This window comes from Alteribacter populi (genome assembly GCF_002352765.1).
In the GTDB taxonomy this organism is placed as follows: Bacteria; Bacillota; Bacilli; order Bacillales; family Salisediminibacteriaceae; genus Alteribacter; species Alteribacter populi.
In genome coordinates, this window is record NZ_KZ293963.1 from 115,344 (window position 1) to 173,014 (window position 57,671).

A 57,671-nucleotide genomic window follows, 5' to 3' on the forward strand; every position below is an offset into this window, starting at 1 on the left:
GATGATCATACAAACCTATTTCCCTATATTGGTCTTGCGATAATTGTCCTCGTCCTTATCAGCATGCTAGGTTATTACTTAAACGATGCTAAAACTACTTTGCAGACAAATAATACTCATCTGCTCATGTACGTGATCATTTTCTCATTGGTTTTGCTAGTTATGAAGGTCGTAAGCTTCACGCATTTTACCGATGTACCTTCGTTAAGTTTGATTGCACCTGTTGCTATGGCTACAATGCTTATGACTATTTTGCTGCACCCGCGAGTCGCTTTGTTTTCGAGTATGGTCTTAGCTATTTCTGCAAGTATTATCTTCAATCATGATTCAACTAGTGTAGTCAATTACACCCAAGGTATGTACGTGTTTTTCAGTTGTATAGGTGGTACGTTTTTCCTTAGTCACTCTCACCGTATGGTCCGAATATTACAGGCAGGACTTTTTGTAGCTTCTCTTAATATCGTTGTTATTATTGGGATTATGATGTTGAAAAATGCCCAGTTTTCCTTGTTTGAAGCAGGATTGAGTATCGGATTCGCAGCAGCGTCAGGTATTTTAGCTGCGGTACTTACGTTGGGAATAATGCCGTTTTTTGAGGCCGGGTTTGGAATTCTATCGACTACCAAACTGATTGAATTGTCGAGTCCGAATCACCCGCTGCTTCGAAAAATACTACTGGAAGCACCAGGGACTTATCATCATAGCGTGATTGTTGCAAACCTGTCGGAGGCGGGATGCGAGGCAGTTGGTGCTAATGGATTATTAGCACGGGTAGGGGCATATTATCATGATCTAGGAAAAACGAGAAGACCCCACTTCTTCATTGAAAATCAAATGAAAATCGAAAATCCTCATGATAAAATTTCACCGCAGCTTAGTAAGACGATTATTATTGCTCATCCATATGATGGGGCTGCGATGCTTCGTGAACATCGGATGCCAAAAGAGTTGATCGATATTGCAGAACAGCATCATGGGACGACACTTTTAAAATACTTTTACCACAAAGCAAGTCAGGAATCAGAGCAGGCCATAACAGAAGAAGAATTCCGTTACCCGGGCCCGAAACCACAAACACAAGAATCAGCAATCGTTGGAATTGCGGACTCTGTCGAAGCCGCTGTCCGCTCGATGAATAAGCCTACACCTGAAAAAATTGAGTCTCTTGTGAAAAAAATCATTACGGACCGATTAGAGGATGGGCAATTTGATGAATGTGACTTGACCCTTAAAGAATTGAATATAGTTGCAAAAGCGATTTGTGAAACGTTACAAGGGACATTTCACTCCCGAATTGAATATCCAGACGACATTACGGAGAGAAATGGTGAAAAAGAGAAGGTGAAAAAACATGGCTAAACAAATTGATTTGATTGATGAAACTGAAGAACTTTCGGAAGGTCATCTTCATTTAGTACGCAATGTTCTTGAAACTGCGTATGATGTAAAAAGCGTAGATGCGAAAACAGAAGTTTCCGTTACTTTTGTCGATGATCTGCAGATCCAAGAATTAAATCGCGACTATCGGAATATCGATCGTGCGACCGACGTTTTATCTTTTGCTTTAAATGAAGGAGAAGAAGAGACAGTACATTATGATGAGGCTGAAGGTGAAGCACCAGAATTGTTAGGAGATATCATCATTTCGGTTCAAACAGCCAAGGCACAAGCGGAAGAATACGGCCACACTTTTGAAAGAGAGCTTGGTTTTTTAGCTGTTCACGGTTTTTTACACCTCATTGGTTATGACCATCAGTCTGAGGAAGAAGAAATCGAGATGTTCGAATTACAAGAGGAGATACTAAAGCAACATGATCTCAAAAAATAAGCAACCGTTTGTATCTTGGGCAAGACTGATCAAAAGTTTTCAATATGCATCAGAGGGGATTCGCCATGCATGGTTGTATGAGCAAAACTTTCGCATTCATACGATCCTTGCAGGTATCATTTTAATCGCATCGCAGGTTTTTGGGATCAGTATTTATGAACAGGCTTTGCTTATCCTCGTTATCGGTGGTGTATTAGCGTTAGAGCTGATTAATACTGCTTTGGAGCGATGTGTGGATATGGTTACATCAGAATATAACATCAAAGCAAAAGTAATTAAAGATGTTGCGGCGGGGGCTGTGATGGTTTTTTCCATTACAGCTGTTCTCGTTGGAATTACGATCTTTCTCCCAAGAATTATTGCCCTGTTTTTCTAGGTCGGGTTCATTTTAAAAAAGCATACAAAGAAGGCTGTTTCGTAAAGGTTGTTGCTTTTCGAACGTTTTTTAAACAAATGAATTTCATAATTCTGAGCCCAGGCGGCTCAAGGGTTCTAAGACATGAAAAAAGGAGCACCTCCCCAAATGTCGAATTTAGTAAGTGACTAAACAAACGAAATGAAATGGGAGAAAACCCCTTATGTCTATTGTATGACAAGAGAGCCTTTTTAGCCCCGTACGTAGTTGGACAGAATCTGCGAGACTCCTGCGGAAAAACGGACCAGCCGAGACCCCGCATGGCGCTTTTCCCGAGGAGGCTTGGCGGTTCGTCCGCCGAAAGCGAGCAGATGCAGGCCAACGGAGCTGCAAAGAGATACGCTTATTACAATAAGTAATAATCAAAAAAATGGGAAGAGATATTATTTTGAAGTTGTGTGCTTTTTAAACAAATGAATAATGAAAGTGATTCAAATAGCAACAATCTTTTATAAAAGAGCCAAAAAGAAAGAGAGGAGCCTCTGTTCAAATGTGGAAAACATTTCAACGTAATTTAGTTGTTGGCTTTCTTTTCTTGCTGCCTGCTATTGCAACGATTTATGTTTTTCAATTGGCTTTCTCAGTAATTGATAATTTCCTAGGTCCATTTATTACAGATGTATTGCGTGTGGTAGGGGTCGTTCGAGTTGAAGAAGGAAGCTTGTTTTTCTTAGGCGTTTATACCCCCTTTACTGAACGTCTTGTGGGACTGGGATTTGTTTTTACCATGTTTATCATTGCATGGATCGGTGCAGTCAAACAAAAAGGAACACGAGAGAAGACCTTCGTAGGTGTTGATCAGTTTTTTAGGAGAATACCAGTTGCCAACTACATTTACGGGTCGGTGGATCAGCTTATTAATGCATTCACACAAGAGCGCTCCTCATTTAAGAAGGTTGTTATGGTAGAATATCCTCGTAAAGGAGTCTATACGCTCGGTTTTTTAACAGGTGAAACGAAAGGAGAAGTCCAACGAATAACCCAAAAAGAATGTATAAACGTTTTTTTACCGACAACACCGAACCCGACATCAGGCTGGCTTGCCGTTGTGCCTTTTGAAGATGTTACGATTTTACATATGAGTGTAGAAGAAGGCTTGAAATTTATTATTTCTGGAGGTGTGGTCGTTCCACCTGATAAGGCGAAAGCCCTTAAAGATCAATTTAATGAACAACAAAAGAAGGAAAAGGAAATGCTATTTAATGATTTCGTAGTGAAAGTTGGGAAACATCGAAAGGATGAAGGTGATGAAGATGGACGTTAAAAAACTAATATCTGAAGCAAAGACGGCGCGCGACAAAGCTTATGTTCCTTATTCAAAATTTAAAGTGGGTGCTGCTCTTCTTTCAAAGGATGGTGACGTTTTTCATGGTTGTAATATTGAAAACGCAGCCTATAGTATGTGTAACTGTGCAGAACGGACAGCGCTGTTCAAAGCCGTGTCAGAAGGTGTGACACAATTTGACGCGATTGCGGTTATAGCTGATACAGAAGGACCTGTATCGCCGTGTGGAGCATGTAGACAAGTGATGAGCGAGCTTTGTCAAAGAGAGACCAAAGTATATTTAACAAATTTAAATGGAGAAGTGTCGGAATGGACGGTAGAAGATATTCTACCTGGCGCTTTCTCAGGAAAGGACCTCGATGACTAATCAAACTGCGTTTAAATCAGGATTCGTTTCACTAATCGGTCGGCCGAATGTAGGGAAGTCGACACTTCTCAACCATATGCTCGGACAGAAGGTAGCGATTATGAGCGATAAAGCCCAAACGACACGAAATAAAATTCAGGGTGTATACACAGAAGAAAGAGGCCAAGTCGTGTTTATTGATACACCCGGTATTCATAAGCCAAAACATCGATTAGGTGACTTCATGATGAAAGTTGTCGGAACAACGTTTAACGAAGTCGATGTCATTCTTTTTCTGATTGATGCAAAAGAAGGAATGGGCCGTGGCGATGAATTTATTATGGAACGGTTGGCATCGGTGAAAACACCCGTTTTTCTCGTTGTGAACAAAATTGATGAAGTGCATCCGGATGAGCTTCTGCCCTTAATTGATCAATATCGAGGTAAGTTTGATTTTGCTGAAATAATTCCTATTTCAGCACTTCAAGGGAACAATGTTGCTACGTTAAAGGAACAAGTATTTGCCAATCTTGAGGAAGGACCGCAGTACTATCCTTCAGATCAAGTGACAGATCACCCGGAACGTTTTCTTATGAGTGAAATGATACGAGAAAAAGTATTACATTTAACACGAGATGAAGTCCCTCATTCAATTGCGGTTGATATTGAACAGATCAAAGTTCGTGAAGATGGTGAGACGGTTTATGTTTCAGCAATCGTTGTCGTAGAACGAAAATCTCAAAAAGGGATTATTATTGGCAAAGGTGGAAAAATGCTCAAAGATATCGGCCAGCGTGCTAGGGAAGATATCGAAGCGTTATTAGGGTCTAAAGTGTTTTTAGAACTGTATGTGAAAGTAGAAAAAGACTGGCGAAATAAATCAAAGTACTTAAAAGAATTTGGATATCGGGAAGATGAGTATTAAACTTTAAATACGGAGTAAAGCCGGAAATTTGGAAAAGATACTTTTCTTAAGTTGGATCTTTACAGATTGGCATTTTTTTTCTGACATGAAATGGTGAGTTCAGGGTCATTCTATACTTAAATAGAATCAAATAAAAACAGTCTGTTTGAAAGGGTGGAACCAAAATGAAAGAATTTTCTTGGAGGGTTTTCTCAGTAACAGGCAATATTGATTCATACTTGTTGTTTAAAGAAATGGAAGAATCCGACTCCGTCCCTCATGAAGATGATGAAGAGAAATCACAGGAGTTTCAACCACCAATTCATTAGCGATCCAGAATCAAGAGCCACGTGACTTAGAATTGTTATCTTTTTCACCGGTTAAAATGAGGGCGAAGAATATGGTTTTACTGTTCTTCTTCCGAATTGAGTGGTGAATGAGAAATGCTTCAAAAAGCAGAAGGAATTGTCATTCGTACAAACGATTACGGCGAAACCAATAAGATAGTGACGTTATTTACTAGAGAACACGGCAAGCTGGCACTGATGGCAAGAGGAGCAAAACGGCCAAAAAGCAGGTTTGCCTCCAGTGCCCAGCTTTTTATTTATGGAACCTTTATTTATCACCAATCCCAAGGGATTGGTACGTTAAACCAAGCTGACGTGAGCGACTCCTTTAGGCATATTCGCAGTGACTTGATGTTAACGGCTTACGGTGCTTATATGGTGGAAATGATCGACAAGCTAACTGAAGACCGGCACCGAAATCCTTTCTTGTTTGAAATGCTTTACCAAATTCTTCAACGTATCAATGAGGGCGAAGATAGTGAAGTCCTCGTTCGTGTTTATGAGACGAAAATGCTCCAGGTTGCCGGAATAACGCCATTTTTGGATGCATGTGTTAACTGTGGACGAAAAGAAGGGCGCTTTGCATTTTCTCTTAAAGAGGCAGGGAGTCTATGTGACCGTTGTTTTGAAATTGACCCATACAGACTAAACGTATCTCTTGGGACATTAAAGCTATTGCGCCTGTTTCATTATTTGGATGTGCACCGTATTGGGAACATTCAAGTAAAAGAGTCGACAAAACAAGAGCTTAAACATGTTTTGAGTCTTTACTACGACGAATATTCCGGACTGAGGTTAAAATCGAAACGTTTTTTAGATCAAATGGAAAAGTTTAAGTAATGAAAGTTGACACTGGGTCTCTTTTTAAGTAAGATTTGAATTAACTACATATCTGTGAATGCACTGAAGGAAAGGAGTACTTGTTACCTCTGTATGAGTCCGTTTGGATGGAAGCGAACCTAGGATAGTGGAAGCTAGGAATACAGACATCAAGGAAGGCGTTCCTGAGCATTAAAAACTGTGAAAGAGGCTGCTGTATGGCAGCAATTAGGGTGGAACCGCGGGTACCTCTCGTCCCTATGTCTTGGTAAAGGCATAGAGGCGGGAGTTTTTTGGTTCAGAGTTAAGAAAGTATAAAAATCCACGAGTCGATGTCTAGCTCCAGGCGCCATCGTCTCGTTTCAAAAAACCTGCCTGATTAAAAGTAAAAAGCACTTTTTACCGGACAGAACATTTGCATGTCGTCGGGTAAAGGCGCCTTGCGCTGTTCTTATCCGCCTAATCATGCTACATAGACGAACTGAACGAAATACACAGATAAAAATAGAAGGTGGAGGGAAGTTATGAACGTTCAAGATATGATTTTAACGTTACAGAATTTTTGGGCAAAACAAAATTGCCTAATTGTGCAAGCTTATGATGTAGAAAAAGGTGCGGGAACGATGAACCCTATGACGTTTTTAAAAAGCATCGGGCCTGAACCTTGGAATGTAGCTTACGTAGAGCCATCCCGCAGGCCAGCAGATGGCCGGTATGGAGAAAATCCAAACCGACTTTACCAGCACCATCAGTTTCAAGTCATTATGAAACCATCTCCTGATAACATTCAAGAGTTGTATTTAGACAGCTTAGAAGAATTAGGAATCAACCCTGAAGAACACGACATCCGTTTTGTAGAGGACAACTGGGAACACCCCGCACTTGCTGCTTGGGGATTGGGATGGGAAGTTTGGCTTGATGGAATGGAAATTACTCAGTTTACGTACTTCCAACAAGTAGGTGGTTTGGAAGCGAGCCCAGTTTCTGTTGAAATCACATACGGATTAGAGCGCCTTGCCTCTTATATCCAAGATAAGGAAAACGTGTATGACTTAGAGTGGGTAAATGGATTCACGTATGGAGATGTATTTTTACAAAATGAATTTGAGCAATCAAAATACGCATTTGAATCTGCGGATGCAAATATGTGGTTTACGCTTTTTTCCACCTATGAACAAGAGGGAAATCGTGCTCTTGAGGATGGTTTGGTGATTCCAGCCTATGATTATGTTCTAAAATGCTCTCATGCGTTTAATATGCTTGATGCTCAAGGAGCGGTTTCTGTGACAGAGCGGACAGGTTATATTGGCCGCATTCGTAATTTGGCTCGCAAATGCGCTAAACGTTATTACGATGAGCGAGAACGATTAGGATTTCCTTTGTTGAAGGTAAAGGAGGATGGAAACGATGAGTAAACGTACCTTTTTATTAGAAATCGGACTTGAAGAAATGCCGGCAAGATTTGTAACAGATGCTATGAATCAACTTGAAGAAAAGGTCTCCTCATGGCTTAAAGAAAATCGTCTCTCCTATGAAGCAACCCATGTTTATTCTACTCCTCGTCGCCTTGCTATTACTGTCGAAGGATTGGCAGAAAAACAAGAGGACCGTAGCGAAGAAGCAAAAGGACCTTCAAAAAAAATTGCCTATGATGATTCTGGTGAATGGTCCAAAGCGGCTCAAGGGTTTGCCCGAGGTCAAGGTGTTGATTTAGAAAACCTATATATTAAAGAAGTAAATGGAGAAGAATATGTTTTTGCAAATAAGTTTATTGAAGGAAAGGCGACGATTCAGCTATTAGGTGAGATGGCAGCTTTAGGGACAAATCTGACGTTCCCGAAAAATATGCGCTGGGGAACAGGACAGTTGCGTTATGTAAGACCGATCAAATGGATTGTGGCTTTATTCGGGAATGAAATTGTTGATTTGACCATCGCAGGTGTACAATCTTCAAATGTGACAACAGGACATCGTTTTTTGGGAGGTACAGCTGTTATCGATAACGCAGACGATTACAGTCTGGTGTTGCTCAAAGAACACGTGTTAGCCGAACCAGTAGAACGAAAAGAAGCGGTTCGAAAACAAATTGCTCAACTCGCTGAATCTGAAAGTTGGGTTGTACCGATTGACGAAGGTCTTCTTGAAGAAGTGAACAACTTAGTTGAATACCCGACAGTGCTTTCCGGAGCATTTGATGACTCGTTTCTTCACGTACCCGATGATGTACTTATCACATCGATGAAAGAACATCAGCGGTACTTCCCGGTAAAAAGTCATGACGGTGAGTTACTTCCATTTTTCATAACGGTACGAAATGGGGATCATCGTCATTTGGAAAACGTACAAAAAGGAAATGAGAAAGTATTGCACGCTCGTCTGGCTGATGCTGAATTTTTCTATAAAGAAGATTTGAAAACGAATATTGATGATGCTGCAAAGCGTTTAGAAAATGTTGTTTATCATGAGGAACTCGGTTCTATTGGTGATAAAGTACGGAGAATTAAAGAATTGTCTAGTCGTATTGCATGTCATTTGAAATTTAATTCTAAAGACATGCAAAAAGTTGAACGGGCGGCTCACTTGAGTAAGTTTGATTTAGTCACTCATATGGTCGATGAGTTTCCTGAACTTGAAGGGCGTATGGGTCAGGAATACGCACAAAAAGCAGGAGAAGAGCACGACATTGCAAGCGCGATCCGTGAGCATTACTTACCACGCCATAGTAAAGACGACTTGCCAACTACTAATATTGCAGCAGTCGTTAGTGTGGCGGATAAACTGGATACAGTAGTCACTAGTTTTGGAATAGGAGCTATTCCGACAGGGTCTCAGGACCCTCATGGATTACGACGCTTAACAGCAGGTGTTGTTTCTATATTACTAGACCAAAAATGGGATGTTGCGTTGCCTGTTTTGTTTGATGAAGTTCTCGAGTTATCAGAGCATAGAGGATTATTAAAGCGAGAGCGTTTGGATGTGAAGGCTGACTTAGTTGAGTTTACAAAACTAAGAGTCAAAAATCTTCTTCAGGATCATAACGTTCGTTATGATATGATTGATGCAGTTATGACAATTGGTATTGAACGTATCGATCTTCTTGTAGAAAAAGCGCAATTTTTGACTGATCAGTCGGCTTATCCTTCTTTTAAAGAAGTCGTCGAAGCGTTCAGCCGTGTAACGAACATTTCAAAAAAAGCAGCAGAAGATATGCCTTTGGTAGACGAAGCGTTATTGAAGCAAGCCGAGGAAAAAGAATTGTACAGTAAAGTGGCAGAGGTTAAAAGTCAGGTTGATCGCGCAAGAAAAGATGGGGATATAAAAGCGGAGTTTGAAACACTGAAAACATTAGAGCCAGCCATTCACCAATACTTTGACCGTATTATGGTCATGGCCGATGACGAGGCTGTAAAACAGAATCGCCTGGCACAAATGAAAAGTTTATCTAATCTCATTTTATCCTTTGCAGACTTCCAAGCGATCGTTTTTCATTCAGAGTAATCAGGTTCAGTGTACAATAGAGAAAATGGAAATAACACTTTGACGAAAGCTGTCTGAGATGAGGCGGTGAGAACAATCGAGCTTAATAAACGACAAGAACAAATAGTTGAAATCGTAAAGGATCGTGGACCGATAACCGGTGAGCAGATCGCAGAGAAGCTCTCTTTGACTAGGGCCACTTTGCGACCTGACCTCGCTATTTTAACGATGGCCGGATTTTTGGATGCAAGACCTCGAGTAGGTTATTTTTACACAGGAAAAACAGGGGCTCAGCTTCTGACAGAAAAAGTAGGAAAACTAACAGTTAAAGACTATCAATCAATCCCGGTCGTAGTTAGTGAATCTGCATCAGTGTATGATGCGATCTGTACGATGTTTTTAGAAGATGTAGGGACTTTATTTGTAGTTAATGGATCTTCCTACCTTGCTGGCGTATTGTCCAGAAAAGATTTACTCAGAGCGAGTATGGGAAAACAAGATCTTGAATCGATCCCTGTAAGCATTATTATGACTCGAATGCCAAATATTACGACTTGCCAACCGACTGACCTGTTGCTAGACGTGGCGCAAACACTAATTAGCAAACAAATTGATGGCATGCCTGTTATTAATAATACTGAGGTTGATGGTGAAGCAAAGATGGAAGTGGTAGGCAGGTTGACGAAAACCAATATCACAAAAGTCTTTGTAGATATCGCAAACAATAAAATTGTGTAATAGTGTGTGTTCAAATAGGACCATAAAAAGAGAGCCGAGTAGGACGAGGTGGTGAAGTCTTCGAGCACCGTAGCGACGAGCAAGACACCGTTGTCATCACTACGAGTTGTCTCGAGGATATTTTTCGCAGCTTCACTTGCAGAGGAAGAGACAGAAAGTTTAACTTTCTGTGTTGCAACGAAGAGATACGACAGCTCTTTTTAGCGGACTTTTTTGAACAATCTCTTAAAGAATCAATAGTTGGAAAGAGGAGGTCGGCAACGACTTATGAACAAACGTCCAGTCATATATGTCGTCTCAGATTCAGTGGGTGAAACGGCTGAGCTTGTTGTAAAAGCATCAGCAAGTCAATTTAACCATGCAGGTGTCGATATTCGCAGGGTTCCTTACGTAGAGGACGAAGGAACTGTTGATGAAGTGATCGCTCAAGCGAAAGAAAATGACGGCATCATTGCTTTTACCCTCGTGATCCCTGAGCTAAAAGAATATTTACTTAAAAAAGCCAAACAAGCGGGAATTGACACGCATGACATTATTTCTCCAATGATGGAATTACTCAGGAAAAAGACGGGACAGGATCCTCGTTTACAACCGGGATTAATTCACACACTAGATGAAGATTACTTCAGAAAAGTAGAAGCCATTGAATTTGCCGTTAAATATGATGATGGTAGAGATCCTCGTGGAGTTAAGCGGGCAGATGTGGTATTAATTGGCGTTTCGCGAACGTCTAAAACGCCCCTCTCGCAATACTTGGCCCACAAACGGTTAAAGGTAGCAAACGTTCCATTAGTACCTGAAGTGGAGCCTCCTGAAGAGTTATTCGAACTTGATAAAGAAAAAGTAATCGGATTAAAAATAAGCCCAGAAAAATTAAACAGTATCCGTTCAGAACGCTTAAAAAGCCTGGGCCTTAAAGAGGAAGCAAATTATGCAACCTTAAAAAGAATCAAAGAAGAGCTGGATTTTTCAGAAAAAATGATGGATAGAATTGGTTGTCAGGTCATTGACGTTTCTAATAAAGCTGTAGAGGAAACCGCCAATCTCATTTACAACATTTATCGTAAGAACAACAGTTAAACGCTTATAAAAAGAGGGCTAAAAGAACCGAATTTTTTCCCAGGCTATTTGAGCCTCCTCTTAAAATAAAATTTTGAAAGAGTACAGAAAACAAATGGTTCTGTACTTTTTCTTTTCTAAATAAGATAGGAAAGTGGGCTGAAATATTCCTGCACTCATACACTCAAAAGTGCTTATGTCTCGTACTAAATGTACCTGTGACATTTTATAGCTATATTCTGAAAATGTTAGGTCAAAATGCTAGCGAAAAATGAGCTGTTCCTATATAATGAAAAATTGTGATTTATCTTTTGTGGCAGGTATATTAAGCCTCAGAACAAATAAATTTAAAATGTCAAGACTTTTTCTTTGTTTTTTGGTAAAGATAGTAAGTGTGAGATGGAAAAAAGCTAAGAAAAGAAGGAATCGAACAGGAGATGTAGAATAAAGAATTATGTCAGAATACTCTACCACCGTTATTATTGATGGAGATGCCTGTCCGGTTCGAGATGAAACGATTGCTTTATGTGGCCGGTATCATCTCCCAGTATTGTTAGTAAGCTCATATGCTCACGAAACCAATAAGACATTCCCATCACATGTTCAAAAAATCACAGTGGACCAAGAAAAAGAAGCGGCAGATATGGCCATTGTGGAGCGTGTACAAAAAGGAGATGTGGTCGTAACTCAAGATCATGGTCTCGCGGGATTACTCATTGCAAAGGGGGTCAAGGTACTTACACCAAGAGGGAAAGTGGTCACAGATCTGTACATTAACACATTACTATCCATTCGTCATGATCAAGGAAAACTACGGAGAGCAGGTAAGAAAACAAAAGGTCCTAAAAAGATGACGAAAGAGGACCGTAATCATTTTCTTTGCCAATTAGAAAAAATTTTGTCAAGTTAGCAGGATAATTGACGAATAAGGCGAAACTATAGTAGCCATCCCTTTATCATAAATAGAAGTTCAAAAAGGAAGATAAAGAAGATCGAGTCGATTTGGTTGCGAAACGCTGGCTGTTTCCAACGCCATTCATACGGCCTGACAGCTATTTTCTTGGATCTTTTGAACAACCTGGAAAAAGGGCGGTGGTGAACCCCAATGAGTGTACGAGTACCAGAAGAGAAAATAGAAGAAATACGTAAAGCCAGTGACATTGTTGATGTGATTAGCGACTATGTTCAACTGAAAAAGCAAGGTCGCAACATGTCTGGCCTTTGTCCTTTTCATGGGGAAAAAACACCTTCTTTTTCAGTATCTCCTGATAAACAGCTATACCATTGCTTTGGTTGTGGGGTTGGAGGAAACGTATTTTCATTCGTAATGGAAACAGAGGGAATCAGTTTTATTGAGTCCGTTGAAAAGCTTGGTAAAAGAGCAGGGATCAATCTTCCTGAATTAGCAGGAAAGAACAACGAAAGCTCAAAAGAACAGAAACGCAATCGATACTGGGTTCAAGCTCATGAACTCGCTGTGAAGCTCTTCCAGCACGTATTACTACAAACTACAGAGGGTGAACAAGCAAAACTATACTTAGAAAAACGGGGCTTTGATGAAGAGGCTATAAAAACATTTCAACTTGGGTATGCTCCGGAATCCTGGCATTTCTTGACGAACTTCTTAGAAAAAAGGGAATATAACATGGAAGAAATGATCGAGGCAGGCCTCTTAGCAAAAAGAGAATTTGACGGCAAGCCATTCGACCGCTTTCGGGATCGGCTGATGTTTCCGATTTGGGATAAGGATGGGAAAGTCATTGGCTTTAGTGGACGTGTGTTAGGTGATGGTCACCCTAAGTATTTAAATAGCCCGGAGTCTACCTTGTTCAATAAAAGTCAAATACTTTATGCATTTAAGCGCGCACGGCCAGCGATCCGAAAAAAGAACGAAGCTGTTCTGTTTGAAGGCTATGCCGATGTTATTTCTGCCTACAAGGCGGGAATAGATAATGGGATTGCCACCATGGGTACAGCTCTTACTGATCGGCAAACAAAAATGCTGAGGCGCAATGCAGATCGTATTATTCTTTGTTATGACTCTGACGATGCCGGTCAAAATGCAACGTTTAAAAATGCAGAGGTGCTCGAAAAGGCTGGGATGACTGTTCGTATCGCTAAATTAGAGGAAGGCTTAGACCCTGATGATTACATTCGTGAAAAAGGAGAAGATCGCTTTATTGACGAGGTGATCGGCGGTAGTTTGACGTATATGGGGTTTAAATTCCGCTTTTTCAGGAAAGGCTTAAATCTCCAAGATGAAGGAAATCGCATGGAATATGTCGAAAAAATCCTTCATGAGATTAGCAAACTTTCTCGTGCCGTAGAGCGAGACCATTATATTCGGCAGCTTGCTGAAGAGTTTTCATTATCCCTGGATGCTTTAAAGCAGGAACTTATCCAAATTTATAAGTCTCGAAAGCGAAAAGAAGGGAAAGACCAGAAGCCGATAGAAACGGAACGGAAATCATTTTCGGTGCAATCCGGTAAACGATTGTTACCCGCATATGCCAACGCGGAACGCTTTTTGTTGGCCCATATGCTACAGGATTCTGATGTAGCCCTAAGGGTGCAGGAGAAAATTGGTGCATCCTTTAATATAGATGACTATCATGCTATTGCTGCTCATCTTTACAGTTTTTATGCTGAAGGATATGAGCCGAGTCTAAGTCATTTTGTGGAAAAACTTGATGACGACAGACTGAAAAGCATGACTAGCGAACTTGCGATGATGACAATCAACCATGAATTGTCTGAGCAGGAACTGAGCGATTATACAAAACAAATTCTCAACTATCCGAAGAGGTTGGAAATAGAGAGAAGAAAGCAAGAGAGAAAAGAAGCTGAAGACGCAAAAGATTATCAAAAGGCAGCACAGATAAGCATGGAAATTATTCAGATGGAACAACAGCTTAAAAACAATATGGCTTGATCAACCTAAGGAAGTTGTCGTGAACCAATGGAAGGAGGGATCGCATGGCTGAGAAACCTATACGCCCAATGGCGGAAGGCGATCTAACCATCGATCAGGTGAAGGAACAGTTAGTGGAACTCGGAAAAAAAAGAGGTGTACTCACTTATGCCGAGATCACTGAACGACTGGCAGCGTTTGACCAGGATTCCGAACAAATGGATGAGTTTTTCGAGTATCTCGGTGAACAAGGCGTCGAGATCATGAATGATAATGAAGGTGTAAGTGTACCAAGCTTACAGCAAGTCGAAAAAGAGGATGAATTCGACTTGAACGATTTAAGTGTTCCTCCGGGAATTAAAATCAATGATCCGGTCCGTATGTATTTAAAAGAAATTGGTCGTGTCCCGCTTTTATCCGCCCAAGAAGAAATTAGTCTCGCAAAACGTATTGAGGACGGAGACGAAGAAGCAAAACGTCGCTTAGCAGAAGCTAACCTTCGACTTGTTGTCAGTATTGCAAAACGCTACGTTGGGCGAGGTATGCTATTTTTGGACCTTATTCAAGAAGGGAATATGGGTTTGATAAAAGCTGTTGAAAAGTTTGATTATAACAAGGGGTACAAATTCAGTACGTATGCTACTTGGTGGATACGTCAAGCGATTACTCGTGCGATCGCTGATCAGGCAAGAACGATTCGTATTCCGGTTCATATGGTAGAAACCATTAACAAATTGATTCGTGTTCAGCGTCAATTACTACAAGACTTAGGTCGTGAACCGACACCTGAGGAAGTATCCAAAGAGATGGACCTAACACCAGACAAAGTAAGAGAAATCTTAAAGATCGCTCAAGAACCAGTTTCTCTGGAAACACCAATTGGTGAGGAAGATGATTCCCATCTAGGGGATTTCATTGAAGATCAGGAAGCCTTGGCACCATCAGATGCCGCTGCTTATGAACTCCTAAAAGAACAGTTAGAAGATGTGTTAGACACGCTAACAGATCGTGAAGAAAACGTCTTGCGATTACGGTTTGGACTCGATGATGGACGTACCCGTACCCTTGAAGAGGTCGGTAAAGTATTTGGAGTAACAAGAGAACGAATTCGTCAAATCGAAGCAAAAGCCTTACGGAAATTACGTCATCCAAGTCGAAGTAAGCGCCTGAAAGATTTCTTAGAATAGACAATTGCAAGCTTGACCGGGGAACGTAAATCCGGTCAGGCTTTTTTGTGCTTAATAAAAGGTTAACTTCTCTAAATGAGTTAAGTATAAGCGCAACTAAGACTTCTTTTATGCTCTTAGAGGATATTAAGTAATAATTTCTCCTCTCGGCTATTTAAATTAGTATTTACATGATCGATATAATAAAGAGACTATGTTGTTTGATAAAAGGTGATAAAATGAACGGTAGACGAGAGATTATTATTCAGGAAATTAAGTATTGGCAAAAAAATCGATTGCTGCCGGATACGTATTGTTTATTTTTGCAACGTCTTTACGAAGAAGATGCTGAAAATCCTAAGGAACGATTAAGTTTTCTAAAACCATTATCTTTTGTATTTGCTTTGCTTGCCATGATTGCGTTAACATTTCTTGTCATTTATTTTACTCAGTTTTTATCGGTAATGCAAATCGTCTTCGTGAATAGTATGCTCTTATTCTTAATTGCCGGGGCGGTTTATACTGCGCGCAAAAAGCTGCCTATGGTGACTCTCTATGTAAGTTGCGCAGCTATTTTGTTATTTTTTTCATTTCTCTCCTTAGCAGGTAGGTGGTTTCCTGAAAACCAGGGCGCCCTCGTTTTTGCTATTTTAGGGACGTGTTTGATTTGGATTGTTTTCGGATGGAAATTACGATATTATTACCTTGTAGTTGCCGGTGGTATGGGAATAATATTAACAGGAATAATCAATTTCACCTAAGCATACGAGTCGATAAAATGGCTTAATTTCTAATGCTTTCGTGAACATACTGTAATTTGCACAATGGGAAAATGGAAAACTTTTAAGGTGAATTTATTAAGTTCATTCAGTTCGCAAATAACGTGTACTAAAATTGTTCTTAAAAAGCCACACTGAAAGAGAGGCGACAACATATGGAAGTAATCGCTCATCGTGGCAACAAGGCCTACACACCGGAGAATACGATGGCAGCCTTTATGTCAGCAGCCTCCTACAGTATTTCTGGAATCGAGCTTGATGTACAATGGACACGGGACGGTGTTCCTGTAATTTTCCATGATGAAAAAGTCGACCGTACAACAAATGGAAGAGGATGGCTGCGATCTTTTACGTATAACGAGCTTAGAGAATTGGATGCTGGAGGCTGGTTTGGAGAAGCTTTTAGGGGTGAAAAAATTCCTTGTCTTGAAGAGGTAGTAGATTGGTTTAAAAATCAGGATTTGACTTTACATTTGGAAGTGAAGAAACCTCCTAAAGAGTACCGTCCTTTACTGGATAAGGCGTTAAACTTGCTTACAAAGGAAGGCATGGAACAGCGGACAGTTATTTCTACTTTTTATCATCCCCTTCTTAAATATATGGCACAAGGATCAACAGAAGGGTTTGAGAGGGCTTTACTTACGAAAACACCGTTATTTCGTGGCATTCGCTATGCCAATGTACTACAAGCACATGCGATTCATATTCGTCATTCTTATCAAGCGATGCATTTTTACGCAAGTTGGGCAAAACACGGGATCCCGGTGCGTGTATATACCGTCAACCGTGTAAAAGATGCGTTAAAATGCCATCGGCTAAATGTGAACAGTATTATTACAGATGACCCGAAAACGATGACGTCGGTCTTTAAAAATAATCAAAAAACGTCTTAAAGTTCGCAGAATTGTAACAGAATTACTCAATTAGAGACAATTCTTGACGTTTTCTCTTTTCTCTTAATCGTTTTTAGAGTAAAATATACAATAGCTATGTTAAGCTATGCTAGGGGTTCGATGTGAACTTAGCAACAGATTCTTGATGGACACTTAAAGGAGGTACATACACATGAGAGGAAAACCCCTTTTTCCATTCGTACTTACGGCAATTTTAGGAATTGGATTAATGATTGTGTTATCTTTCGTCGGAAACTTCCAACAAGCCGAAATTGCTCAAGAAGGTGAAGACGGTGAAAATGGAGAAGTTGAAGAGGAGTTCGATGATCCAATTGCTCTTGGTGAGCATTTGTACGAGCAAAACTGTTTATCTTGTCACGGCGGTGACTTTGGCGGTGGTGCTGGACCTGGTCTCGAAGGTTATTCTGCAGATGAGATTACCGTTGCAATTGAAGAAGGTCCTGGAACAATGCCTGACGGCTTAGTAGATAGCGGAGAAGAAGCTGATGCTGTAGCCGAGTATATTTTAAGTGAAATTGAATAAGCAAAATGAAAAGAAGGACACCTATGTTCCTTCTTTTTCTCTATTTCAAGAAAAATAAGATCATCAAAAGCTGAAAATAAGGTGAACAATATGAAACGACAGGAATTATCTAAACGATTAACGATGGTAACCGACTTTATACTAGAGGAATCTCGCCTTGCCGATATCGGTTCGGATCATGCAAAACTTCCTTGCTTTGCTATAGAGAATGGCCTGGCTACCTTTGCAATTGCGGGTGAAGTGAATGAAGGACCTTTACGCTCAGCGGAGCGTAACATTCGCTTGCGAGGTCTCGAAACATCAATTAAAGCAAAGCTCGGGAACGGCTTGGAAGTATTGGTAGGAGAACATGTGGATACGATTACGGTCGCAGGAATGGGGGGGCCGCTCATTGCCCGTATCTTAAATGAAGGACAACAATATCTGAACAGTAAGGTGAAGCGGCTCATTTTACAGCCGAATATTGCAGCCGACCATATTCGAAAGTGGTTAATAGAAAATGAATGGACTCTGATAGCAGAAAAAATTCTCGAGGAAGATGACCACGTTTATGAAATTCTCGTCGCTGAACGAGGAGATGGACATGCAGCCTACTTAAACCAAAATGTAGAAAAGGCTCTTTGGCTTGGACCGTATTTATTGAAACAGAAAGATGACGTGTTTAAAAAGAAATGGACAAAGGAATTGGAACAATTGAGGAAAGTCAATGATCAGCTTAAAATAGCTGATCAGACACCTAAATTGATTGAAAAACGGAAGGAAATGACGCAATTAATGAATTGGCTAGAGGAGGAGTTACGATGAAACTTGCAAACGCTCAAGCGATTATTCAGGCATTCGAAGCATTTTCACCAAAGTCTTATGCTGTAGAAGGGGATAAAGTTGGTTTACAAATTGGAACGTTGAACAAACCCGTCAAGAAAGTGATGGTGGCTCTTGATGTTATCGAGCCGGTTGTAGACGAAGCGATTGAAAGCGGTGTAGACTTGATCATCGCTCATCATCCGATCATCTTTAAACCGATAAAGGAGCTCCGTACCGACCATGTTTATGGTCGAACCGTTGAGAAGCTAATTAAGAACGATATCGCTGTTTACGCAGCTCATACAAATTTGGACGTCGCACCTGGGGGAGTTAATGACTTAATGGCTGAGGCTCTGGGAATACAACAAACAGAAGTACTCGTAGAAACTACTGAAGACCCGCTGAAAAAAGTAGTCGTTTTTGTTCCGGAAGCAGAAGCTGATCAAGTGCGTGATGCGTTAGGGAAAGCTGGCGCAGGTTTTATCGGCAACTATAGTCATTGTACTTTTAACACAAAGGGTATAGGTACTTTCAAACCTGAAGAAGGAACTGACCCGTTTATCGGGAAACAAGGAAAAATGGAGTATGTCGATGAGGTGAAAATCGAATCTGTTTTTCCAGCATCTATCGAAAAACGAGTCATTCGAGCGATGGTAGATGCTCATCCGTATGAGGAAGTGGCTTATGATTTATATGAGATGGCGATGTCTGGCGAGAAGCTCGGGTTAGGGAGAATCGGCCACCTTAAGGAAGAGATGTCTTTAAAAGCATTCTCAGCTCATGTTAAGGGAGTATTTGACGTAAAGGGCGTCCGAGTTGTTGGCGATTTAAAGAGACCTGTGAAAAAGGTTGCTGTTTTAGGTGGTGACGGGAACAAATACGTAAACACCGCATTATTCAAGGGGGCGGATGTATTTGTCACAGGTGATCTTTATTACCACGTCGCTCACGATGCCATGATGGAAGGGTTAATGATGGTAGACCCGGGACATAATGTAGAAAAGATAATGAAGGAAGGCGTTCAACGATTTTTGGAAGAATTTTTAGCAGGAAAGAAGTACGCTACAGAAGTAGTATCTTCTGAAGTAAATACCGATCCGTTTCAATTTATATAGGAAAAAAACAACCTCAACCCCTAAGTGTTGGGGTTGTTTTTACAGAGTACAGCTACCTTCACGCCGCTCGTCTCAAGGGGAAACATCCTCGATACTTAAAAAACTTGGGCAGAAACTAACCTATTAAAAAAAGACAGCTCGTTGTCCAGCTGTCTTAAAGAATATTAAGCTTTTTGTTCTTTCTTTTTCTTTACTTTTGGAAGAATTTTTGTGATTTTAACTTGGCTGATTGTGCTCCATGTTTCTGGATCATCTTCATCGAATTGTTCCAAAAACTTAATGACTTCTTTCGTAATTGGAGTTGGCGTACTGGCTCCTGCTGTAACCGCCACTTTCTTAATCCCTTTTAGCCAATTTAAGTCGATCTCGTTTACGTTAGCAATTCGGTAAGCAGGTGTACCGGCAATTTGTTTGGATACTTGTGCTAAACGATTTGAATTGTTACTTTTAGGATCTCCTACAACGAGTAATAAATCAGATTCTTTAGCTTGTTCTGCTACGGCTTCCTGACGGACTTGAGTTGCCATGCAAATTTCGTTATGAACTTCAGCATGGGGGTATTTCGTTAGAGCTTGATTAATAATATTTGAAACATCCCACTGACTCATTGTTGTTTGGTTTGTAATCATGATTTTTTCAGCATCAATTTCCAAGTCTGTAACATCGGATTCAGATTCCACAAGATGGACAATTTCAGGGGCTACACCAATGGCGCCCTCTGGTTCGGGATGACCTTTCTTTCCAACATAGATGACGTGATAGCCTTCTTCATTTTTTTCTTTAATCAGGTCATGGGTCCGAGTTACATCTGGACATGTTGCATCTACAGTAGTCAGCCCTTTTTCTTTCGCAAGGTTTCTAACTTCTGGTGAAACACCGTGAGCGGTAAAGATTACAGTACCTTTAGTAACTTTTTCTAGAATATCGAGGCGGTTTGGGCCATCTAGAGTTATAATTCCTTCTTCTGAAAAAGCGTCCGTTACATGTTTATTGTGAACGATCATTCCTAAAATATAGATTGGTCGCGGCAATTCGAGATTTTCTGCTGCCTGTCTCGCTAATACCATGGCATCAACGACTCCGTAACAATAGCCACGAGGCGAGATTTTTAAAACGTCCATTTTAATTCCTCCTTGGACTATACTTATCGCAATAATGGATGTTCAAAAAATAGGTATTGTCATTCCAATTGAATAGAGGGAAAGTACCACTCCTATTATAAAGGAGAACAGTAAAAAGCGAAACCGTCAGGACTTTATGGTTTGGGGGTAAAATAAAAGATGTACTGAAAAGAATATTTTCAGTACATCCAGATTTATTAAGATAATGTTAAGCACCTTGCGAATTTTTTGAAATAAAATCGTAGGCTTCTTCTTCAGACATTTCATTTACGAGCATCAATTCACTTACGATGAATTGCTTAGCCCGATCCATGTTTTTACGGTCTTCCATATGTAGCCCGTTTGTACGCTCACCTTCCTTAGAGGTTAAGTTCGCAATAACACTGGCGGCATCCATAATACAACCGGTTTTTAAGAGGGTTTCATTTTCTTTTGAGTAAGGGCGTGCAGCTTCTTTCTTGGAGGTGTTGGAATCAGATGGCTTAAGTGCAGAAGCGAGATCTTCTACTTGTTTTGTCTGAATGACTTTTCTTAAACCGGATTCTTTAACGCGATTTTCAGGTAGCATTAACGTGACATGATTTAAAGGAAAGAAAACAACAAAATAATTTATTTTTTCTCCGAGGATATCTTTTTCTTCCATGTCTTTAATTGTACCGGCCCCATGATAAGGATATACAACGTGATCACCGATTTTAAACATATGCATTCCTCCATTAAAATTATACTGCTATTTTACCACAAAAAGATATAAAATAAAAATTTTACTATGAAGAACAGATTTCGTCAATATATAAATTAAAAGAAAGAAAAATCAGCCTTCTTGTGAAAGACTGAAAAATATTAAACATAAAGTTTTGGTGCTGGTAGCTTTGTTTCGGTTTCTGTAGAAGGTCTTTGAGCTTTTGGTGCGCGCTTTATTGTCGGTTGGACTTTGTTATGGGTCTGGATCGTTTTTTGTGCGGGCGGTTGTCTTTTCTTCTTTCTTTTTCTAACTTTTCGTGAAGAATTTTGTTTATTCACCTCGATAACATCTTCTTCGTTTTCAGGTGTAGCTACATCTGTGGACTCGTCTTCTGAATCCTTATTGTCATCATCATTTGAACTCATAATTGACATAAGCTGGGGCAGAGATTTGACTAAAGGACCGTATTGTTGAACCATGGGGCCAACTGTTTGCACTACTTGAACAGCTTTTTGTGCATTTTGTACTAATCCCAATACTGAGTTAAGGCCGCCACCACCTGCGCTTGTTAAAGAGGCAAGAGGACCCGTTCCTGCTCCTGCCCCTGCTGCAGAACTACCGGCACTACCGAAAGAACTTGCAGCGGAGCTTCCCCTGCCAAATAAACGGGTAAGCAAACCTCCTCCTTGTCTCATTGCTGCCTGTTGCGGGGCACCAAGTATTGATCCACCGAATGGACCCGACGGCCCCGGACCTGGAAATGCCCCAGGCCCGGGGCCAGGACCTCCCATGAAAGATGAAAATGGACTACTATTTACAGCCGGTGGTAAAGGGCGTGGACCGAACATGCCTACCATCCTTTCTGCAATGTCTTCTCCTAGTAGTTATATGCATAAACAAACGAAAGGTATGGGCGGATGGATGATAATTCAATCTTTTCCTCACGTTCCTAGCATAGTGCCCCTTGTCCATGGTAAAATGTATTATTAGTGTATGCTTGAGTACACACAAATAGACGTGTGTTTCAGATAAAAAGAGGTCATTTATAGAAAGTAGGAAAAGATAGATGAAACATAATTTTGAACGTTTTCAATTAAAGCCTTGTCTCATTGAGGCTTTAATTGAGCAGCAAATTAAAAAGCCGATGGAAATACAAGAGCGGTTAATTCCAGCTATTCGAAATGGATCTGACGTAATCGGTCAGTCTCAGACTGGAACTGGAAAAACTTTAGCATTTTTGCTTCCATTAGTTGATCGCATTGACCCTGAACGAAAAGAAGTACAAGCTGTCATTACCGCACCAACAAGAGAACTTGCACAACAGCTTTTTGATGAGCTTGGAAAACTTCTCACTAAAGATAATAATACGATCTCTAGTAAGCTTGTCGTAGGTGGAACCGACCGATTGCGTATGCTGGAAAAACTGAAAAATCAGCCTCATATTGTTGTTGGGACACCAGGTCGTATTTATGACATGGTTAAAGAGGGTGCTCTTGATGTACACCGTACAGAGATGTTTGTAGTCGATGAAGCTGATCAAATGCTTGATATGGGCTTTTTAGAAGATGTAGATAGAGTGGCTGGAAGAATGGGAGATCCGCTACAAATGCTTGTTTTTTCAGCGACAATTCCCGAAAAGCTTCAGCCGTTTCTACGAAAATACATGAAGAATCCAAAGCATGTTAAAGTGGAGCCGAAACTAACGTCGCCTGCAAAAATTGAACATTGGCTTATCCCAGATCGTGACCGGGATAAAAATCACCTTGCTGTCCAAATAGCAAAAGCATTTAATCCGTTTTTAGCTGTGGTATTCGCAAACACCAAGGAAGACGTTGATGAAGTATATGATGCATTCGTTGCTGAAGGATTACACGTGGAAAAGCTTCACGGTGGTATTTCCCCACGAGATCGTAAAAAGGTGATGAAAAAACTAAAAAGTGCTGAGGTTCAATATTTGGTTGCATCTGACCTTGTAGCGAGAGGGATTGACGTGAAAGGGATCAGTCATATCATTAATGTGGGTATCCCGAAAGAATTAGAGTACTACGTCCACCGAGTAGGTCGGACAGCCCGAGCTGGATGGGACGGAATTGCAGCTACGATTATGAATCGTAAAGATCAGCAATCAGTAGAAAAATTAGAGAATCAAGGTATTTCTTTTGTTTATAAAGACATTAGCAAAGGGGATTGGATTGACCTTGAACAAAAAATGCGCAGAAAACGCACAAAGAAAAAATCAGAACCTTCTAATGAGGTATTAATAAAAACGCCAAAACCGAAAAAAGTAAAACCGGGTTATAAGAAAAAAGCAAAAATCCAAATGGAACAAGAACAAAAACGTCAGCGTCGCTTGCAAAATAAAAAAAATAATCGCGGTCGCTAAAATAGAACCTTAAAGATAGATATGGTGGAGAGGATGTTCGAGATGTTATTAGGTTCACATGTATCAATGAGTGGAAAAAAAATGCTACTTGCTTCAAGTGAAGAAGCAGCTACCTATGGGGCAACAACGTTTATGATTTACACTGGAGCTCCGCAAAACACACGCCGGAAACCGATTGAAGAGTTAAATATTGAGGCAGGCATGGCTCATATGAAAGAGCATAATATTAACAATATTGTTGTTCACGCTCCGTATATTATTAATATCGGGAATACGCAAAAGAAAGAGACTTTTGAACTCGGTGTCCGCTTTTTAAAGAATGAAATTGATCGTACTGAAGCTATTGGCGCAAAACAAATTGTATTGCATCCAGGTGCCCATGTTGGCGCTGGGGCAGATAAAGGAATTGAAAAAATTATCGAGGGATTAAATGAAGTTCTTGATCCAGATCAAGATGTTCAAATTGCTTTGGAAACAATGGCTGGGAAAGGGTCAGAATGCGGCCGCAGCTTTGACGAACTTGCAAAGATTATCGATGGTGTTAATCATAATGAGAAATTATCCGTCTGCTTTGATACGTGTCACGTACATGACGCAGGATATGATATTGTAAACGATTTGGACGGGGTTCTCGATGAGTTTGACCGGATCGTTGGCCTGGATCGTTTGAAGGTTCTCCACGTAAACGACAGTAAAAATGAGCGTGGAGCAGGAAAAGACCGTCATGAGAATATTGGATTCGGCCATATAGGTTTTGATGCTCTATCGAAGGTTATCTACCATGATGTGTTTGAAAGCGTACCAAAAATTCTGGAGACACCATACGTTGGAACTGACAAAAAGAATAAAAAAGCCCCATATAAATTTGAAATCGACATGATCAAAAATAAACGTTTTGAAAAAGATTTAAAAGATCGCATATTCGGTTCGTAAAATGGGAAAAGCTGACTCAAATTAGGATTATTCCTATGGTGAGTCAGCTTTTATTTTGTAATTGTTAGCGTAATTATATTTTGTTACGGTGTGGATAACTTTCTAAAGCAGAAGTGACATTTAGCTCCTGGCGCCATCGGATGTTCAAAAAGTCCACTAACCATAGATCTAGAGGGACTTTCTGCTAAGGACCGCTCATCGACCTTCGCGGCTTTGGTTGTCCTCCTTTTTGAACACACATGTTAATTGACTAAGTTACCTTACATGGTAGAAGTTAAGAAGGCCAGTTAATATAAGATTTGTAAGGTTCGAGTAGTTTTTCTGCTTTCTTATAAAGGCTAGGATCTACTTTCTTTAAGTCTTTTTGGAGTTGAATGATTTGTTTTTGATTTCCTACATCAATCGGGCGTTTCTTTAAAATAGTCATGATTTGGTTCGCCTGTTTAACTGTAAGAGGTATTTGATACTGCTTACTCAGACGAATGAGTTCTTTTGTGTCAAGTTGATTGATCTTTTGATTGACCATTTGTTGAATGATCGGATTCAAAGATTTTCCCCTCCTTCGTTCATACTTATTATTGTATGTCTATTTATAAGAATGGTCAGTGTTTATTTGAAAGAATTTTCAATTGGACAGCTAGCTTCACGCTGCCTCGTCTCAAGGGAAAAGCAACAATGGTCTTCTTGCGACGAGGAACCGCAGGAGCAGCTGAAGACCCTGCAGGGTGGTTTCCACGAGAGCGAAGATCTTATCTTATTAAAAAGAAATATGAGTATGTCATTAGCTCAGAAATCATTCATATTAGAAGCATATTATACTTCCTCAGAAGTGTCGTGGTCTCTTCGGGCCTTTATAACTAAGGCTGTTTTCTAAAAGATTGTTGTTCTTGACACAAAATATATAAACTGCGACATAAAAGTAGATTGATTTCCGCTCCGGACAGTCGCTTTCTGCGGAAAGCGTAGTGTATTTCCGAAGCGGTAGGTGATGTCGCAGTTTATTTCAGCTGCGAAGATTAAAAGCAAAGAGCCATAATTAAAAGTGAAATAGTAAACATGTCTGATGCCTTCATAATTCTGAGCAAAGGGGATAATCATTAAAAGAAATAATCGGAAACAGCTTTAACAAAAGACCGCTATGCGGTTTTTCTAAACATTGAAATAGTTTTATGTTAAAAATTTTGTGGATTTATAGAAGAAATTGTTACCATTTTATAGTATACTTTGATAAAAGGGGTAAAAACGAACATACCATATGGAATGGGGGAAAATTCCAATAATGGATTGTCAAACGCTGATTGAAAATGAAGAATTGATGGAAACAATCGTAGAACTGTCCTCAGAATGGCTGCTCGTATTTGATTCAAACTATATGCTTGTTTTTTCCAAGCTGCCAAAGAACATGAAAAACCTGGTAGATGATCGGGGGTTTTATGATCATTTTCAGTCTCATGAGGCAGATCGTTTTCAGTCTTTTCTGTACTTATTGTCGAAAGGTAAAGAATCAAGGTCTGAAACATTTCAATTTATGCTCAATCTTGAACCCATTACGATTAATTTTAGTGGAGTATCACTATCAGAAGGCTTCTTATTAAAGGGGAAAAAGGTAAAAGATGAGGAAGAACAACTAAAAGCGATGTTTTCGAATACTCCAATTCCTTGTTTTGCATTGGATACTGAAAGAAGAATACGTTACCATAACACCCTTTTTAAAGATTTATTGGAAATAATGAATGAGCCATTAAACACATCGAGTTCAATATTAAATGAAAAGCACTCCTTTCATCGAACAATCCGAAAGCTAAGTGATATTGTAAATGAGAAAAATAAGCTTGCTTCCATCGTTTATGAAAAAGAGGATATTCGGTTGACGTTATACGGTTATCTCATGTCTCCTACCGTACTTTGTGTGTATATTAAGGATGAGACTATAGAGCATCGTTTTGAACAATTGCTTACATATAAACAGCAAATGGAAAGCGTCTCCCAAATTGCTGCAGGTGTGGCACATGAGTTGAGAAACCCATTATCTGTTATTAAAGGGTTTATTCAGCTCTCAAAGTTGTCCAATAGTTTGAATAAATATTATGAAACAATATCATCAGAAATTGATCGTATGAATTTGATTATTGAGGACTTTCTTTCCATGTCACGGAAAAAGATTGATAAGAAAAAGGTTCTTCCTTCTGATTTGCTGGAGTCCATGCTTATGATTTTTCGCTCTGAATGCTTGCTTCATGACATTGATTTTTCCTTTGCGATTAAAGACTCACGTCGCTATTTATATGTAAATGATCAAATGATCCGTCAAGTAATGCTCAATGTATTGCGAAACAGCATTGAAGCCTATGAAAATATTCAGGAGTGCCGAAAATTTACGATGCTTACAACATGCGAAGCTGACGAGTATGTTATCATTCTCGAAGATTTTGGACCTGGTGTTCCAGAGCACGTTCTTAAGGAAATCGAAAAACCATTCTTTACAACAAAGGATAAGGGTACAGGTATCGGTATTCCTCTTTGTAAACGTATTGTGGAAGAGCATATGGGTAGTTTTACCATTGAAAGTGAAGTAGGGATGGGGACAAAAATTATGATTCGTATGCCGCTCTATCGTGAAAATGAACAACCTGAATATAATGATGTGATGACATAAGCCCGGCTGAAGAAGCCGGGCTTTTAGTATATTATTGGAAGAAAAGTCGACAATGAAATCTTTCTTTGGCTGTTATTGTAAACTTGTTGCTTTTATTAAAATTAAAATATTCATGATTGAAAAATTCCTTCACTGACTTTATAATTGAATGTAATACTAAAAGTTTACTCAGTGCAACTTTTTAATTTATATACAACTTTTTCGGTGTGAGACACAAAATATGGTGCAATGACATATATTACTACAGCCTAAAAGAAGAACTACAAACGTTAAGGGAGGTAATTTTCATGACAACTGGAGATACCATTGATGTTCGTGAATTGTCGGTACACTACCATGGTAACCTTGCACTCAAAGATATTAACTTCTCAATAGGTAAAGGACAGTTAATTGGCGTGATCGGACCAAATGGGGCGGGGAAGTCAACGCTTATAAAAGCCATCTTAGGACTGGAGCGGTGTAAAGGTGAAGTAAGCCTTTTTGGACAGTCCATTAAAACGTACCGTAAACAAATTTCTTACGTACCTCAAAGAAACGTTATTGACTGGGATTTTCCAGTACGTGTTGAAGATGTGGTCATGATGGGACGCTATGCACACATCAGGTGGTATAGACGAAGCTCTAAAAACGACCGGAAAATGGCTATGGAAGCTTTGGAAAAAGTCGGGATGATCGAATTTGCAAAACGTCAAATCGGTGAACTTTCCGGTGGACAGCAGCAGCGTGTTTTTATTGCTAGGGCGCTAGCACAAGACGCAGAAGTTTTCTTTCTTGATGAACCGTTTGTAGGAATTGATATGAAATCAGAAGAAATTATCGTTCGATTGCTACATCAACTAAGGGACGAAGGAAAAACGATCTTCGTTGTACACCATGATTTAAGCAAAGTAGAGAAATATTTTGATCAATTAATATTATTAAACCAGGAATTAATTCAAGCAGGTACAGTAAAAGAGGTATACACAGCGGAATCGTTAAAGAAAGCTTATCAAGGCAGTGCTGCTGTCTTAAATGATAACAAAGAGGGTTTTGTGGTGGTGAGTCAATGATTGAACAAATTTTAAGTTTTATTGACCAATTGGTACGCTATCCATACTTACAAAATGCATTGCTTGCCGCCGTTTTAGTCGGAATTATTTGTGGTGTTATTGGCTGTTACATTATTTTACGCGGGATGGCATTAATGGGGGATGCGATTTCCCATGCAGTTCTCCCTGGTGTAGTTATTGCTTATATGGTTGGTGTCAATTTCTTTATAGGCGCAGTCATTACAGGTGTTATTACGGCACTTGCCATTGGCTATATCTCGCAGAACAGTAGAATTAAAGAAGATTCAGCGATCGGTATTATGTTTACAGCGATGTTTGCTTTAGGGGTTGTACTTATCACTGCTATGCGCGGATCGAGTGTCGATCTCTGGCACATCTTATTTGGTAATGTTTTGGCCGTTTCCAGAACAGATCTTTGGATCACCTTTGGAATTGGTATCTTTGTTCTGATGGCAGTGTTGATTTTTTACCGCCCATTATTATTGAGTACCTTTGATGAAACGATGGCAAAGGCTACCGGTCTTCCAGTGCAATTTATTCATTACATGTTAATGCTTTTACTATCTCTTGTAACGGTCGCGTCGTTACAAACGGTAGGAATTATCCTTGTAGTAGCAATGTTAATTACTCCAGGAGCAACAGCCTACCTACTGACAGATCGTTTCCCGGTAATGCTTGGATTATCTGCTCTCTTTGGTGTAATCTCGGCAGTTGCTGGACTGTTTTATTCTGTCATTTATGACGTTTCATCAGGAGCGTCGATTGTATTAGTAGCCTCAGCCTTGTTCTGTTTAGCTTTTTTCTTTTCCCCAAAGCAGGGAATCGTATTCAAGTTTGCTCGATCAATTGCAAAGGAACGCTAGCTAAGGCTGGATAATAGCAACGGTATCCTGCTCCCCCGCTATGAATTCATAGCGGGCTTTTAATATTGTAGATGAGGAAAAATATGGTCTTTGTTACAGAAATAAATAAATACTCTTTTGAGTGCTTTGTAATCACGTATGTGAGTGGTGATGATGGAAGAAGTAAAGGAAAAGAGAGAAAAATAGATTAAAACTAAGCATAAAGGAGCGTATATGATTTAAGGTGAAGAGGTTGAGTGAGATAGTATGCAAACGGATGTAGAACATTTGCGAAATATGTCGAACTTAGGTATCATATTTATCTGTGTACAATAGATGTGAATTGTTCACTAAGGAGGGACAATCTTGCGAAATAAATGGACGTTTATGATCATTACTGGATTTGTCTTATTAGCGGGAACTTCAGTTATCCTTGGTATTCAGAATAAACAAATGAATGAGCATGCTCAAGAAATGAGAGAGATAGAAGCAGAACTCGAAAAACAACAAGAGGAACAAAAAAAGCAGCAAAAGTTGAATGCTGAAATTGAGCAAATGAAAAATGATATTGATCATCTACCCGATGATTACACAGTACCGGGATACGATGAATGGCAGCAGGCAACTCAAGTTGGAAAGTATCTAAATGATGAAAGCGATGGTAAACTTAAAGAAGAGTGGGGAACATTTCTTGCGATAGAAGCGGAAAAAAGAGACATTGACCCATTCTTAGTCTATGAACTTCTTTACGTTGAGACAGGTGGAACCTTTGATCCTAAAACCGTAGGGCCACAAACACAATACGGACATGCTTATGGTTTGGCGCAGTTTATGAAAAATACAGGGCCATGGATCGCTGATATGGCCGAATTGCCTTATGAAGATGAACGATTGTTTGATCCATTTTATTCAATCCACCTTTCTGTAGTATATCTCGAATATTTATATAGTGAATATGGTGACTGGGATCATGCACTCACAGCATATCACCGTGGAATAGGTGGGTTAGAAGACTACCTTGATGACAATGGTGATGCCAAAAGTAACTATGCAGAAGAGATTCAAGATAATGCAGATGAAAATCAATTCGTAGCTTATGATCGATAAGGAATACACTATGTAAAGGCCTCCGGTTTCGGGGGCCTTTTCTTGTCGTTTAGGAATTTATATTTGCTTAGATTGTGGATAACTTTTTAGTAATTGGAATAACATCTAGTTCCAGCTACAAGCATTACTTCGTGAATAAGCTGCGGATTGTCTAGGACTGATACACATCGGAGCATGACTAGCAGAGGAAAGACAGCTACAAGGTCATTTTAGCCCGTCAGAAGAAGCCAGAAAGCCTCGAAAATGTTGAATAGTGCGTTAATCATCCTCTTGGAAAATTTGTGAAGCCAATTGGTAAAAGGCGAGCTGACTTTGTACGGCTGGAATTTCAGTCGACGTATCCGTGTAACGGTATTCCCCTGTATTATGTTGCACACGCGCTTTTGTATTATCACGCAAAGTAATGTCAAGTACTTCCTTGACTCTCGCTTTACTTCGCATACTTTCAATTGGAAACAAAATTTCAATTCGTTTTTCCATGTTACGAGTCATCCAATCTGCCGACGACAGATAAGTTGCTTCTTTCCCATTTTGAAAAAAATAAAAAATGCGGCTGTGTTCAAGAAAACGATCGATGATGCTACTGACGGAAATGGTCTCGCTCACACCTGGAATTCCTGGTTTTAAACAACAGATCCCGCGGACGATGAGGTCGATTTTGACCCCGACTTGGCTTGCTTCGTAAAGCTTTAGGATGATTGGTTTATCTGTAAGCGAATTCATTTTGGCAATAATTCTTCCGTTTTGAAATTGTTTTTGGTTATCGATTTCTTGATCGATGAGCATTAAAAAAGATTCCCGGATGTCAAAAGGTGCCGTTTGTATTTTGCTCCACTTTGGCTTTTTACTGTATCCACTTAAATAATTGAAAAAATTTGTAGCGTCCATACCGAATTGCTCATTAGTTGTAATCAATCCCATGTCGGTGTAAAGTTTCGCTGTGGAATCATTATAGTTCCCAGTTCCTAAATGAACAAATCGTTGAATTTTACCTTGGTGGTGCCGGACGATAAGTGTGATCTTACTGTGCGTTTTTAACCCGGTAAGACCATAAATGACATGAACCCCTGACTTTTCTAACTTTTTGGCCCATTGAATATTGTTTTCCTCATCAAATCGAGCTTTTAGCTCTACGAGAACGGTCACTTGCTTTCCCCTCTCGGCTGCTTCGGCTAAAGCGTGAATGATGGGGGAATCTCCACTAACACGATACAATGTTTGTTTAATTGCCAAGACACTTGGATCATTTGCGGAGTGGGTAATCCAATCGACGATCGGCTGGAAGGACTCGTACGGGTGGTGAAAAAATAAATCATTTTCAAGAGCGGCCTCAAATATATTCTCCTCTGCAATGAGATCAAGAGGTGGGAGAGGGACTAAATTTTCATTAACAAGATGCTCATAATCCAGCGCTAGGGTTTTATAAAAATGAAACAAAAACGATAAATCAAGAGGACCCCCAATTATATATACATCCTCTTGTTTAATTTCTAAAACGTTTTTTAAAAAAGTAAGCACTTTATCATCCATATTCCCACGTTGTGTTTCTAAGCGGACGGCAGCTCCCCATTTGCGCTTTTTAAGTTCTTTTTCAATCTCGCGAAGTAAATCTCGTGCCCCTTCTTCATGAATGGTTAGGTCAGCATTTCGGGTAATGCGAAAAGGCGAGACAGATTTAACAACATACCCTTTAAAGAGCTTGTTGATGAAGTGACTGATAATGTCCTCAAGCATAATAAATGACTTGACATCATTTTTAGAAGGAAGAAGAATAAATCGTGTGAGCACGGCGGGCACTTGAACAATCGCTAGTTTGTCCCGGTGGCTCGAATCGGTTAATACGACAGCTAAATTTAGACTTTTGTTAAGTAACATTGGAAATGGGCGGTAAGCATCGATTGCCATAGGGGTAAGGACTGGCAAAATGTATTGGTCAAATCGACGTTCGATATAATTGAGCTGCTCTGTATTTAGTTCCCCTATCGTTAAAAAGTGAATGTTTTCCTGGTAAAGCCTAGGCATGAGAGTTTCGGTAAACAACTCATCTTGAAGCTTGACTAGACGGTGATTAGCTTCACTGATTTCTTGCAATTGCTGTTTTGGAGTGAGTCCTGCCTTATTATCTGGTTTACTAAAACTAGCTTTCACTTGATCCTTTAAACCGGCAACTCTAACCATGAAAAATTCATCTAAATTTGAACTGAAAATAGCGATAAATTTAAGTCGTTCAAAAAGCGGGTTTCGTTCATCGATTGCTTCTTCAAGCACTCGTTTATTAAAGGCAAGCCAGCTTAATTCCCGATTATTATAATATTGTGGATTTTGAAAATCAGGTTGTTTTTCTGCACTTTCATTTTCATATACATTATTATTCATAAAGCCTCACCATCCGCCATTTCCCCTTATTCAAATAAAATTACACATCCGAGTAGGAAGCTTTTTCTTTATTTATGGATACGTCGATATCGATGTTAAAAGCACGTTCTAGATGTTTTTTATATTTTTGCGCATGTACTTCTTCAAAATAAGCATCTTTTTCGGTATTTATATGGAGAGATAGATGATTTGTTTTTTTCGACACCACCTTCACATCTGTTACAACACTTTGTTTTGTGCGATTTAGTCCGTAAGCTAAACGCAAAATGGCCCCTAGTTGTTCATACTTTTTTAATTCGTGATCAGCGACCCAATGATTAAATGGCTTGGCGAATTGATAAAATAATGAACGCGAGCGAAATGAAGCCAATAACGCTACAGCCAGTCGTTTCAAATGCGACAAGCCGTCAATGGACTGGTTTGTGAGCAAATAAAAGGTATGCTGAGAACGAGCTTCAGGATGAATGGACTCGCCGATATAAAAAACTCGTGCAGCAAGAGTCAAAAGGTGAAGGTCTTCGTCGTTGTACGACTGTTCACTGTAGGCTTTAAGCCAATGAAATAAAGTTGCAGCTAAAACGGAAAGTTTACGGTGATGTTCACCATCAAGCTGATATTCCTTACTTAACTGATAAAAGCTCTCCTCGGTGACATTAGGAAAAATGTCGGTTTTCATTTCTGTTAATAATGTTTCAAAAAAGACACCCTCACGCAACCCTTTGTTACTTAAAATGAAACGTTCAGTGTTGATATAATCGAGAAGTGTTTCGATTACACAAATTGCTGGAAGTATAATATCAGCTCTGTCTTTCGATAACCCATCTACCTGTTGTCTTTGCTTAAGTGTAATGTCATAAAGTTTATCGAAAATGGCAGAAACATCTTTTTTGTTCATTTCATAATGATGAAGACCAGCTAATGGATAGTCGATCGAATGCTGGTGAACAAGAGCGATATTTCTGGCGCTTCCGCCAATGCCGATTACCGGATCATTCGTACTTTTTAACCAAGGAAGGGTATCGAAAGCATCGTGAACAAATTTTCGGAGTTGTCGTAATTCGGTATCAGTTGGCCTGTCACCGTCTTCGACAAATCTTCGCTTTAGAGTTAACGCTCCGAATGGGAAGCTATGATAATGTTTCAAATCCCTGTTTTTAAATAACGTAATCTCTGTGCTTCCTCCACCAATGTCAATTGTAATGCCGTCTGCAACTTCAGTAGAATTAGCCACAGCTAAAAAGCCATAACAGGCTTCTTCTTTTTCAGATAAAACACGAAAAGACATGTCAGTTTCTTCCTCTAAAAAATGTTCTATTTCTTCACGGTTCACTGCGTTTCTTATGGCTGCAGTAGCTACTCCGCGAACCTCGGTGATTGTGTACTGTTCCATAACCGCACGGAATCGACAAAGTGTTTCTTTCATCGTTGCTAGTCCTTCAGCGGATAAACAACCAGCCTCATCGATATGAGAGCTGAGGCGTGCGACAATTTTTAAGTTTTCGATTTCTTTATAACCTCCCTGGTTGTCAATCTCAAAAATCACGAGTCGAATTGAGTTTGAGCCAAGGTCAATAACTGCTGTTTGTTTTTTCATTATTTCACGTCCTCGGGTGCTAGTATTTCCAGCTCACCTTCTCCTCATTATAGTTTCATTTTACAGTGACGATATGTCACATGCATGTGTTTTGTTTACAAATATTTTCACCTCATGTATAGTAGGATAAGAAATAAATCGTAATCATTCTTAAAAGCTAACTTTGTTGGCGTTGTGATAAAGATAGAGGAACGTGATAGCATGTCAACTAAACAAACGGCCATTGAAATTTCCGACCTTTCCTTTGATTATAATGGGCGAAATGTTCTTGAAGACATTCATTTGAGAATTGATGAAGGATCATTTTTAGGACTGGTCGGACCGAATGGTTCGGGTAAATCAACACTTGTAAAATGCCTTCTCGGGTTGCTCACTCCTAAAAGCGGGAACATACGCTTGTTTGGTAAGGAGCTCATGAGCTTTGATCAATGGGAGAACATAGGTTTTGTCAGTCAAAAAGCAAACAGCTTTAACAGCGGCTTTCCGGCAACAGTATTTGAAGTCGTTTCAATGGGTCTTTACGGGAAAGTTGGACTGTTTCGTTTTCTTACTCGAAAGCATAAAGAACAAGTTAAAAAAGCGATTGAGCAAGTAGAAATGGAAGAGTTTATGTACGAAAATATCGGTCAGCTTTCAGGTGGACAGCAACAGCGAGTATTTATTGCGAGAGCATTAGTCAGTAATCCACGCCTTTTAATTCTTGATGAACCAACAGTAGGCGTAGATGCGAAAAGTGTTCAACGTTTTTACACGATGTTAAAGGATTTGAACGTTAATCAAGGGATTACACTCGTATTAGTGACTCACGATATCGGGGCGATGACGCAATATGTAACCGATGTTGCGTGCTTAAATAAACACCTTCACTTCCACGGTGGTACAGCAGAATATGAAGAACAGGAAGAAGATATGATGTCGCGAATGTATGGTCATGATGTACAAGTATTGACACACAACCACGACCACCATCACGATCACGACGGAGGTCAAGCTCGTGATTAGTGTGTTTTTTCAGTACGATTTTTTAACATATGCCTTGTACGCGGGGCTGATGGTCGGTTTTTTAGCCCCTTTTTTGGGGGTGTTTCTCGTTGTTAGGAGACTTACCTTAATTGCCGATGCTTTGTCTCATATTACGCTTACAGGCATTGCTTTTAGCTTACTATTAGGTAGACATTATGGATTTTTCGCTGGGTTAAACCCTCTTTATATGGGAGCTGTTTTTTCTGTAGGTGGATCTCTTTTGATCGAGAGGCTGCGTACGGTTTATCAGTTTTATAAAGAACTTGCGATTCCGATTATTCTCTCTGCTGGAATTGGAATTGGCGTAGTGTTTATCAGCCTCGCAAACGGGTTCAACAACGATTTGTTTAATTATTTGTTTGGAAGCGTAGTGGCAGTGAGTCGGTCTGATTTTTATACAATTCTAGGGATTACCGTTATTGTTACAGTGCTTCTCGTTTTATTTTATAAAGAGCTGTTTTTTCTTAGCTTTGATGAGGACCAAGCGGTTGTGTCTGGTATCCCGCGTCGCTTTTTGCATGTGTTATTTATTATTATGGTCGCTTTAGTTATTGCTGCTTCTATGAGAGTGGTTGGGATCCTACTCGTATCGTCTTTAATGACACTACCTGTGGCTGCTGCAATGCGACTAGCAAGAGGTTTTAAGCAAATGTTTTTATACTCTGTTTTGTTCGGGGAAATTTCAGTGGTAGTCGGTATGGTGAGTGCATTCCATCTGGATTTAGCACCAGGAGGAATGATTGTCATGGTCAACGTATTTATCTTATTAATTATTGTGCTTCTCACTCGTAAGCGAGTGTAATTTTTGAAGGTGTGAATAAATGATGGAATTTATACAGCAACTTACGTTTTTAGAAAGAGGGATTATTGCAGGACTGATAATTGGTTTTATTTGTCCGTTGCTTGGTGCTTTTTTGCTTGTCCGTCGGATTACCATTATCTCAGAAGCTCTTTCTCATATTACACTCACAGGAATTGCCGCTGGTGTGTTTTTAAGTCAGACGACTTTGTGGCTCGGTTTTATAAACCCACTTTATACGGGTCTCATTTTTTCTTTAGCTGGTTCTTTACTAATCGAAAAGTTGAGGCAAATTTATAAACACTTTCAGGAACTGGCGATTCCAATTATCCTTTCATCTGGAATTGGACTGGGTGCTATTTTAATCAGTTTATCTCCAGGTTCTTATAACGAATGGTACAACTATTTATTTGGAAGTATCGTGACAGTCACTGTTGGAGATTTATGGTTTATTTTATTAACGGGTCTGGTTGCGTTCATGATTTTAATGATGTTTTATAAAGAGTTACTTTCCATTTCGTTTGATCAGGAATTTGCCAAAACATCAGGAATAAAAGTACGACGCATCAACTTCTTCTTTTCGCTTCTCATCGCCATCGTCATTTCGATGTCGATGAAGGTAGTTGGGATTCTACTTGTAGGTGCTATGGTGACGTTGCCGGTGGCTGCTAGTATTCAGCTGGCGAAAAGCTTTCGACAAGTGGTTTTATTAGGGGTTGTATTCGGGGAACTTGCGATGATTGGAGGGATTTTCTTTTCCTATCATTTAAACGTAGCTACAGGAGGAATGATTGTCGTAATGGGCGTGATTTTACTACTAATAGCTTCAGTTCTAAAACGCTTTCGTAAAGGGTTTGCATAAGTTATCTAACGCTTAGTCCAGGAGGGGTAGTTTGCATGAATATCGAACAAGCATTAAAAGTGATGAAAGATCAAGGGTACAAACATACCGATAAACGAGCGGATATTCTGACCTTGTTTTCAAATGAAAAGCGATATCTAGCTGCGAAAGATGTGCTCCAAGCATTGCAAGACACGTACACCGGATTGAGTTTTGATACGATTTACCGCAACCTTTCCTTGTTTACTGAGCTTGGTATTCTAGAGGAAACAGAGCTAGAAGGGGAAAAGAAATTTCGTTTTGCATGCTCAACAGATGACCATCACCATCATCTCATCTGCGTCGATTGTGGGAAAACAAAGCATGTTCACAATTGTCCTATGGATAGTTTTAAAGAAAGTGTGGATGATTTTCAGATCATTGGTCACAAATTTGAAATTTATGGCTATTGCTCTGAATGTGAAGGGAAACAAGAAGCAAATGAAGTGTGATGTAGAGTATAACCGTTTACCGTTTCTATTCTTGTAATAGAAACGGTATTTTTTAAAAAGATAAGAATTTAGAGGGCAGCTACCTACACACGGTGGAAGCTAACGCTGTTTTTTCTATACATAAGTGGAAGGTTTGCCCACTTTCATTGAATGAGATTGGTGTCTTACCTTGATGATTCAATATTAGTAACTACATCTAAAAAAACCTGTGTCGTTATATTGGTTGGGCTGATGACCTTAAATCTTTTAGATATTGGGTGGATTTCGCTTATCTGGCCAAAACATATGTGTACTTCATTTTCAAAAACATACTCAATCTTCAGCGTTTCCTTGGATTCAAGAGCATCTAGAAGCTTGTTTTCAAAAGCCTCGATCCTCGTAACATCCAGTTCACGTAAGTTCTCGTAAAGGTTGTCTTTCATATCGGTTTTCACCACCTAAATAGAGAGTATGTTTTGGTGATTTGTCTAAGAAGGAAAATAGATACATCTTAAGCTAGGGCAGGGAACGAACACCTGTTTCACTTTTATTATAGAATACCATGAATAAGGTGCGTTGTTTATGTTTTTGTTACTAATATTGTGTGTTTTTGTGTAATCAATATTGAGGATTAGAGAAGTCTCCGCACTCTTCTCAAAGGCTCTATAAAAGGTCAAAAAACTTCCACCAAGGTAACATGGTCGAAGCTGACGCTGTTTTTAATAAAGGCTGATTTAGTAAAGTTTTTTGCTTTTTGAGCGTTTTTTCAAAGCTGTCACGCTATGCGTAACAGGGCAAGCATGCGCTTGCCTAACGCTCAAAAAACAAATAGCAACAACCTTTTAGAAGAGAGCCTTAATAAAAGACTGCTTTGCGGTTTTTCTTAATTTATTGACCAAATAAGTGCTGTACTGTTTTTTGGGCTTCTTGCCAGCTATTAACCCGGTGAACCAAAGTCGGAACAGGATCCTGGTTATACGGTGTATTGATTAACACAACAGGAATCCCACATTCTTCGGCGATATTCACAGCATTATCATGTTTATCTTCAAAGAATGCATCGACTTTGTGCTTTTTAACTGCTGCAATTTTATCATGCTGCCCTAAAAGCTCAATGTGATGATAGGGCAGAGCGTTTTCATCAAACCAGTTTTTCGTCAAGTCTGAAAAACGGTTATGTCGCGCACTAATATAAAATAACTCATGTACCTGTTCCCACTCGAGAAGTGTTTCTTTAACTTTTGCAGCAAGATTTGCTTGAGCATACAAATCTCCCTCGTGTTCCTGCATCCACTTCCAAAAATCAGCCTCGGAAATGCCAAGCACCTTACTCAAATCATACTGCGTTACATCATCAAGTGTTAACTCACGTTTAAAATGCTGATTTATATGAGGGATGAATGTAGCTGGGTCCGTAACTGTACCATCAATATCAATACCGAAACGATATCTCTTCTTATTCATTGTTCAATCACCTTTCTATCTCCAAAAATTACACAAAATTGTGCGGGGTCAGACCCTTGAACTTTTCACATACTATGGTTACGTCCGAAAATAAAGGAGGAGAACCATGGACGAACGCAATCCAGAAAGAGACCTGCGCCTTGTGGATGAGGAGCGGGACGACTATCCAAACGAAACACTTAATCGTAATGAGGACGCTAATTTCGGCGAGGAAACGGCGGCTGAAGTTTCGCCGAACGCTACTGGAATAGGAGCAGAGCCTCGACAACAGTCTTCAGACGGTGGTGAAGCCGAGGAGGATGCTGGGACAGAAGGAAGAGGCTTGGGGGCAATTGGTGTTGCCATAGCCATCGTAAGTTTATTCTTCCTGCCGGTCATCTTAGGTGCAACTGCTATTGTGATTGGTTTCATCGCTCGTGCAAGAGGTCACGCAGGGTTAGGGTATACTGCAATCGGGATCGGGGCTTTCTCGATCATCATCAGTTTGTTTATGTCTCCATTTTTTTAGCCGGCGTGATCTGAAAAACACCAAACAGAAGGCGCACACATTTCGTGTGCGCCTTCCTTTCATTCAAAACTTAAGTCGTATTCTCCACGGACTAAGCTTTTTGAGCGTCCTCTTCTTTTTCTTTTTGTTTCTTGTAATGTTCTTCTGCGAGCTTATCGATTTCTTTCTTTAATTCATCGACCATGATTTCTTCTGGTACTTTTCGAATAATTTCTCCGTGTCTGAAGAGAAGGCCTTCACCTCTCGCGCCGGCTATACCAATATCGGCTTCTTTAGCCTCACCTGGTCCGTTTACAGCACATCCAAGGACACTAACTTTAATTGGAGCATGAATTTGCTGAATATATTCTTCTACTTCATTTGCAATGCTTATTAAGTCAATTTCGATTCGTCCGCAAGTCGGGCAGGAAATTAACGTTGCCGCATTCGCAGCAAGACCGAATGTTTTCAACAATTCCTTTGCTACTTTAATTTCTTCTACCGGATCAGCACTTAATGAAATCCGCAGCGTGTTTCCGATTCCATGGTTTAATATTACCCCTAGTCCAGCAGAGCTTTTTACTGTACCTGCAAAAAGTGTACCGGATTCAGTAATCCCTAAGTGAAGCGGGTAGTCAAACGCTTCTGCAGCTTTCTTGTATGCCTCAACAGCTAATCCGACATCAGATGCTTTCATAGAGACGATGATGTCATAAAAGTCAAGGTCTTCTAAAATTTTGATGTGATGCAGAGCACTCTCTACCATCCCCTCTGCCGTCGGGTACCCGTATTTCTCTAAGATTCTTTTTTCTAAAGAACCCGCGTTTACGCCAATCCGGATTGGAATCTTTTTCTCTTTAGCTGCATTGACAACAGCTTCGACTTTTTCACGTCGGCCGATGTTACCCGGGTTAATTCGGATTTTGTCAGCTCCGCCTTCAATTGCTTTTAAAGCTAACTTATAGTCAAAATGAATATCCACGACAAGTGGAATGTTTATGCGCTTTTTAATATCAGGAATTGCTTCAGCTGCGCGCATATCCGGACAAGCTACACGGACAATTTGACAGCCCGCTTCTTCTAAACGGTTAATTTCTGCCACAGTCGCTTCAACATCGTGGGTTTTTGACATCGTCATGCTTTGAATGATGACTTCATCATTACCGCCGATTGTTAATGGTCCGACTTGTACCGGGCGCGTATCCTTTCGATGCGTGAATTGGGTCACTGAATCATCGCCCCTTTATTGTAGTTGAAAGATGATTAAAATTATCTATCCTCACACATTGTATCAGCGACCCGGCATACTAGCAAGGACTACGATTTTAGTAGGTGTTTAAAACATTCAGGAAAAATCGCAATGAATCTGATCTGACTTGGGTTATGATTCTGGAGTGTTTTGAACGTCTATGTATAAAGGAAAGCGATAAGTTTGACCGACCTGAATTTCATGAGCACTCACTTCAGGGTTTAACAGTTCAAAGTCATCTGCGATCTGATCAAAGCCTGCATCGATTGTTTGGTCTTGGTGGAGGGCTTGTACGATCGTGTAAACAGTATGTCCGGATTCAACAATGACTTCCTGATAAACGAGAGTAGTACCTTCTTGCTGATCTGCAGCGTCTTGGTTTTCATCTGCATGTTCTATATTTTGCTCACTTATAGAATGGTCGGGTAAGGTACCTTCAGTGAGATCATAATAAACACTAACAACAAGGATAATGAAAATCGCAATACCAATCAGCTGCTTCATGCTTGTCCATCTCCTTTCGGTTGAATACTATACTCTATGCTTGTCCTTCTTTATTATGACAAGAAATAGAAATGAATGAATTTTTGGGTAGAGTAGAGTTACTCTTGTGTAGAATAATGACTTTTTCTTGTAGAATTGTGTTCTAAATCAATCAGATCCACCTAAAGAGCTTATAATTTTTAAAGGCAGGTGAGTCCTATGATGACAAAAAAAGAACGCCTTATCATATTTATGCTCGGGCTTTTACCATTTTTAATGGTAATTGGAAATTCAATGTTCATTCCATTGCTGCCGACAATGGAAGTGGACCTTGGGATCAGCTCTGTTCAATCGGGTTTCATTTTAACTATTTTCTCAATCCCTGCAGCTCTGTCGATTCCGTTTGTGGGCATTCTTTCGGACCGGATCGGGAGAAAAAGAGTTGTGCTTATCTCACTCATCATCATCGCAGTAGGGAGTGTCATTTGTTCTATAGCTGTCATGATGTATGGCCAGTTTGCGTATATCTTGTTATTAGTTGGTCGCTTTGTGCAGGGGATTGGTGCAGGGGGCACGGCTTCATTAGCGATGGCATTTATCGGTGATCAGTTTCAAGGAGGAAAACGCAGCACGGCACTGGGGGCGATGGAAGTATTTAATGGACTTGGGAAAGCAGTGAGTCCGTTACTTGGAGCTGTGGCTGCCTTGTTTATTTGGACGAGCACCTTTTGGTTGTATTTTGTTTTAGCACTTCTCGCATTAGCAGGAATTTTCCGCTACGTTCACGAAGAAAAAATTAATCGAGACTCTCTCAAGTTTAGTGTATACTTTAAAACAGTCATCACGGCATTTAAGCGTGAAGGGCGCTGGCTCATCCCAGTGATGATCGTAGGCGGTGCAGCACTTTTCATTTTATTCGGGCTTCTCGTTTATTTGAGCTATGAGATTGAACGCGTATACGCGTTAGGTGGTGCCACAAAAGGCGTGATCATCGCGATCCCATTGACTGTTTTTACGATTGCTTCATATATAGCGGGGAAAAAGATTGGTGGGGAACCTGAGCGCATACGTTTCTTTTTTGCTCTCGGATTTTTATTCATTTTAGCGCCATTAACAATGGCTCTTGTTTGGCACACGTTTTTGACGACTGTGGTTTATATGGTGATTCTTTCAGCAGGTATTGGATTTATTCTTCCGTGCTGTAACCTGTTAGTCACTTCTGCCGTCTCACATAATGAGAGGGGTATGGTTGTCTCGTTTTACCATATGATTCGCTTTCTTGGTGTCGCGTTTGGACCTGTTATTTATAGTTTGTGGATGTTCGATGAGTGGGGAATGTTTTTAAAATCACTTTTTATCATTGCTGCTACAGCCATTTGGCTTAGAACTATAATGCCAGCACCTGAGCGTTCTTGGACAACAGAACATCCATAAAGAGGACGACTCTCAATAAGATGAAAATCATCCTTTGTCCTTTGGTTTACAAGGCTGTTGTCGTAAACTTTAAGAAAAAAGAGCCTTTAGAATAGAGCCTCACAAAAATAATGAGGATACTTAAAGCGGAAAGTCGTTTCGAAATGATATAAGAAACGACAGGGAAGGAGAAATGAAAAATGAAACATAAACTTTTTAAAAGTGCGGTGACAGTTTTTGCTGGCTGGTTTTTATTCGCTTCCATGGCATTTGCCGATGCTGCACCAGGTGACGTATTGGTCACGCTTGGAGAAGACTTATCTAATGAGCAACGAGCGACTCTTTTAGATGAAATGGGTGTTGACGAAGAATCAGCGATAATGTATACCGTTTCTAATGATGAAGAACATCAGTACTTAGGAGATTATATTTCTGCCAGTCGAATTGGTACAAACGCGTTATCTTCTACAAAAATCACTTTGCTTGAAAGCGGAGAAGGGGTAAATGTAGAAACGAACCGCATTGACTGGGTAACTGAGGCGATGTACGCTAATGCCCTAGTTACTGCGGGTGTAGAAGATGCAGAAATTTATGTAACAGCACCTTTCAATGTGAGTGGTACTGCAGCTCTTACAGGGCTGATTAAAGCGTACGAAGCTAGCACAGAAGAAGTGATTCCCGAAGAACAAAAACAAGTGGCGAATGAAGAAATGATCAAAACCGCGGAACTTGGTGAAGAGTTTGGTACTGAAAAAGCAGCTGAATTGATGACACGTATTAAAGAAGAAATCGCGGAAGGAAATGTTGAAACCGAAGAAGATCTCCGCGACTTAATTCAACGGATTGCTAATGAACTCGGTATTGAATTAACCGAGGAAGAGCTAAATGGTCTTGTTTCCTTGTTTCAGCGTATGCAAAACCTCGACATCGACTGGGGAAAAGTCCAAAATCAAATCGGTAAAATCCGTGATAACCTAAGCGAATTCCTTGAAAGCGAAGAAGGGCAGGGACTCATTCGATCCATTCTTGACTTCTTTGATGCATTAATTGATGCTGTTAGAGGTTGGTTTTCTTCTGGTGTGATCACTTGGTTTAAGTCGTAACTAATCAAAACAGCTCCGCGTAAAGCGGGGCTGTTTTAAGATCAACAGAACTGGTATTAGAACTAGGGACGCTTTTTTAATTAAGGTTTCAAAGCTAACTTTTTTTAATTTGAAACTTTCCTCATGAAGTATTCGTATACATGTTAAATCGATAAATTCTGGTATCATAGAAGTAACGAATTCTCTTTCGAGTAAGGGGGCAACTTATGGAAATGTTAGAATCTGCAACAATAGGTTTTCTCGTCGTTTTTTTAGGTACACTTTTTATTTTTGGTGAAATTATGGTAAGAGCAAAAGGCTTGTTTGGTATTCTTGGTATCGCGATTATGTCAATGTACTTTTCTTATCACTTAACAGCCGATGCGGGACTTTGGGTAGTATTACTGTATGTGATCGGATTATTACTCATTATTTTTGATGGGAAAGTAACTACAGACGGTACAATAGCTCTCGTTGGTGCTTTATTAATGATCTTAGGCTTATCTTTACCAACACCAAGTGTTGTTTATGGAGCGCTTGTGGCCATGGCTCTTATGATCGCCGTACCTACCTCGTTTTTGTTCACTAAAGTATTTCCATCTCGAAATTTGTGGTCAAAAATGACGCTCAAAGACAAGCTCACGGGGGACGAAGGGTACAATTCAATGAATGAAAGTTATAAAGAACTCGTTGGTAAACCAGGAGTTACTAAAACTCCTTTCAGGCCGACCGGAACCGTTGAGGTTGAAGGGAAACTGTATAGTGCAACATCGGATAATCAATGGATTCAAGCTGACGAAAAGATCAAAGTTATCAGTGTCGATGGAACGAGAATCGTCGTCGTTCCTGAAAAGTAAAAATCGAAAAACTGGAGACAAATTGATTTAGATGGAGGAGACAGTCGAAAAGCTGTCTCTTTTTTGTGGTAAAAATGAAAAAAGTAAAGTAATAAGATTTGATTTTAGGTACAAAGTATCATTTTTAGAATGATGACAAAATTCAGCATAATATGTATGGTTCTTTTGTATATAATGGGACTACATCAAACGTTCTATATCGTAGCCGATAATATTAAGTTTCACTAGTCAAAACGTAATCTATGAAAAAGCCATCTAGAATTTCACTAGGTAAAGCAGAGTTTTCGTGTAAACATGATGAAAGGAAAAGTCGATTCGCCTCCTTTACTTGGATGGGGAGTTTGATTTCGATTTTCTTTCCCACCTCCTTCTAGTTTAACGGCAAATCTATCGAAAGGTAGAGACGCAAAGCTACGGGTCTAATGAACGAGGAACAGTAGGAGATCCTTGTTTTATGATCGCCAAGCTGCCTAGTGGGGATAAAACTTGAGAGGGGGAGTTCAAATGGTGGTAGTGCAGGGGGAGCAACAGCAATCATGGGACAAAGAGTGGGAGAAACTTATTCAAGAAGCGAGGGAAATAGGGTTATCAAAAGAAGAAATTCGTTCGTTTCTCAACAAGCAGGTACATAAACACAAAACGGTTTGATAGATCTTTAATATAAATTTTATAGAAATATCCTAAGCACTTCTAATAAATGGTTAGGAGTGTCTTTTTTTGAAGAAGAGGTTTGCCGCATTTTGTCCACTTGTTTCGTTTTATCGAACAATGAAAAACTGAAATAATTCGTGAAAAAGTGAGGAAATCGGTGATTGTACGATTTGAAAGACGCCGTATGTTCGTTATTTAGTCAATTTACGCGTATTTAAGGTTTTTCAAAATGGTCGTTGGCATTTATACTATATTTTATTCGATATAAAGAACGTTTGGGGAAGAGAAAAAATTGAGGGTCGGTATCTTATATGAGTGGCAAGTGTAGCTCATAAAAAAGCTACAATATGTCTCGGCGATTGTATACTAAGAAGCTTGACTACTAGAAAGTGTTCAAAAAGTCCACTAAAAATAGCTGTCGGAGAATAGGATCTCCTGGGGAAGCTCGTTGGCTTGTTTCTCTCTCCTCACGTATTAACACCAGATGTAAAGCTACGTAGAGTATCAGTGATCGTTAGGCTGTCTTGCTCGTCGCTCTGGTGCTCGAAACTTCGCCGCCTCGATCTACTCGGCTCTTTTTATAAGGTAACTGGTGCCTTTAGACCCAGTTATCATACCTTGTGGTGTCTAATAAGACATGGGAGTTTTGAACAAGCACTAATAGAGAGAGTTTTAATAGGTCATTTATTTAAATGGCCGTTGGGAAGTTTTTGAAGCTGGGTTTTCGGTGGAAGGAGTACCAATCATGGGGGGGCTATAGTAATAATTGATACAGTACCGGCAGGGTATTTAGCGTTGAAGAATGAGAGTAGTGAGCATTGCAATTGAGAACAACAAAAAACCTCCATTAAATTTGAGAGGCCTTTTGCAACATGGAGTTTGTTCTTACTTCTTCATCTTCCACTTATTGAATTCAAGGAAATCCCGGAACTCATCTTTAGAAATGCCAGAATTCATGGCTTCCTTAACAAGAGATCGCCATTCATCGTCCATGTCATACGTAGTCCCATCTGTAGGTTGGCCTGGATTATCTTTAAGTAGGTGATCAACGGAAATATCAAGAACTGCTGCGATTTTTTCTAAAAATTGAATGGAAGGGTTTGTTTGAATATTTCTTTCTATTGCACTTAAGTAGGATTTGGCTACACCTGCTCGCTGAGCTAAATCTGTTAATGATATCCCTTTTTCTTTTCGGTATCTTTTAACTCGGTATCCGATCATCTTTCATTACCCCTTTACTTTAACGTGCCTTACCTAGTGTTTGCACGGGTTATTTTTATTATAAGTTCGTTTGTGCAATGTTCGTTATGGCGGTCTGTGTTCACTCGATTGTTCGTTACCTATTAAATATAGCATATTTTTTCTTGCTGTGACATTTGATGTCATACTTTTTTTAAATAATTCTAATCCAACAAAAGTTTTTTGTGAAAATAGCCAAAAAAGGTGGAACCATTTAGGTTCCACCTTTTTCGATTATTTCTATTTTCGTTTTTGCAAGCACCCGAATGCCTAACGCCCAAAAAAGAAGGCAACACTTTTATAAATATTACAATTCTTTTGGTTCTTCTGTACGTGGTCTTGGGATGTTACGGAATACTTGGAATAACATGACGATGGCAATGACCCAATAAATACCGAATTGGAATGGTACTGGTATGTGAAGGGCATCGATAATACTAAATAAGACGGTCGGCATGGTTACGGTAAAGGCGGCAATAACCCAACAATGTTTAAATGTAAGGTTTGGTACACCGGCACTTTTTCTGAACATTAAACCAAGTAAAGCTAATACCGTTACACCGATGAATTTTCCTGCAGTAAAGAATAAATACAAAAGGGCAACAATAATGCCAATAATGAGAGGTAATAAACCTGAGATTGAACTGATCAGATCAACAGCTTCTTGTTTAGTAAGATCAAGACCAAAATCTTGATAACCAATCGATTCTTGGGCGACGCCATTTGTAATAAGGATTGCTTCACGCTCAAGCAAGGCGATTGCATCAGTGTACTCACCTCTAAGGTCATTCTCAGTTAAACTGCCTGTAGGGTCAAACACAATTGTTTGTCCGTCTTCTTCGTTTATTACAGGTTCGTCTACTTCAGTAGAAGAGAGAACACCGTTTTCGATTGCAAAATCAGGTACGTTTTCTTCCAATTGCGTTTCTAGTTGTGTGACAAACGAATGGATTGTCGTCCCGAGTGATATTGCAATAGGAATAAGGGTAATGAACATAAGGAGGAAAACGTATCCAATACCGCGACCGATTTTTTGATGACGGAAGGCAGCAATCATCTTTGGAGAATATAAGCTAGCAATAAATTGTTTAAAAATATTCATTTGTGCACTCCTTTGACTATACGTATCGAATCCATTACAATTTTATCGGATTGTACTAAGAAGTACAACAATTCTAGTTTTCAATGTAGAGTTTTTTTGTTGTTGAGGTAATTAAACAGCAGGTTAAAAACTTAATAAAATCTTTACAATTGATTAATGAAACATTAATACTTCATCTGTACTATGAAAAACGTTGGACGAATGATGAAATTAACTCAGTCACAAGGGGATGAGATTGTTGGAATTAGAGCTTCGGGATCTGCTTTTTATGTTTTTTGGCGGACTAGCTATTTTCTTATTTGGGATTAAATTTATGGGTGACGGCTTGCAAAAGGTTGCGGGAGACAAGTTGCGCGACATCCTGGATAAAACGACAAGTAACCCGATTATGGGGGTTCTTGCTGGGATTGTGGTCACGGTTCTTTTACAAACAAGTACCGGAACGACTGTACTTACTATTGGCCTCGTAAACGCAGGCTTTATGACATTTAGACAAGCTATTGGTGTCATTATGGGAGCGAACATTGGAACGACGGTTACAGCATTTATTATTGGTTTAGATATTTCCGAATACTCCCTTCCTGTTATCGCAATCGGAACGTTTTTAATTTTCTTCCTTAAAAACAAAAAAGCGAACAATTTTGGTCAAGTATTCTTTGGTTTTGGAGCTCTCTTTTATGGTTTAGAACTTATGGGTGACGGACTGAGTCCATTACGTGAGTGGGAAGCTTTTGCTGATTTAACGGTAAGTATGAGTGATAATCCATTGCTTGGTGTTTTGATTGGAATTATTTTTACAGTCAGTGTTCAAAGTTCAACCGCAGCGATTGGTCTTTTGCAACAGCTTTATGCACAAGGCGCGATGGACTTGCCTGCAGCGTTGCCAGTTCTGTTCGGTGACAATATAGGAACAACAATTACAGCTGTCCTTGCTTCACTAGGAGCGTCATTAGCTGCAAAGCGTGCGGCAGCATCACACGTAATATTCAATTTAATTGGTACAATTATTATCTTAATCTTTGTTGTACCGTACACGCATTTTATTGCTGCGCTCAGTGCGAGATTAGACCTTAATCCTGAGATGCAAATTGCTTTTGCTCACGGAATATTTAACACAGCGAACGTCTTGGTTCAACTACCGTTCATCGGAATATTAGCGATGATCATCTTGAAAATTTTACCTGGTAAAGAAACCGTTATTGAGTATAAAGCCCAGCATTTGGATCCGGTGATTATCCAGCAATCTTCCTCCATTGCTTTAGGCCAAGCGAAAAAGGAAACACTACGCATGGCTGAGCTTTCAGAAAAAGGCTTGATTGAAGCAGGGAAATTTATTAAAACAAAACAAAAGCGACATGCTGAATTAACGTATCAGTTTGAGGATGCCGTTAATAATCTCGATCGAAAAATCACTGATTATCTAGTAAGGATTTCATCAAATTCTTTATCTTCAGCTGACTCTGAACAGCACTCTATGCTTATGAATACCGTGCGTGATATTGAACGCGTCGGTGATCATATGGAAAACTTAATAGAATTAGCTGAATATCAGATTGCAAATAAAGTTAAAATGAGTGAACTGGCGATAGAAGATCTCAGTGAAATGCTTGACTTAACAGTAGAGACTCTTCAAAAAGCCATTAAATCCCTTGAGGATAATGACATTGGTATAGCTCGTTCAGTCGTATTAAAAGAAGAACAAATCGATAAAATGGAGCGTCAACTTCGTAAAAAGCATATCATCCGTTTAAACGAAGGTAATTGCAGCGGCGCAGCCGGAATCATTTTTGTAGATATGATCAGTAACCTTGAGCGTATTGGTGACCATGCCGTAAATATTGCAGAGGTCGTGATTGGTGAAGAATAATATGATATAATAGAAGGGGTTAAACACCCCTTCTGTTTTTTTATATCAGATGAGCAGGGTCGCAATCTCATTTTTTTATCATGCTGAAAAGAAGTTGAAACTTTTTCTGAAAAAACGTTGACTTTTTGTCAATACACATGCTAAGATATTTATTGTCTTTGAAGAAACGTTGCTTAACGCTAGCGCTAGTTTAAAGTACAAATACGGCGGTGTAGCTCAGCTGGCTAGAGCGTACGGTTCATACCCGTGAGGTCGGGGGTTCGATCCCCTCCGCCGCTACCATAATTCGAGGACCCTTAGCTCAGTTGGTTAGAGCAGACGGCTCATAACCGTCCGGTCGTAGGTTCGAGTCCTACAGGGTCCACCATACAACTGGATACATAGATTTCCTTTTAATAGGAACGCTAATGCATATGGAGGAATACCCAAGTCCGGCTGAAGGGATCGGTCTTGAAAACCGACAGGGGCTTCACGGCCCGCGGGGGTTCGAATCCCTCTTCCTCCGCCATACTTACAATCAACGATTTATGTGTTCATAATGAGAACATGTAAATCGTTTTTTACTTTGACTCTTTTATAAAAGGTTGTTGCTATTTGCTTTTGAAGGTAACTCGCATTGTATAGTAGAATTCTGTTGAAAATCGATATTCAAGTAGAAGGAATGCAGACTAGAGGATGTTTGAGCTAGCCACAAAACGTCGATAGCTTTTTTTTTCGGGATTTTTGGACATCCACTAAAAGGGGTGATGATAGAATGAATGTATCTGTCACAACTGAAGCTCAAGAGCAAATAAATAGTCGAATAACTAAGTGTGAAATTGAAGGTACAATTATTGAAATTGAGCATGATACAGATGGCTGTGGCTGTGTTGTCAGTGGGGTAGCGCGTCTTATGCAAAGGGATCAGGTTCCTGCTAAGTACGAAACCCTTCATTCAAATCATGAAAGGGTTTTATATATATTCAATCCTCAAATGAAGGTGTTTTTTGACCGGGAAATGATTATTGATTATCGGAATGGCAGGTTTCAATTAAAGAGTGCCAATCAGATGTTTAACCCGAGATTAAAGTTTGTGCCACTGGCATAGCTAGTGATACCGGTTCATGTCCATAGAAAAACCAAACGAAAATGCCCAGGACAATACAATAGATGGCAAAATACGAGAGCTTTGTGTTTCTTACCATGCTAATTAACCAGCGAATTCCAACTAAAGCAAACAGAAATGAACTGATGAAAGCGAATGTTAAGCTTATTGAATTTGTATCATACAGCGTACTGATTGAAGTGAGCTTTAGCAATGTAAGTCCGCTTATAATGGGGATCGAGAGTAAGAAGGAGTACCGGAGTGCTTCTTCTTTTTTTAACCCGAGCATCATCGCACCGACGAGTGTACTTCCGGCTCTTGAGATACCGGGAATTATGGCAATTGCTTGGGCGATGCCGATCCAGATTGCATCTTTATATGAGATGTCGCCGCGTTCTTTTCGTTCCTGAAAGCCACCGTGTTCGATGAAGATGAGAAAAATCCCTGTGATGATCAGCGCTACAGCAATAAGGGAAAAGCTCGTCAATCCTTCTCCCAATGTACTTTCCAACATCTTACCTACAATAAAGGTGATGACAGTGGAGATGAGTAGAAGAATGATAAAGCGAAAGTCATTTTTTCCTTTTACGTTGCGTTTATAGAGATAGTCCCATGCATTTTTTATTAGTGCGAGCAATTCTTTTCGGAAATAAACAATAACAGCTAAAAGAGATGAGAAATGAAGCCACACTTCTAAGGTCAGAGTGGGGTCTTGATAAGAAATACCAAGCAATTTTTCAACAATTAATAGGTGGGCAGAGCTGGAAATCGGTAAAAATTCACTAATCCCTTGGACAAGACCGATAATCAGCGCTTCAAACCAGTTCATAAGCAGGCTCCTTTCTACGATCAGCAGGTCTTGTCCTAAATATATGGAAGTAAAAAATGACTATGACTAATAAAAAGGAATTTACTTGTTTTTAGCGAATTAAATAAAGGTGCAGCTAGCATCTTCGTTCGATGTTTATTATTTGAAACCCGAGGGTATATCTGATAATGTAAAATCGTAGGACTTGTTAGATTGGTCTTATTGAAATGCTGCACGTTTTATGCGGACGTAAGGCTCATGGTGATAATGAGGTTATATTATTAGTCTCATTCACATAACTCAGATTACATATTTTCTAAGGAGGAGATTTAAGATGGCATTCACACTTCCAGAACTACCTTATTCACACGACGCTTTAACACCACACATCGATGAAGAAACAATGAAGATTCACCACGGAAAGCACCATAACACGTACGTAACGAAATTAAACGGTGCGTTAGAGGGACATTCCGACCTTCAAAGCAAAAGCTTAGAAGATCTTCTAACAAACTTGGAAGCATTGCCTCAAGACGTTCGCGGAGCTGTTCGTAACAATGGTGGCGGACACTACAACCACACGTTATTCTGGCAAATCATGTCTCCAAACGGCGGCGGTGCCCCAACAGGAGAATTAGCTGACGCCATCAATAGTGCCTTCGGAAGCTTTGACAAGTTCAAAGAAGACTTCAAAAATGCTGCACTTACTCGCTTTGGTTCTGGCTGGGCTTGGCTTGCTGTAAATAACGGCAACCTTGAAATTACAAGTACACCGAACCAAGATACTCCAATCATGGAAGGCAAAACTGGCATCCTTGGTGTAGACGTTTGGGAGCACGCTTACTACTTGAAATATCAAAATAAACGTCCTGACTACGTTGATGCATTCTTTAACGTAATTAACTGGGACGAAGTTGCAAAGCGTTACGCTGAAGCAAAATAAAATTGTACAATATTGTAAGAAGCAAAAAATAAAGAGAGCCGGCAGGGACATCCTTGCAGGCTCTCTTTTTGTGATGGGGAAAAGTTGGGTCGGAGCAGTTCAAAAAGTCAATACTGAATTGCGCTTTTACACAATTGTTCGGGGGACAGTCCCCTTCCTGATTTTAGGCGCATATCCTTTTGGGGTTTTGGCACACTAATTGACGTGACTACATAAGGAGAGTTCTGCTATGAAACGATTCCTCCAGACACTTGTTGGTGATATCGAATTGAATAAAGACTTAAGTTTACTTCTGATTATTGGTGGGCTTTATTCGCTCGGGATAGCGCTGTCAAATACGTTTGTAAATGTTTATTTGTGGAAGCAGTCAGGTCAGTTCATCGATATTGCCTTATATAATTTAGCCATTGTAGTATTACAGCCGATCACTTTTTTATTAGCGGGACGTTGGGCGAAGAAAATAGACCGTATTATTGTTCTTCGCTTAGGTGTGACGTTTTTAAGTGTGTTTTTTACGACTGTTTTAGTTATGGGTGAAAATGCAGGGGAATATCTTTTGATATTAGGAGCATTGCTTGGGATTGGGTATGGATTTTACTGGCTATCCTTTAATGTTCTTACATTTGAAATCACTGAACCAGAAACTCGTGATTTTTTTAATGGCTTTTTAGGAATACTTACATCATTTGCTGGGATGATTGGTCCGATTTTTGCGGGATTTATCATTACACATATGGAAAAATTGACTGGCTACAAAGTGATTTTTGCGATATCTTTAGGAGTTTTTCTCCTTGCTGTTGTCCTTAGTTTCTTTCTTAATCGACGTTCGGCTAAAGGGTCTTTCCACTTAAAGGGTATTTGGAATTTACGAAAGGATGATGACAATTGGCGGGCAATTTGCCGTGCCCACTTTTTCCAGGGTATTAGAGAAGGAACGTTCATTTTTGTGATCGTCGTTTGGATTTATGTAGCAACAGGGAGTGAACTAGCTATAGGTACCTACGGGCTTGTAGCTTCGGCTGTAGCTTTTGTCTGTTATTATCTGGTTGGGCGTTTTATTAAGCCCAGCTATCGAAAGAAAGCTATTCTAATTGGTGGCATTATTTTGTATGGAGCGATATTTTTCATCATTTTTGACCTCAATTTTACGAAACTCCTACTATACGGTGTTACCGTTTCCATTGCTTACCCTCTCCTCCTTGTTCCGTACGTTTCGTTAACCTACGATGTGATTGGAAGTGGATGGAAAGCGGCCGAGATGCGCGTTGAATACATCGTTGTAAGAGAACTCTTTTTAAACTTTGGTCGTGTGACATCTGTGGTATTATTTATTATCTCAGTGTTAGTACTTGGGGAAGAGAAAGGGATTCCAATTATCTTATTAGTTCTAGGACTGGGTCATACGGTAATATATTGGATCGTTAAAGGTATTCATTTGCCTCATGTTGAAGAAAAAGAAAGTTATTCTGTTCTGAAAAAAAAGTAGGATTTGTATCTTTAGGACTAAAACAAGGTATTGAAAAAGAGCACGAATATGCTATAATAAAGTTAAAATTTAAGAGCGCCTGCGGTGTTGGTGAACTTCGAGCTAATTCGAACCGAACACCAATTCACACGGGAGCTTCAAATTGGAACACGGACAACACGCCTTTTTAAGGAAGTTGGAAATGTTTCTGCGAGCACCCACCTGCCTAAGCGCGGGTTCGTGAAGTTTTAGAAGATAACCGCATTCGCGGGCAACCGTTTTTTACAGGCACCTTAAATAGAGGGTGTCTTCTGTCTATTTTAAATATAGTTTTAAAATCCATTAGTAAAATACTTAAGCGGCAACTTTATAAAAACCGCTACCAAACTTGGCGGAAAGCCAAGTTTTCTTTATGTAATTTTTTAACAAAAACTGCTGTGCGGTTTTTCTTGAGAGATCAGGAAGTATAAAAATCTACGTTTCAATGTCTAGCGGAAGTCGCATCGGCTCGTGTCAAATAATCCCCCGATTAAAAGTAAAAAGCACTTTTTATCGGACAGAACATTTGAATTTTTTCGGGTACGCAGGCGCCTTGCGCTTTTCTTAAGGGAAAGGAAATGGCAATGGGAGAAAAAAAACAAAAGGCACATGTGCCAGTTAGATTAAACATTCTTTTCTTTGTTGTATTTGTCTTGTTTTCAGCGTTGATTTTACGCTTGGGTGTTGTGCAAATTGTTCAAGGGGAAGAGTATCAAGAACAGCTTGAGAGGACTGTCAATATTAGTTCACCAGTGGAGGCGCCGCGAGGATTAATTTACGATAGGTATGGTAATGTAGTGGTCGATAATGAATTACAAATGACAGTGACCTATACAAACAGACGAACTTCCACAAAAGAAATGCTGGAAGTAGCAAGGGAATTAAACGAGTATATTACAGTAGAACCGGACCGGATAAATGAACGTGACCAAAAAGATTTCTGGCTGTTAATCAATCAGGAAGAAAATGAAATGCTAGATTTACTAAGTGTTGGTGAAACGGTTGAAGTTTTATCCTTGGAAGAGCAAAGAGAGCTAGATCTAGATGAGGAAGAAGCCTATGCTGAAAGGCTTGACCGGATTACGGACGATCACCTTGATCTAATAACTGAAGAAGGTCATGAAGTTTTCGCTATTTGGCGTGAATTCAATGCTGGATATAACCATTTACCGCACAAAGTCCTTCGTGGAATTGAATACGATGCGGCAGCTGAAATTATGGAACAAATGGAGCACCTTCCTGGTGTGGACATTGTTCGTGATTCTGAACGAAAATATCCATATGAAGGTAGTTTGCGCGGTGTCTTTGGTGAAGTTGGCTCAATTCCGCGAGATCATATCGAACAATTTTTAGCCAATGGTTATACGCGAAATGAAGAGGTTGGTACTAGTTATTTAGAGTCACAGTATGAAAATGTCCTTCGTGGTCGTAACGGTAGCCTAGAAAATCATATGAACAGATCTGGGGAGTTTCTCCGTAACCCTGAGGAAAAACTAGGAAGCCGTGGAAATGACCTTATTTTAAGTATTGATATGGAGCTTCAACAGCGGGTAGAAGAGATTATTGAAAATGAAATTTCAAGCTCTGCCCGGCACTTCTTAGCAGAAGAAGATGCTTATGTTGTAATGATGGATCCAAATACTGGTGATGTCCTTTCCATGGCAGGGTTAAACAGTGACCTAGGTACATTTACGAGTGCCTATGAAGTCGGTTCCTCTATGAAGGGGGCAACCGTTTTAGCGGGTTATGAGACGGGAGTATTTAATCACGGAGAACAAATTATTGATCGCACTCTCGATCTTCCAGCCACACCAGCAATTCGTTCCCACCAGGCGTTAGGGAGAATCAATGACCTTCAAGCGTTGGAACGCTCTTCGAATATCTATATGGCTGAAGTCGGAATGCGGTTAATTAATTATATACCGGGTATTTCCGGTACTAACTGGGGTAATTACCATGCAGCGTACGATACTCTTAGGTATTATTATTCTCAGTTTGGTTTAGGTGTGGAAACAGGAATTGACTTGCCGAATGAATTTATCGGAGTGGATGGCGGTTACGGTTCCCCGGGTAATATGCTTTACTTAACATTTGGTCAGTTTGATACGTACACACCAATGCAGCTGGCTCAATATGTATCAACGATTGCCAATGACGGCTACCGAGTAGCCCCGCGACTCGTGACAGAAATTCGTGACCCAGGAAAAAATAAGCACGAATTAGGTTCATTGTCTAAACAAATGGAACCGAAAGTACTCAACCGGATAGACATGAGCGATCAAGATATCCAGCGTGTTCAACAAGGGTTCCATCGTGTAATGAATGGAAGTCAAGGTACAGCAAGACAATATTTTAATAACCTTGACTTTGAAGCAGCTGGAAAAACAGGAACCGCTCAAGTGAAAGTCAACGGCCAAGATGGAAACAACCAGACCTTAGTTGGCTACGCACCGTATGATAACCCTGAGGTAGCGTTTTCGATTGTTGTACCCGGTGTAGCAATTAGGGATGCGGGCGGGATTGCCAACCGCATTGGCGTTGAAATTTTAGAAGCTTATTTTGATCTTAAAGAGGGCCGTCCAAGTGGAAATGAAATTTTTGAAGATGAAGATATGGCTGGTGTTGACAACACTGAGAGTGAAGAAGAATAGTGTACATTAAGTGAAAGGACTGTCTCCATCTGGAGGCAGTCCTTTATCTGTTAGACAGCGCTCGATTCAAGAGTAAAGCATCCTTAATACATACGGCAGAAGCTAACGCTATGCGGTTTTTCTTAAGAGGTAATAATCGTAAAAAATCTACCGTTAGGTGGGGGAGTTTTTTATCATGAAGTGTGGATGTGGAATGACCATAAAAAAAGAGTGCCTCAAAAGGTAAAAAACGAACCTTTTGAGACCCTCTTTATGATGTTAATTCAGAAACGATGTCTTCAATACTCATCGTACTATCAAAGATAAACTCTCCTTGTCGAAGATCCATTTCTACATTATTATCGCTCACGTAATCATTGAAAGTATCACGGTTGTTGATGACTTGAGACCGTTCTAAAAGACTGGCGATATCTCCGAACGTCATTCCTGATTGTACGACAAGGGATGTTTGATAGACTATCGTGTCATCGCCTGAAGTCTCTTCATCTCTGTCTTCTTCCTCACTACGATCTTGTTCTTCATAAGCATCTTGAAACTGCTCGAGCTCTTCTATTTTTGATTGCAAGCTATTTTGGTGACTTTCCATCTCGCTATATTGATTTTCCGTTAATATAATGTATTGTGCGGTCTCGAGTGTCTCGATAGCATCTTCTTCACTCACGTTACTTGAAGATTGTGCCGCTAGTTCTTGATCGTCTGATGTGTAAAGGAAGCCTGCAAACACAGTGGTCGCAATAAACACTCCAGCTGCAGTTCCACGTAATCCTGTTTTTGTTAACACATCCTTACCTCCTTAACGAGCTCCATTAGCCAGTAATTCGTCGATTTCATTTGTTGACCGTTCTGTTCTAGCTGCGATATCTTCAACGCTATACCCTTCCTCATAAAGAGCGAGAACGTCATCTCTTGTAAGTTCTTGTGATGATTCTCTTTCTGCTGAAACTTCTTTAGCTCCAATCACAAACTCTTCTTCCATCACTTTCATCTTTTTCTTAACCTGATAGATTTCTTGCATCAAACTAATAGAAAAGTTTTCAATTTGTTTTTCTAATTCTTTGCTTGGGTCCTTCTTTGCAAATGATAAAATGAACAAAAAAGCACTTAACCCAAACATTGTAACGATGATCCAACCCAATTGTCTTCCTCCTTTAGTCGTCTTGTACGACTTATGTTATACCATATTTTCAGCTTTCTTCCTAGTCGGATTCATAACTTCCATAATTTTGTCGAATGGAGATGAACTCATTACATATTATTCGTAAAAAAACCATCCTTTTTAAGGGGATTATGTCGTTTTTTTTTATTTGGCTTACAAAGAACATAAAATAAAGGGAAGTCTGAAAAAAATAATCGTTGATGTCTATAGTTAGCAAGCAGGTACGACATTTTTTGATAATTTTGACTTCTTGTTCTGATAGTCAGCTAGGAGTAAGATAAAATTAGACAAGCGATGCTAATGAATTTAAGAAGGTAAAGGG

The 57,671-nt window shown here is 39.8% G+C and carries 55 protein-coding genes, 3 tRNA genes, 1 other RNA gene and 1 riboswitch (1 of these 60 only partly in view); of the genes, 44 read left to right on the top strand and 15 right to left on the bottom strand.

Features of this window, described 5'->3' with window-relative positions; all coding sequences use genetic code 11:
• The 20 genes from CDZ94_RS00545 to CDZ94_RS00640 all read left to right on the top strand — a co-directional run.
• Positions 1-1,359, top strand: partial view of an HD family phosphohydrolase gene (locus CDZ94_RS00545; protein ID WP_198546689.1) — the 3' portion only. It extends 870 nt beyond the left edge of the window; the window shows 1,359 of its 2,229 coding nt (coding positions 871-2,229); its start codon lies off the left edge, out of view; it ends in the stop codon at positions 1,357-1,359.
• Positions 1,352-1,828 (top strand): rRNA maturation RNase YbeY, encoded by a 477-nt coding sequence (ybeY, locus tag CDZ94_RS00550; protein ID WP_096434608.1) that lies wholly within the window; start codon positions 1,352-1,354, stop codon positions 1,826-1,828. Before CDZ94_RS00545 ends, ybeY begins: the two co-directional genes overlap by 8 nt.
• On the top strand, positions 1,812-2,204 hold the full coding sequence (locus tag CDZ94_RS00555; RefSeq protein ID WP_096434609.1) for a diacylglycerol kinase family protein: 393 nt from the start codon (positions 1,812-1,814) through the stop codon (positions 2,202-2,204). Before ybeY ends, CDZ94_RS00555 begins: the two co-directional genes overlap by 17 nt.
• A gap of 529 nt (positions 2,205-2,733) precedes the next feature.
• Entirely contained in the window at positions 2,734-3,507 is a 774-nt protein-coding gene (locus tag CDZ94_RS00560) for a DUF502 domain-containing protein (protein ID WP_096434610.1), read from the top strand.
• The gene (locus tag CDZ94_RS00565) at positions 3,497-3,895 is read left to right on the top strand and encodes a cytidine deaminase (protein WP_096440474.1); all 399 of its coding nucleotides are present in this window, start codon (positions 3,497-3,499) and stop codon (positions 3,893-3,895) included. The genes CDZ94_RS00560 and CDZ94_RS00565 overlap by 11 nt, the downstream gene beginning before the upstream one ends.
• Positions 3,888-4,799: a GTPase Era gene (era, locus tag CDZ94_RS00570; RefSeq protein ID WP_096434611.1), complete on the top strand. Its 912-nt coding sequence runs from the start codon at positions 3,888-3,890 to the stop codon at positions 4,797-4,799. Before CDZ94_RS00565 ends, era begins: the two co-directional genes overlap by 8 nt.
• 164 nt (positions 4,800-4,963) lie before the next feature.
• Positions 4,964-5,107, top strand: coding sequence for a YqzL family protein (locus CDZ94_RS00575; RefSeq protein ID WP_096434612.1), 144 nt, complete (start codon positions 4,964-4,966; stop codon positions 5,105-5,107).
• A gap of 114 nt (positions 5,108-5,221) precedes the next feature.
• Positions 5,222-5,965, top strand: a complete 744-nt coding sequence (gene recO / locus CDZ94_RS00580; protein WP_096434613.1) for a DNA repair protein RecO — start codon at positions 5,222-5,224, stop codon at positions 5,963-5,965.
• A 503-nt stretch (positions 5,966-6,468) separates the two neighbouring features.
• A complete protein-coding gene (gene glyQ / locus CDZ94_RS00585) occupies positions 6,469-7,359 on the top strand; it encodes a glycine--tRNA ligase subunit alpha (RefSeq protein WP_096434614.1) in 891 nt (296 codons plus the stop codon).
• Positions 7,352-9,442 (top strand): glycine--tRNA ligase subunit beta, encoded by a 2,091-nt coding sequence (glyS, locus tag CDZ94_RS00590; protein ID WP_096434615.1) that lies wholly within the window; start codon positions 7,352-7,354, stop codon positions 9,440-9,442. Before glyQ ends, glyS begins: the two co-directional genes overlap by 8 nt.
• Positions 9,443-9,508: 66 nt before the next feature.
• Entirely contained in the window at positions 9,509-10,159 is a 651-nt protein-coding gene (gene ccpN, locus CDZ94_RS00595) for a transcriptional regulator CcpN (RefSeq protein WP_096434616.1), read from the top strand.
• Between the two features lie 267 nt (positions 10,160-10,426).
• Positions 10,427-11,239: a pyruvate, water dikinase regulatory protein gene (locus CDZ94_RS00600; RefSeq protein ID WP_096434617.1), complete on the top strand. Its 813-nt coding sequence runs from the start codon at positions 10,427-10,429 to the stop codon at positions 11,237-11,239.
• A 433-nt stretch (positions 11,240-11,672) separates the two neighbouring features.
• Entirely contained in the window at positions 11,673-12,128 is a 456-nt protein-coding gene (locus CDZ94_RS00605) for a YaiI/YqxD family protein (protein ID WP_096434618.1), read from the top strand.
• A gap of 195 nt (positions 12,129-12,323) precedes the next feature.
• The gene (gene dnaG, locus CDZ94_RS00610; protein ID WP_096434619.1) at positions 12,324-14,150 is read left to right on the top strand and encodes a DNA primase; all 1,827 of its coding nucleotides are present in this window, start codon (positions 12,324-12,326) and stop codon (positions 14,148-14,150) included.
• A 44-nt stretch (positions 14,151-14,194) separates the two neighbouring features.
• Positions 14,195-15,316 carry an RNA polymerase sigma factor RpoD gene (gene rpoD / locus CDZ94_RS00615; RefSeq protein WP_096434620.1) on the top strand — a complete coding sequence of 374 codons (1,122 nt, stop codon included), beginning with the start codon at positions 14,195-14,197 and terminating at the stop codon, positions 15,314-15,316.
• A gap of 218 nt (positions 15,317-15,534) precedes the next feature.
• The gene (locus CDZ94_RS00620) at positions 15,535-16,056 is read left to right on the top strand and encodes a hypothetical protein (RefSeq protein WP_157911684.1); all 522 of its coding nucleotides are present in this window, start codon (positions 15,535-15,537) and stop codon (positions 16,054-16,056) included.
• 173 nt (positions 16,057-16,229) lie between these two features.
• Complete coding sequence (locus CDZ94_RS00625) at positions 16,230-16,967, top strand: glycerophosphodiester phosphodiesterase family protein (protein ID WP_096434622.1); 738 nt, start codon at positions 16,230-16,232, stop codon at positions 16,965-16,967.
• Positions 16,968-17,139: 172 nt separating this feature from the next.
• Positions 17,140-17,511 carry a c-type cytochrome gene (locus tag CDZ94_RS00630; protein ID WP_096434623.1) on the top strand — a complete coding sequence of 124 codons (372 nt, stop codon included), beginning with the start codon at positions 17,140-17,142 and terminating at the stop codon, positions 17,509-17,511.
• Positions 17,512-17,601: 90 nt separating this feature from the next.
• The gene (locus CDZ94_RS00635) at positions 17,602-18,315 is read left to right on the top strand and encodes a tRNA (adenine(22)-N(1))-methyltransferase (protein ID WP_096434624.1); all 714 of its coding nucleotides are present in this window, start codon (positions 17,602-17,604) and stop codon (positions 18,313-18,315) included.
• Positions 18,312-19,430 (top strand): Nif3-like dinuclear metal center hexameric protein, encoded by a 1,119-nt coding sequence (locus CDZ94_RS00640; protein WP_096434625.1) that lies wholly within the window; start codon positions 18,312-18,314, stop codon positions 19,428-19,430. The genes CDZ94_RS00635 and CDZ94_RS00640 overlap by 4 nt, the downstream gene beginning before the upstream one ends.
• A 164-nt stretch (positions 19,431-19,594) precedes the next feature.
• Here CDZ94_RS00640 and CDZ94_RS00645 read toward each other — a convergent pair whose 3' ends face one another.
• The 3 genes from CDZ94_RS00645 to vrrA all read right to left on the bottom strand — a co-directional run bounded on the left by CDZ94_RS00645 (position 19,595) and on the right by vrrA (position 22,084).
• Positions 19,595-20,551: a 4-hydroxy-3-methylbut-2-enyl diphosphate reductase gene (locus CDZ94_RS00645; RefSeq protein WP_096434626.1), complete on the bottom strand. Its 957-nt coding sequence runs from the start codon at positions 20,549-20,551 to the stop codon at positions 19,595-19,597.
• A gap of 208 nt (positions 20,552-20,759) precedes the next feature.
• Entirely contained in the window at positions 20,760-21,254 is a 495-nt protein-coding gene (locus tag CDZ94_RS00650; RefSeq protein WP_096434627.1) for a CarD family transcriptional regulator, read from the bottom strand.
• A gap of 140 nt (positions 21,255-21,394) precedes the next feature.
• Positions 21,395-22,084, bottom strand: coding sequence for a VrrA/YqfQ family protein (vrrA, locus tag CDZ94_RS00655; RefSeq protein WP_157812011.1), 690 nt, complete (start codon positions 22,082-22,084; stop codon positions 21,395-21,397).
• Positions 22,085-22,302: 218 nt separating this feature from the next.
• Here vrrA and CDZ94_RS00660 point away from each other — a divergent pair, with 218 nt between their 5' ends.
• Both CDZ94_RS00660 and CDZ94_RS00665 read left to right on the top strand, forming a co-directional pair.
• A complete protein-coding gene (locus CDZ94_RS00660) occupies positions 22,303-23,619 on the top strand; it encodes a DEAD/DEAH box helicase (protein WP_096434629.1) in 1,317 nt (438 codons plus the stop codon).
• Positions 23,620-23,661: 42 nt separating this feature from the next.
• Positions 23,662-24,552, top strand: coding sequence for a deoxyribonuclease IV (locus CDZ94_RS00665; protein WP_096440477.1), 891 nt, complete (start codon positions 23,662-23,664; stop codon positions 24,550-24,552).
• Between the two features lie 274 nt (positions 24,553-24,826).
• Here the strand turns inward: CDZ94_RS00665 and CDZ94_RS00670 are convergent, their stop codons facing one another.
• Positions 24,827-25,099: a DUF2624 family protein gene (locus tag CDZ94_RS00670; RefSeq protein WP_096434630.1), complete on the bottom strand. Its 273-nt coding sequence runs from the start codon at positions 25,097-25,099 to the stop codon at positions 24,827-24,829.
• A 732-nt stretch (positions 25,100-25,831) separates the two neighbouring features.
• Between CDZ94_RS00670 and CDZ94_RS00675 the strand changes: the two genes are divergently transcribed.
• From CDZ94_RS00675 to CDZ94_RS00690, 4 genes are all read left to right on the top strand, one after another.
• A complete protein-coding gene (locus CDZ94_RS00675) occupies positions 25,832-27,208 on the top strand; it encodes a sensor histidine kinase (RefSeq protein WP_198546690.1) in 1,377 nt (458 codons plus the stop codon).
• A 287-nt stretch (positions 27,209-27,495) separates the two neighbouring features.
• Positions 27,496-28,257 carry a metal ABC transporter ATP-binding protein gene (locus CDZ94_RS00680; RefSeq protein WP_096434632.1) on the top strand — a complete coding sequence of 254 codons (762 nt, stop codon included), beginning with the start codon at positions 27,496-27,498 and terminating at the stop codon, positions 28,255-28,257.
• The gene (locus CDZ94_RS00685) at positions 28,254-29,120 is read left to right on the top strand and encodes a metal ABC transporter permease (RefSeq protein WP_096434633.1); all 867 of its coding nucleotides are present in this window, start codon (positions 28,254-28,256) and stop codon (positions 29,118-29,120) included. The genes CDZ94_RS00680 and CDZ94_RS00685 overlap by 4 nt, the downstream gene beginning before the upstream one ends.
• A gap of 345 nt (positions 29,121-29,465) precedes the next feature.
• Positions 29,466-30,206 (top strand): lytic transglycosylase domain-containing protein, encoded by a 741-nt coding sequence (locus CDZ94_RS00690; RefSeq protein WP_245415691.1) that lies wholly within the window; start codon positions 29,466-29,468, stop codon positions 30,204-30,206.
• 258 nt (positions 30,207-30,464) lie between these two features.
• Here CDZ94_RS00690 and CDZ94_RS00695 read toward each other — a convergent pair whose 3' ends face one another.
• Both CDZ94_RS00695 and CDZ94_RS00700 read right to left on the bottom strand, forming a co-directional pair.
• Positions 30,465-32,582: an RNA degradosome polyphosphate kinase gene (locus CDZ94_RS00695; RefSeq protein ID WP_096434634.1), complete on the bottom strand. Its 2,118-nt coding sequence runs from the start codon at positions 32,580-32,582 to the stop codon at positions 30,465-30,467.
• Between the two features lie 40 nt (positions 32,583-32,622).
• Positions 32,623-34,176 (bottom strand): Ppx/GppA phosphatase family protein, encoded by a 1,554-nt coding sequence (locus CDZ94_RS00700; RefSeq protein ID WP_096434635.1) that lies wholly within the window; start codon positions 34,174-34,176, stop codon positions 32,623-32,625.
• A gap of 201 nt (positions 34,177-34,377) precedes the next feature.
• Between CDZ94_RS00700 and CDZ94_RS00705 the strand changes: the two genes are divergently transcribed.
• The 4 genes from CDZ94_RS00705 to CDZ94_RS00720 are packed head-to-tail and all read left to right on the top strand — an operon-like array spanning position 34,378 to position 37,330.
• On the top strand, positions 34,378-35,178 hold the full coding sequence (locus tag CDZ94_RS00705) for a metal ABC transporter ATP-binding protein (protein ID WP_096434636.1): 801 nt from the start codon (positions 34,378-34,380) through the stop codon (positions 35,176-35,178).
• Positions 35,171-36,001, top strand: coding sequence for a metal ABC transporter permease (locus CDZ94_RS00710; RefSeq protein ID WP_096434637.1), 831 nt, complete (start codon positions 35,171-35,173; stop codon positions 35,999-36,001). The genes CDZ94_RS00705 and CDZ94_RS00710 overlap by 8 nt, the downstream gene beginning before the upstream one ends.
• 19 nt (positions 36,002-36,020) lie before the next feature.
• Positions 36,021-36,860 (top strand): metal ABC transporter permease, encoded by an 840-nt coding sequence (locus CDZ94_RS00715; protein ID WP_096434638.1) that lies wholly within the window; start codon positions 36,021-36,023, stop codon positions 36,858-36,860.
• A gap of 35 nt (positions 36,861-36,895) precedes the next feature.
• Complete coding sequence (locus CDZ94_RS00720) at positions 36,896-37,330, top strand: Fur family transcriptional regulator (protein ID WP_096434639.1); 435 nt, start codon at positions 36,896-36,898, stop codon at positions 37,328-37,330.
• Positions 37,331-37,494: 164 nt separating this feature from the next.
• Here the strand turns inward: CDZ94_RS00720 and CDZ94_RS00725 are convergent, their stop codons facing one another.
• Together CDZ94_RS00725 and CDZ94_RS00730 are read right to left on the bottom strand one after the other, a co-directional pair.
• Positions 37,495-37,752 carry a YolD-like family protein gene (locus tag CDZ94_RS00725; protein ID WP_096434640.1) on the bottom strand — a complete coding sequence of 86 codons (258 nt, stop codon included), beginning with the start codon at positions 37,750-37,752 and terminating at the stop codon, positions 37,495-37,497.
• A gap of 445 nt (positions 37,753-38,197) precedes the next feature.
• Complete coding sequence (locus CDZ94_RS00730) at positions 38,198-38,773, bottom strand: 5' nucleotidase, NT5C type (protein WP_096434641.1); 576 nt, start codon at positions 38,771-38,773, stop codon at positions 38,198-38,200.
• 106 nt (positions 38,774-38,879) lie between these two features.
• Between CDZ94_RS00730 and CDZ94_RS00735 the strand changes: the two genes are divergently transcribed.
• Entirely contained in the window at positions 38,880-39,281 is a 402-nt protein-coding gene (locus tag CDZ94_RS00735; RefSeq protein WP_232735774.1) for a DUF4190 domain-containing protein, read from the top strand.
• A 91-nt stretch (positions 39,282-39,372) separates the two neighbouring features.
• Here the strand turns inward: CDZ94_RS00735 and ispG are convergent, their stop codons facing one another.
• Together ispG and CDZ94_RS00745 are read right to left on the bottom strand one after the other, a co-directional pair.
• Positions 39,373-40,488 (bottom strand): flavodoxin-dependent (E)-4-hydroxy-3-methylbut-2-enyl-diphosphate synthase, encoded by a 1,116-nt coding sequence (gene ispG / locus CDZ94_RS00740; protein WP_096434642.1) that lies wholly within the window; start codon positions 40,486-40,488, stop codon positions 39,373-39,375.
• Between the two features lie 153 nt (positions 40,489-40,641).
• Positions 40,642-41,013 carry a hypothetical protein gene (locus tag CDZ94_RS00745; RefSeq protein ID WP_096434643.1) on the bottom strand — a complete coding sequence of 124 codons (372 nt, stop codon included), beginning with the start codon at positions 41,011-41,013 and terminating at the stop codon, positions 40,642-40,644.
• Positions 41,014-41,211: 198 nt separating this feature from the next.
• Here CDZ94_RS00745 and CDZ94_RS00750 point away from each other — a divergent pair, with 198 nt between their 5' ends.
• The 4 genes from CDZ94_RS00750 to CDZ94_RS00765 all read left to right on the top strand — a co-directional run bounded on the left by CDZ94_RS00750 (position 41,212) and on the right by CDZ94_RS00765 (position 44,992).
• Positions 41,212-42,426: an MFS transporter gene (locus CDZ94_RS00750; protein WP_096434644.1), complete on the top strand. Its 1,215-nt coding sequence runs from the start codon at positions 41,212-41,214 to the stop codon at positions 42,424-42,426.
• Between the two features lie 179 nt (positions 42,427-42,605).
• Entirely contained in the window at positions 42,606-43,508 is a 903-nt protein-coding gene (locus CDZ94_RS00755) for a DUF1002 domain-containing protein (protein WP_096434645.1), read from the top strand.
• 206 nt (positions 43,509-43,714) lie between these two features.
• Positions 43,715-44,344, top strand: coding sequence for an NfeD family protein (locus tag CDZ94_RS00760; RefSeq protein WP_096434646.1), 630 nt, complete (start codon positions 43,715-43,717; stop codon positions 44,342-44,344).
• Between the two features lie 370 nt (positions 44,345-44,714).
• A riboswitch (cyclic di-GMP riboswitch) is annotated at positions 44,715-44,818 on the top strand.
• A gap of 30 nt (positions 44,819-44,848) precedes the next feature.
• Complete coding sequence (locus CDZ94_RS00765) at positions 44,849-44,992, top strand: anti-repressor SinI family protein (RefSeq protein WP_096434647.1); 144 nt, start codon at positions 44,849-44,851, stop codon at positions 44,990-44,992.
• An 888-nt stretch (positions 44,993-45,880) separates the two neighbouring features.
• Here CDZ94_RS00765 and CDZ94_RS00770 read toward each other — a convergent pair.
• Both CDZ94_RS00770 and CDZ94_RS00775 read right to left on the bottom strand, forming a co-directional pair.
• Positions 45,881-46,216 (bottom strand): helix-turn-helix domain-containing protein, encoded by a 336-nt coding sequence (locus CDZ94_RS00770; RefSeq protein WP_096434648.1) that lies wholly within the window; start codon positions 46,214-46,216, stop codon positions 45,881-45,883.
• Positions 46,217-46,541: 325 nt separating this feature from the next.
• Complete coding sequence (locus CDZ94_RS00775) at positions 46,542-47,336, bottom strand: DUF1189 domain-containing protein (RefSeq protein ID WP_096434649.1); 795 nt, start codon at positions 47,334-47,336, stop codon at positions 46,542-46,544.
• A gap of 229 nt (positions 47,337-47,565) precedes the next feature.
• On the opposite strand from CDZ94_RS00775, the gene CDZ94_RS00780 reads away from it, so the two are divergent.
• The 5 genes from CDZ94_RS00780 (at position 47,566) to CDZ94_RS00800 (ending at position 50,290) form a co-directional block, all read left to right on the top strand.
• Positions 47,566-49,203, top strand: coding sequence for a Na/Pi cotransporter family protein (locus CDZ94_RS00780; RefSeq protein ID WP_425352516.1), 1,638 nt, complete (start codon positions 47,566-47,568; stop codon positions 49,201-49,203).
• 205 nt (positions 49,204-49,408) lie between these two features.
• Positions 49,409-49,485 (top strand) — tRNA-Met (locus CDZ94_RS00785).
• A gap of 8 nt (positions 49,486-49,493) precedes the next feature.
• Positions 49,494-49,570 (top strand) — tRNA-Ile (locus CDZ94_RS00790).
• Between the two features lie 48 nt (positions 49,571-49,618).
• Positions 49,619-49,711: transfer RNA gene (locus CDZ94_RS00795), tRNA-Ser, on the top strand.
• Between the two features lie 246 nt (positions 49,712-49,957).
• Positions 49,958-50,290: an iron-sulfur cluster biosynthesis family protein gene (locus CDZ94_RS00800; RefSeq protein ID WP_096434651.1), complete on the top strand. Its 333-nt coding sequence runs from the start codon at positions 49,958-49,960 to the stop codon at positions 50,288-50,290.
• Here CDZ94_RS00800 and CDZ94_RS00805 read toward each other — a convergent pair.
• The gene (locus CDZ94_RS00805) at positions 50,256-51,116 is read right to left on the bottom strand and encodes an undecaprenyl-diphosphate phosphatase (protein WP_096434652.1); all 861 of its coding nucleotides are present in this window, start codon (positions 51,114-51,116) and stop codon (positions 50,256-50,258) included. The two genes, CDZ94_RS00800 and CDZ94_RS00805, sit on opposite strands and share 35 nt — an antisense overlap.
• A gap of 313 nt (positions 51,117-51,429) precedes the next feature.
• Here CDZ94_RS00805 and CDZ94_RS00810 point away from each other — a divergent pair, with 313 nt between their 5' ends.
• The 4 genes from CDZ94_RS00810 to CDZ94_RS00825 all read left to right on the top strand — a co-directional run bounded on the left by CDZ94_RS00810 (position 51,430) and on the right by CDZ94_RS00825 (position 56,193).
• Positions 51,430-52,038, top strand: coding sequence for a superoxide dismutase (locus tag CDZ94_RS00810; protein ID WP_096434653.1), 609 nt, complete (start codon positions 51,430-51,432; stop codon positions 52,036-52,038).
• A gap of 229 nt (positions 52,039-52,267) precedes the next feature.
• On the top strand, positions 52,268-53,524 hold the full coding sequence (locus CDZ94_RS00815; protein ID WP_096434654.1) for an MFS transporter: 1,257 nt from the start codon (positions 52,268-52,270) through the stop codon (positions 53,522-53,524).
• A gap of 73 nt (positions 53,525-53,597) precedes the next feature.
• Positions 53,598-53,781: non-coding RNA, 6S RNA (ssrS, locus tag CDZ94_RS00820), on the top strand.
• Between the two features lie 345 nt (positions 53,782-54,126).
• Complete coding sequence (locus tag CDZ94_RS00825) at positions 54,127-56,193, top strand: penicillin-binding transpeptidase domain-containing protein (protein ID WP_245415692.1); 2,067 nt, start codon at positions 54,127-54,129, stop codon at positions 56,191-56,193.
• A gap of 250 nt (positions 56,194-56,443) precedes the next feature.
• On the opposite strand, the gene CDZ94_RS00830 is transcribed toward CDZ94_RS00825, so the two are convergent.
• Together CDZ94_RS00830 and CDZ94_RS00835 are read right to left on the bottom strand one after the other, a co-directional pair.
• Positions 56,444-56,974, bottom strand: coding sequence for an endolytic transglycosylase MltG (locus tag CDZ94_RS00830; protein ID WP_096434656.1), 531 nt, complete (start codon positions 56,972-56,974; stop codon positions 56,444-56,446).
• Positions 56,975-56,986: 12 nt separating this feature from the next.
• Positions 56,987-57,328, bottom strand: a complete 342-nt coding sequence (locus tag CDZ94_RS00835; RefSeq protein WP_096434657.1) for a hypothetical protein — start codon at positions 57,326-57,328, stop codon at positions 56,987-56,989.
• Between the last annotated feature and the right edge of the window lie 343 nt (positions 57,329-57,671).

What these genes read in the sequence shown, in the direction of transcription:
- ybeY (WP_096434608.1), top strand. Translation starts at nt 1,352, where the DNA reads ATGGCTAAACAAATTGATTTGATTGATGAAACTGAAGAACTTTCGGAA.
- CDZ94_RS00555 (WP_096434609.1), top strand. Translation starts at nt 1,812, where the DNA reads ATGATCTCAAAAAATAAGCAACCGTTTGTATCTTGGGCAAGACTGATC.
- CDZ94_RS00560 (WP_096434610.1), top strand. Translation starts at nt 2,734, where the DNA reads ATGTGGAAAACATTTCAACGTAATTTAGTTGTTGGCTTTCTTTTCTTG.
- CDZ94_RS00565 (WP_096440474.1), top strand. Translation starts at nt 3,497, where the DNA reads ATGGACGTTAAAAAACTAATATCTGAAGCAAAGACGGCGCGCGACAAA.
- era (WP_096434611.1), top strand. Translation starts at nt 3,888, where the DNA reads ATGACTAATCAAACTGCGTTTAAATCAGGATTCGTTTCACTAATCGGT.
- CDZ94_RS00575 (WP_096434612.1), top strand. Translation starts at nt 4,964, where the DNA reads ATGAAAGAATTTTCTTGGAGGGTTTTCTCAGTAACAGGCAATATTGAT.
- recO (WP_096434613.1), top strand. Translation starts at nt 5,222, where the DNA reads ATGCTTCAAAAAGCAGAAGGAATTGTCATTCGTACAAACGATTACGGC.
- glyQ (WP_096434614.1), top strand. Translation starts at nt 6,469, where the DNA reads ATGAACGTTCAAGATATGATTTTAACGTTACAGAATTTTTGGGCAAAA.
- glyS (WP_096434615.1), top strand. Translation starts at nt 7,352, where the DNA reads ATGAGTAAACGTACCTTTTTATTAGAAATCGGACTTGAAGAAATGCCG.
- CDZ94_RS00600 (WP_096434617.1), top strand. Translation starts at nt 10,427, where the DNA reads ATGAACAAACGTCCAGTCATATATGTCGTCTCAGATTCAGTGGGTGAA.
- CDZ94_RS00605 (WP_096434618.1), top strand. Translation starts at nt 11,673, where the DNA reads ATGTCAGAATACTCTACCACCGTTATTATTGATGGAGATGCCTGTCCG.
- dnaG (WP_096434619.1), top strand. Translation starts at nt 12,324, where the DNA reads ATGAGTGTACGAGTACCAGAAGAGAAAATAGAAGAAATACGTAAAGCC.
- rpoD (WP_096434620.1), top strand. Translation starts at nt 14,195, where the DNA reads ATGGCTGAGAAACCTATACGCCCAATGGCGGAAGGCGATCTAACCATC.
- CDZ94_RS00620 (WP_157911684.1), top strand. Translation starts at nt 15,535, where the DNA reads ATGAACGGTAGACGAGAGATTATTATTCAGGAAATTAAGTATTGGCAA.
- CDZ94_RS00625 (WP_096434622.1), top strand. Translation starts at nt 16,230, where the DNA reads ATGGAAGTAATCGCTCATCGTGGCAACAAGGCCTACACACCGGAGAAT.
- CDZ94_RS00630 (WP_096434623.1), top strand. Translation starts at nt 17,140, where the DNA reads ATGAGAGGAAAACCCCTTTTTCCATTCGTACTTACGGCAATTTTAGGA.
- CDZ94_RS00635 (WP_096434624.1), top strand. Translation starts at nt 17,602, where the DNA reads ATGAAACGACAGGAATTATCTAAACGATTAACGATGGTAACCGACTTT.
- CDZ94_RS00640 (WP_096434625.1), top strand. Translation starts at nt 18,312, where the DNA reads ATGAAACTTGCAAACGCTCAAGCGATTATTCAGGCATTCGAAGCATTT.
- CDZ94_RS00645 (WP_096434626.1), bottom strand. Translation starts at nt 20,551, where the DNA reads ATGGACGTTTTAAAAATCTCGCCTCGTGGCTATTGTTACGGAGTCGTT.
- CDZ94_RS00650 (WP_096434627.1), bottom strand. Translation starts at nt 21,254, where the DNA reads ATGTTTAAAATCGGTGATCACGTTGTATATCCTTATCATGGGGCCGGT.
- vrrA (WP_157812011.1), bottom strand. Translation starts at nt 22,084, where the DNA reads ATGTTCGGTCCACGCCCTTTACCACCGGCTGTAAATAGTAGTCCATTT.
- CDZ94_RS00660 (WP_096434629.1), top strand. Translation starts at nt 22,303, where the DNA reads ATGAAACATAATTTTGAACGTTTTCAATTAAAGCCTTGTCTCATTGAG.
- CDZ94_RS00665 (WP_096440477.1), top strand. Translation starts at nt 23,662, where the DNA reads ATGTTATTAGGTTCACATGTATCAATGAGTGGAAAAAAAATGCTACTT.
- CDZ94_RS00675 (WP_198546690.1), top strand. Translation starts at nt 25,832, where the DNA reads ATGGATTGTCAAACGCTGATTGAAAATGAAGAATTGATGGAAACAATC.
- CDZ94_RS00680 (WP_096434632.1), top strand. Translation starts at nt 27,496, where the DNA reads ATGACAACTGGAGATACCATTGATGTTCGTGAATTGTCGGTACACTAC.
- CDZ94_RS00685 (WP_096434633.1), top strand. Translation starts at nt 28,254, where the DNA reads ATGATTGAACAAATTTTAAGTTTTATTGACCAATTGGTACGCTATCCA.
- CDZ94_RS00695 (WP_096434634.1), bottom strand. Translation starts at nt 32,582, where the DNA reads ATGAATAATAATGTATATGAAAATGAAAGTGCAGAAAAACAACCTGAT.
- CDZ94_RS00700 (WP_096434635.1), bottom strand. Translation starts at nt 34,176, where the DNA reads ATGAAAAAACAAACAGCAGTTATTGACCTTGGCTCAAACTCAATTCGA.
- CDZ94_RS00705 (WP_096434636.1), top strand. Translation starts at nt 34,378, where the DNA reads ATGTCAACTAAACAAACGGCCATTGAAATTTCCGACCTTTCCTTTGAT.
- CDZ94_RS00715 (WP_096434638.1), top strand. Translation starts at nt 36,021, where the DNA reads ATGATGGAATTTATACAGCAACTTACGTTTTTAGAAAGAGGGATTATT.
- CDZ94_RS00720 (WP_096434639.1), top strand. Translation starts at nt 36,896, where the DNA reads ATGAATATCGAACAAGCATTAAAAGTGATGAAAGATCAAGGGTACAAA.
- CDZ94_RS00725 (WP_096434640.1), bottom strand. Translation starts at nt 37,752, where the DNA reads ATGAAAGACAACCTTTACGAGAACTTACGTGAACTGGATGTTACGAGG.
- CDZ94_RS00730 (WP_096434641.1), bottom strand. Translation starts at nt 38,773, where the DNA reads ATGAATAAGAAGAGATATCGTTTCGGTATTGATATTGATGGTACAGTT.
- CDZ94_RS00735 (WP_232735774.1), top strand. Translation starts at nt 38,880, where the DNA reads ATGGACGAACGCAATCCAGAAAGAGACCTGCGCCTTGTGGATGAGGAG.
- CDZ94_RS00745 (WP_096434643.1), bottom strand. Translation starts at nt 41,013, where the DNA reads ATGAAGCAGCTGATTGGTATTGCGATTTTCATTATCCTTGTTGTTAGT.
- CDZ94_RS00750 (WP_096434644.1), top strand. Translation starts at nt 41,212, where the DNA reads ATGATGACAAAAAAAGAACGCCTTATCATATTTATGCTCGGGCTTTTA.
- CDZ94_RS00755 (WP_096434645.1), top strand. Translation starts at nt 42,606, where the DNA reads ATGAAACATAAACTTTTTAAAAGTGCGGTGACAGTTTTTGCTGGCTGG.
- CDZ94_RS00760 (WP_096434646.1), top strand. Translation starts at nt 43,715, where the DNA reads ATGGAAATGTTAGAATCTGCAACAATAGGTTTTCTCGTCGTTTTTTTA.
- CDZ94_RS00765 (WP_096434647.1), top strand. Translation starts at nt 44,849, where the DNA reads ATGGTGGTAGTGCAGGGGGAGCAACAGCAATCATGGGACAAAGAGTGG.
- CDZ94_RS00770 (WP_096434648.1), bottom strand. Translation starts at nt 46,216, where the DNA reads ATGATCGGATACCGAGTTAAAAGATACCGAAAAGAAAAAGGGATATCA.
- CDZ94_RS00775 (WP_096434649.1), bottom strand. Translation starts at nt 47,336, where the DNA reads ATGAATATTTTTAAACAATTTATTGCTAGCTTATATTCTCCAAAGATG.
- CDZ94_RS00780 (WP_425352516.1), top strand. Translation starts at nt 47,566, where the DNA reads ATGAGATTGTTGGAATTAGAGCTTCGGGATCTGCTTTTTATGTTTTTT.
- CDZ94_RS00800 (WP_096434651.1), top strand. Translation starts at nt 49,958, where the DNA reads ATGAATGTATCTGTCACAACTGAAGCTCAAGAGCAAATAAATAGTCGA.
- CDZ94_RS00805 (WP_096434652.1), bottom strand. Translation starts at nt 51,116, where the DNA reads ATGAACTGGTTTGAAGCGCTGATTATCGGTCTTGTCCAAGGGATTAGT.
- CDZ94_RS00810 (WP_096434653.1), top strand. Translation starts at nt 51,430, where the DNA reads ATGGCATTCACACTTCCAGAACTACCTTATTCACACGACGCTTTAACA.
- CDZ94_RS00815 (WP_096434654.1), top strand. Translation starts at nt 52,268, where the DNA reads ATGAAACGATTCCTCCAGACACTTGTTGGTGATATCGAATTGAATAAA.
- CDZ94_RS00825 (WP_245415692.1), top strand. Translation starts at nt 54,127, where the DNA reads ATGGGAGAAAAAAAACAAAAGGCACATGTGCCAGTTAGATTAAACATT.